At 74.9% G+C, this 54,985-nt stretch carries 56 protein-coding genes and 4 tRNA genes (1 of these 60 only partly in view); 32 read left to right on the top strand and 28 right to left on the bottom strand.

Annotation, left to right across the window (positions count from 1 at the left end; all coding sequences use genetic code 11):
- Positions 1–71: 71 nt before the first annotated feature.
- Positions 72–1,205 carry a peptide chain release factor 2 gene (gene prfB / locus AFE02nite_RS06105; RefSeq protein ID WP_034243869.1) on the bottom strand — a complete coding sequence of 378 codons (1,134 nt, stop codon included), beginning with the start codon at positions 1,203–1,205 and terminating at the stop codon, positions 72–74.
- A gap of 231 nt (positions 1,206–1,436) precedes the next feature.
- Between prfB and AFE02nite_RS06100 the strand changes: the two genes are divergently transcribed.
- The 3 genes from AFE02nite_RS06100 (at position 1,437) to AFE02nite_RS06090 (ending at position 4,869) form a co-directional block, all read left to right on the top strand.
- Positions 1,437–2,786, top strand: a complete 1,350-nt coding sequence (locus tag AFE02nite_RS06100) for an ABC transporter substrate-binding protein (protein ID WP_034243867.1) — start codon at positions 1,437–1,439, stop codon at positions 2,784–2,786.
- A gap of 89 nt (positions 2,787–2,875) precedes the next feature.
- Positions 2,876–3,961: a carbohydrate ABC transporter permease gene (locus tag AFE02nite_RS06095; RefSeq protein WP_052113430.1), complete on the top strand. Its 1,086-nt coding sequence runs from the start codon at positions 2,876–2,878 to the stop codon at positions 3,959–3,961.
- Positions 3,958–4,869, top strand: a complete 912-nt coding sequence (locus tag AFE02nite_RS06090; RefSeq protein WP_052113429.1) for a carbohydrate ABC transporter permease — start codon at positions 3,958–3,960, stop codon at positions 4,867–4,869. Before AFE02nite_RS06095 ends, AFE02nite_RS06090 begins: the two co-directional genes overlap by 4 nt.
- 135 nt (positions 4,870–5,004) lie before the next feature.
- Here AFE02nite_RS06090 and AFE02nite_RS06085 read toward each other — a convergent pair whose 3' ends face one another.
- From AFE02nite_RS06085 to AFE02nite_RS06045, 9 genes are all read right to left on the bottom strand, one after another.
- Entirely contained in the window at positions 5,005–5,424 is a 420-nt protein-coding gene (locus AFE02nite_RS06085; protein WP_034243894.1) for a pilus assembly protein TadG-related protein, read from the bottom strand.
- A 107-nt stretch (positions 5,425–5,531) separates the two neighbouring features.
- A complete protein-coding gene (locus tag AFE02nite_RS06080) occupies positions 5,532–6,017 on the bottom strand; it encodes a TadE/TadG family type IV pilus assembly protein (RefSeq protein WP_261765487.1) in 486 nt (161 codons plus the stop codon).
- Entirely contained in the window at positions 6,014–6,481 is a 468-nt protein-coding gene (locus tag AFE02nite_RS06075; protein ID WP_307726035.1) for a TadE/TadG family type IV pilus assembly protein, read from the bottom strand. The genes AFE02nite_RS06080 and AFE02nite_RS06075 overlap by 4 nt, the downstream gene beginning before the upstream one ends.
- A complete protein-coding gene (locus AFE02nite_RS17705) occupies positions 6,459–6,671 on the bottom strand; it encodes a hypothetical protein (RefSeq protein ID WP_034250180.1) in 213 nt (70 codons plus the stop codon). Before AFE02nite_RS17705 ends, AFE02nite_RS06075 begins: the two co-directional genes overlap by 23 nt.
- Positions 6,672–6,844: 173 nt before the next feature.
- Positions 6,845–7,780 carry a type II secretion system F family protein gene (locus AFE02nite_RS06065; RefSeq protein ID WP_146819209.1) on the bottom strand — a complete coding sequence of 312 codons (936 nt, stop codon included), beginning with the start codon at positions 7,778–7,780 and terminating at the stop codon, positions 6,845–6,847.
- Positions 7,777–8,631 (bottom strand): type II secretion system F family protein, encoded by an 855-nt coding sequence (locus tag AFE02nite_RS06060; RefSeq protein WP_034249133.1) that lies wholly within the window; start codon positions 8,629–8,631, stop codon positions 7,777–7,779. Before AFE02nite_RS06060 ends, AFE02nite_RS06065 begins: the two co-directional genes overlap by 4 nt.
- A gap of 1 nt (position 8,632) precedes the next feature.
- Positions 8,633–9,862: a CpaF family protein gene (locus AFE02nite_RS06055; RefSeq protein ID WP_034249134.1), complete on the bottom strand. Its 1,230-nt coding sequence runs from the start codon at positions 9,860–9,862 to the stop codon at positions 8,633–8,635.
- Between the two features lie 148 nt (positions 9,863–10,010).
- Positions 10,011–10,472 (bottom strand): PTS sugar transporter subunit IIA, encoded by a 462-nt coding sequence (locus AFE02nite_RS06050; RefSeq protein WP_034249136.1) that lies wholly within the window; start codon positions 10,470–10,472, stop codon positions 10,011–10,013.
- A gap of 84 nt (positions 10,473–10,556) precedes the next feature.
- Positions 10,557–11,765: a DUF4349 domain-containing protein gene (locus tag AFE02nite_RS06045; protein WP_146819208.1), complete on the bottom strand. Its 1,209-nt coding sequence runs from the start codon at positions 11,763–11,765 to the stop codon at positions 10,557–10,559.
- A gap of 232 nt (positions 11,766–11,997) precedes the next feature.
- Between AFE02nite_RS06045 and AFE02nite_RS06040 the strand changes: the two genes are divergently transcribed.
- From AFE02nite_RS06040 to AFE02nite_RS17310, 4 genes are all read left to right on the top strand, one after another.
- A complete protein-coding gene (locus AFE02nite_RS06040; protein WP_034249055.1) occupies positions 11,998–12,777 on the top strand; it encodes an ABC transporter ATP-binding protein in 780 nt (259 codons plus the stop codon).
- Positions 12,753–14,339 carry a hypothetical protein gene (locus AFE02nite_RS06035; protein WP_034249054.1) on the top strand — a complete coding sequence of 529 codons (1,587 nt, stop codon included), beginning with the start codon at positions 12,753–12,755 and terminating at the stop codon, positions 14,337–14,339. The genes AFE02nite_RS06040 and AFE02nite_RS06035 overlap by 25 nt, the downstream gene beginning before the upstream one ends.
- Before the next feature lie 92 nt (positions 14,340–14,431).
- Positions 14,432–14,749, top strand: a complete 318-nt coding sequence (locus AFE02nite_RS06030) for a DUF3039 domain-containing protein (RefSeq protein ID WP_034250267.1) — start codon at positions 14,432–14,434, stop codon at positions 14,747–14,749.
- Positions 14,750–14,964: 215 nt separating this feature from the next.
- The gene (locus tag AFE02nite_RS17310; RefSeq protein ID WP_186814467.1) at positions 14,965–15,123 is read left to right on the top strand and encodes a hypothetical protein; all 159 of its coding nucleotides are present in this window, start codon (positions 14,965–14,967) and stop codon (positions 15,121–15,123) included.
- Between the two features lie 190 nt (positions 15,124–15,313).
- On the opposite strand, the gene AFE02nite_RS06025 is transcribed toward AFE02nite_RS17310, so the two are convergent.
- A complete protein-coding gene (locus AFE02nite_RS06025; RefSeq protein ID WP_146819207.1) occupies positions 15,314–16,675 on the bottom strand; it encodes a nicotinate phosphoribosyltransferase in 1,362 nt (453 codons plus the stop codon).
- 63 nt (positions 16,676–16,738) lie between these two features.
- Here AFE02nite_RS06025 and clpS point away from each other — a divergent pair, with 63 nt between their 5' ends.
- The 4 genes from clpS (at position 16,739) to AFE02nite_RS06005 (ending at position 19,480) form a co-directional block, all read left to right on the top strand.
- The gene (gene clpS / locus AFE02nite_RS06020) at positions 16,739–17,089 is read left to right on the top strand and encodes an ATP-dependent Clp protease adapter ClpS (RefSeq protein ID WP_052113712.1); all 351 of its coding nucleotides are present in this window, start codon (positions 16,739–16,741) and stop codon (positions 17,087–17,089) included.
- Positions 17,089–17,787, top strand: coding sequence for a DUF2017 family protein (locus AFE02nite_RS06015; RefSeq protein WP_052113713.1), 699 nt, complete (start codon positions 17,089–17,091; stop codon positions 17,785–17,787). Before clpS ends, AFE02nite_RS06015 begins: the two co-directional genes overlap by 1 nt.
- Positions 17,788–17,879: 92 nt before the next feature.
- On the top strand, positions 17,880–18,695 hold the full coding sequence (gene murI / locus AFE02nite_RS06010) for a glutamate racemase (RefSeq protein ID WP_034246559.1): 816 nt from the start codon (positions 17,880–17,882) through the stop codon (positions 18,693–18,695).
- Positions 18,692–19,480 (top strand): MBL fold metallo-hydrolase, encoded by a 789-nt coding sequence (locus tag AFE02nite_RS06005; RefSeq protein ID WP_034246563.1) that lies wholly within the window; start codon positions 18,692–18,694, stop codon positions 19,478–19,480. The genes murI and AFE02nite_RS06005 overlap by 4 nt, the downstream gene beginning before the upstream one ends.
- A 162-nt stretch (positions 19,481–19,642) precedes the next feature.
- On the opposite strand, the gene AFE02nite_RS06000 is transcribed toward AFE02nite_RS06005, so the two are convergent.
- Positions 19,643–21,187 carry an HNH endonuclease signature motif containing protein gene (locus tag AFE02nite_RS06000; protein WP_146819206.1) on the bottom strand — a complete coding sequence of 515 codons (1,545 nt, stop codon included), beginning with the start codon at positions 21,185–21,187 and terminating at the stop codon, positions 19,643–19,645.
- A gap of 109 nt (positions 21,188–21,296) precedes the next feature.
- Here AFE02nite_RS06000 and rph point away from each other — a divergent pair, with 109 nt between their 5' ends.
- A complete protein-coding gene (rph, locus tag AFE02nite_RS05995) occupies positions 21,297–22,049 on the top strand; it encodes a ribonuclease PH (protein WP_034246602.1) in 753 nt (250 codons plus the stop codon).
- Entirely contained in the window at positions 22,046–22,672 is a 627-nt protein-coding gene (gene rdgB, locus AFE02nite_RS05990; RefSeq protein ID WP_034246578.1) for an RdgB/HAM1 family non-canonical purine NTP pyrophosphatase, read from the top strand. The genes rph and rdgB overlap by 4 nt, the downstream gene beginning before the upstream one ends.
- A 25-nt stretch (positions 22,673–22,697) precedes the next feature.
- On the opposite strand, the gene AFE02nite_RS05985 is transcribed toward rdgB, so the two are convergent.
- Complete coding sequence (locus AFE02nite_RS05985) at positions 22,698–23,243, bottom strand: NUDIX hydrolase family protein (protein WP_034246581.1); 546 nt, start codon at positions 23,241–23,243, stop codon at positions 22,698–22,700.
- Between the two features lie 186 nt (positions 23,244–23,429).
- Between AFE02nite_RS05985 and trxA the strand changes: the two genes are divergently transcribed.
- Entirely contained in the window at positions 23,430–23,804 is a 375-nt protein-coding gene (gene trxA, locus AFE02nite_RS05980; protein WP_034246583.1) for a thioredoxin, read from the top strand.
- A 52-nt stretch (positions 23,805–23,856) separates the two neighbouring features.
- Here trxA and AFE02nite_RS05975 read toward each other — a convergent pair.
- Both AFE02nite_RS05975 and AFE02nite_RS05970 read right to left on the bottom strand, forming a co-directional pair.
- Positions 23,857–23,938, bottom strand: a tRNA-Leu gene (locus AFE02nite_RS05975).
- 48 nt (positions 23,939–23,986) lie between these two features.
- Positions 23,987–24,460 (bottom strand): peroxiredoxin, encoded by a 474-nt coding sequence (locus tag AFE02nite_RS05970; protein WP_034246586.1) that lies wholly within the window; start codon positions 24,458–24,460, stop codon positions 23,987–23,989.
- A gap of 194 nt (positions 24,461–24,654) precedes the next feature.
- Here AFE02nite_RS05970 and AFE02nite_RS05965 point away from each other — a divergent pair, with 194 nt between their 5' ends.
- From AFE02nite_RS05965 to AFE02nite_RS05955, 3 genes are all read left to right on the top strand, one after another.
- Positions 24,655–24,951: a GroES family chaperonin gene (locus AFE02nite_RS05965; RefSeq protein WP_034246589.1), complete on the top strand. Its 297-nt coding sequence runs from the start codon at positions 24,655–24,657 to the stop codon at positions 24,949–24,951.
- A gap of 140 nt (positions 24,952–25,091) precedes the next feature.
- Positions 25,092–25,421, top strand: a complete 330-nt coding sequence (locus tag AFE02nite_RS05960; protein ID WP_034246591.1) for a hypothetical protein — start codon at positions 25,092–25,094, stop codon at positions 25,419–25,421.
- Positions 25,422–25,512: 91 nt separating this feature from the next.
- A tRNA-Lys gene (locus AFE02nite_RS05955) sits at positions 25,513–25,588 on the top strand.
- 112 nt (positions 25,589–25,700) lie between these two features.
- Here the strand turns inward: AFE02nite_RS05955 and AFE02nite_RS05950 are convergent.
- Positions 25,701–26,096 carry an STAS domain-containing protein gene (locus AFE02nite_RS05950; protein ID WP_052113715.1) on the bottom strand — a complete coding sequence of 132 codons (396 nt, stop codon included), beginning with the start codon at positions 26,094–26,096 and terminating at the stop codon, positions 25,701–25,703.
- Positions 26,097–26,283: 187 nt separating this feature from the next.
- On the opposite strand from AFE02nite_RS05950, the gene AFE02nite_RS05945 reads away from it, so the two are divergent.
- Positions 26,284–27,216 (top strand): ATP-grasp domain-containing protein, encoded by a 933-nt coding sequence (locus AFE02nite_RS05945; RefSeq protein ID WP_034246593.1) that lies wholly within the window; start codon positions 26,284–26,286, stop codon positions 27,214–27,216.
- A gap of 96 nt (positions 27,217–27,312) precedes the next feature.
- Positions 27,313–27,388 (top strand) — tRNA-His (locus AFE02nite_RS05940).
- Between the two features lie 84 nt (positions 27,389–27,472).
- On the opposite strand, the gene orn is transcribed toward AFE02nite_RS05940, so the two are convergent.
- From orn to AFE02nite_RS05925, 4 genes are all read right to left on the bottom strand, one after another.
- On the bottom strand, positions 27,473–28,147 hold the full coding sequence (gene orn, locus AFE02nite_RS05935; protein ID WP_146819204.1) for an oligoribonuclease: 675 nt from the start codon (positions 28,145–28,147) through the stop codon (positions 27,473–27,475).
- Positions 28,148–28,152: 5 nt separating this feature from the next.
- On the bottom strand, positions 28,153–28,437 hold the full coding sequence (locus AFE02nite_RS05930; protein WP_146819203.1) for a hypothetical protein: 285 nt from the start codon (positions 28,435–28,437) through the stop codon (positions 28,153–28,155).
- A 75-nt stretch (positions 28,438–28,512) separates the two neighbouring features.
- A complete protein-coding gene (locus AFE02nite_RS17305) occupies positions 28,513–28,686 on the bottom strand; it encodes a hypothetical protein (protein WP_186814466.1) in 174 nt (57 codons plus the stop codon).
- A gap of 169 nt (positions 28,687–28,855) precedes the next feature.
- A tRNA-Arg gene (locus AFE02nite_RS05925) sits at positions 28,856–28,928 on the bottom strand.
- 426 nt (positions 28,929–29,354) lie between these two features.
- Here AFE02nite_RS05925 and AFE02nite_RS05920 point away from each other — a divergent pair.
- The 8 genes from AFE02nite_RS05920 to AFE02nite_RS05885 all read left to right on the top strand — a co-directional run bounded on the left by AFE02nite_RS05920 (position 29,355) and on the right by AFE02nite_RS05885 (position 40,895).
- Entirely contained in the window at positions 29,355–31,022 is a 1,668-nt protein-coding gene (locus tag AFE02nite_RS05920; protein ID WP_186814465.1) for a dynamin family protein, read from the top strand.
- Positions 31,019–32,677: a GTPase gene (locus AFE02nite_RS05915; RefSeq protein WP_146819201.1), complete on the top strand. Its 1,659-nt coding sequence runs from the start codon at positions 31,019–31,021 to the stop codon at positions 32,675–32,677. Before AFE02nite_RS05920 ends, AFE02nite_RS05915 begins: the two co-directional genes overlap by 4 nt.
- 84 nt (positions 32,678–32,761) lie before the next feature.
- Complete coding sequence (locus AFE02nite_RS05910; protein ID WP_146819200.1) at positions 32,762–33,394, top strand: single-stranded DNA-binding protein; 633 nt, start codon at positions 32,762–32,764, stop codon at positions 33,392–33,394.
- A 215-nt stretch (positions 33,395–33,609) separates the two neighbouring features.
- Positions 33,610–35,292, top strand: a complete 1,683-nt coding sequence (gene ettA / locus AFE02nite_RS05905; protein ID WP_034249002.1) for an energy-dependent translational throttle protein EttA — start codon at positions 33,610–33,612, stop codon at positions 35,290–35,292.
- A 30-nt stretch (positions 35,293–35,322) separates the two neighbouring features.
- Complete coding sequence (locus AFE02nite_RS05900; RefSeq protein WP_146819199.1) at positions 35,323–37,161, top strand: dynamin family protein; 1,839 nt, start codon at positions 35,323–35,325, stop codon at positions 37,159–37,161.
- A 49-nt stretch (positions 37,162–37,210) separates the two neighbouring features.
- Positions 37,211–38,773 (top strand): GTPase, encoded by a 1,563-nt coding sequence (locus AFE02nite_RS05895; protein ID WP_146819198.1) that lies wholly within the window; start codon positions 37,211–37,213, stop codon positions 38,771–38,773.
- Between the two features lie 128 nt (positions 38,774–38,901).
- Positions 38,902–39,381 carry an acyl-CoA thioesterase gene (locus AFE02nite_RS05890; RefSeq protein WP_034247543.1) on the top strand — a complete coding sequence of 160 codons (480 nt, stop codon included), beginning with the start codon at positions 38,902–38,904 and terminating at the stop codon, positions 39,379–39,381.
- Between the two features lie 74 nt (positions 39,382–39,455).
- The gene (locus tag AFE02nite_RS05885) at positions 39,456–40,895 is read left to right on the top strand and encodes a sugar porter family MFS transporter (RefSeq protein ID WP_146819197.1); all 1,440 of its coding nucleotides are present in this window, start codon (positions 39,456–39,458) and stop codon (positions 40,893–40,895) included.
- A gap of 19 nt (positions 40,896–40,914) precedes the next feature.
- On the opposite strand, the gene AFE02nite_RS05880 is transcribed toward AFE02nite_RS05885, so the two are convergent.
- The 3 genes from AFE02nite_RS05880 to AFE02nite_RS17700 form a co-directional block, all read right to left on the bottom strand.
- Positions 40,915–41,889, bottom strand: a complete 975-nt coding sequence (locus AFE02nite_RS05880; protein WP_034247545.1) for a DNA topoisomerase IB — start codon at positions 41,887–41,889, stop codon at positions 40,915–40,917.
- A 66-nt stretch (positions 41,890–41,955) separates the two neighbouring features.
- Positions 41,956–42,879: an acyl-CoA thioesterase gene (locus AFE02nite_RS05875; protein WP_146819196.1), complete on the bottom strand. Its 924-nt coding sequence runs from the start codon at positions 42,877–42,879 to the stop codon at positions 41,956–41,958.
- The gene (locus AFE02nite_RS17700) at positions 42,876–43,340 is read right to left on the bottom strand and encodes a globin (RefSeq protein ID WP_407643072.1); all 465 of its coding nucleotides are present in this window, start codon (positions 43,338–43,340) and stop codon (positions 42,876–42,878) included. The genes AFE02nite_RS05875 and AFE02nite_RS17700 overlap by 4 nt, the downstream gene beginning before the upstream one ends.
- Positions 43,341–43,437: 97 nt before the next feature.
- On the opposite strand from AFE02nite_RS17700, the gene AFE02nite_RS05865 reads away from it, so the two are divergent.
- Both AFE02nite_RS05865 and AFE02nite_RS05860 read left to right on the top strand, forming a co-directional pair.
- Complete coding sequence (locus tag AFE02nite_RS05865) at positions 43,438–43,674, top strand: glucose PTS transporter subunit EIIB (protein WP_034247551.1); 237 nt, start codon at positions 43,438–43,440, stop codon at positions 43,672–43,674.
- A 99-nt stretch (positions 43,675–43,773) separates the two neighbouring features.
- Entirely contained in the window at positions 43,774–44,271 is a 498-nt protein-coding gene (locus AFE02nite_RS05860) for a PTS sugar transporter subunit IIA (RefSeq protein WP_034247553.1), read from the top strand.
- 42 nt (positions 44,272–44,313) lie between these two features.
- Here AFE02nite_RS05860 and AFE02nite_RS05855 read toward each other — a convergent pair whose 3' ends face one another.
- The gene (locus tag AFE02nite_RS05855) at positions 44,314–45,288 is read right to left on the bottom strand and encodes a mechanosensitive ion channel family protein (RefSeq protein ID WP_146819194.1); all 975 of its coding nucleotides are present in this window, start codon (positions 45,286–45,288) and stop codon (positions 44,314–44,316) included.
- An 87-nt stretch (positions 45,289–45,375) separates the two neighbouring features.
- Between AFE02nite_RS05855 and malQ the strand changes: the two genes are divergently transcribed.
- A complete protein-coding gene (gene malQ / locus AFE02nite_RS05850) occupies positions 45,376–47,496 on the top strand; it encodes a 4-alpha-glucanotransferase (RefSeq protein WP_034247555.1) in 2,121 nt (706 codons plus the stop codon).
- On the opposite strand, the gene AFE02nite_RS05845 is transcribed toward malQ, so the two are convergent.
- Positions 47,432–48,367 (bottom strand): DMT family transporter, encoded by a 936-nt coding sequence (locus AFE02nite_RS05845; RefSeq protein WP_146819193.1) that lies wholly within the window; start codon positions 48,365–48,367, stop codon positions 47,432–47,434. The genes malQ and AFE02nite_RS05845 overlap by 65 nt on opposite strands.
- Positions 48,368–48,450: 83 nt before the next feature.
- Between AFE02nite_RS05845 and AFE02nite_RS05840 the strand changes: the two genes are divergently transcribed.
- Positions 48,451–49,821, top strand: coding sequence for an aminotransferase-like domain-containing protein (locus AFE02nite_RS05840; RefSeq protein WP_146819192.1), 1,371 nt, complete (start codon positions 48,451–48,453; stop codon positions 49,819–49,821).
- A gap of 36 nt (positions 49,822–49,857) precedes the next feature.
- On the opposite strand, the gene AFE02nite_RS17590 is transcribed toward AFE02nite_RS05840, so the two are convergent.
- Together AFE02nite_RS17590 and pepN are read right to left on the bottom strand one after the other, a co-directional pair.
- Complete coding sequence (locus AFE02nite_RS17590; RefSeq protein WP_222594325.1) at positions 49,858–50,862, bottom strand: PIG-L family deacetylase; 1,005 nt, start codon at positions 50,860–50,862, stop codon at positions 49,858–49,860.
- A gap of 271 nt (positions 50,863–51,133) precedes the next feature.
- Positions 51,134–53,731 (bottom strand): aminopeptidase N, encoded by a 2,598-nt coding sequence (pepN, locus tag AFE02nite_RS05830; RefSeq protein ID WP_146819191.1) that lies wholly within the window; start codon positions 53,729–53,731, stop codon positions 51,134–51,136.
- A gap of 186 nt (positions 53,732–53,917) precedes the next feature.
- Here pepN and AFE02nite_RS05825 point away from each other — a divergent pair, with 186 nt between their 5' ends.
- Positions 53,918–54,508 carry a hypothetical protein gene (locus AFE02nite_RS05825; protein WP_052113660.1) on the top strand — a complete coding sequence of 197 codons (591 nt, stop codon included), beginning with the start codon at positions 53,918–53,920 and terminating at the stop codon, positions 54,506–54,508.
- 31 nt (positions 54,509–54,539) lie between these two features.
- Here AFE02nite_RS05825 and AFE02nite_RS05820 read toward each other — a convergent pair whose 3' ends face one another.
- Positions 54,540–54,985: the final stretch of a M13 family metallopeptidase gene (locus AFE02nite_RS05820; protein WP_034246012.1), read on the bottom strand. 1,573 nt of this gene lie beyond the right edge of the window; the window shows 446 of its 2,019 coding nt (coding positions 1,574–2,019); the start codon falls outside the window, past its right edge; its stop codon occupies positions 54,540–54,542.

The following is a 54,985-nucleotide window of genomic DNA, read 5'->3' as shown; positions in this document are numbered from 1 at the left end:
CGGGGCAACGGGGCGAACGCGGGCGAACCGGGCGGGTGGCGCGTTCACGCCGGGCGGCCCGCCGGGCGCCGTCAGCCCCGCTCGGCCTCGAGCGCGGTGCGGCGGCGCCAGCGGATGCCGGCCTCGATGAAGGCGTCGATGTCGCCGTCGAAGACCGCGGCCGGGTTGCCGACCTCGAACTCGGTGCGCAGGTCCTTGACCATCTGGTACGGCTGCAGCACGTACGAGCGCATCTGGTCGCCCCAGCTCGCCTTGATGTCCCCCGCGAGCTCCTTCTGGGTGGCCTTCTCCTCGGCCTGGCGGACGAGCAGGAGGCGCGACTGGAGCACGCGGAGCGCGGCGGCCCGGTTCTGGATCTGGCTCTTCTCGTTCTGCATCGAGACGACGATGCCGGTCGGGATGTGGGTCATGCGGACCGCGGAGTCGGTCGTGTTGACGGACTGCCCACCCGGGCCGGACGAGCGGAACACGTCGACCTTCAGCTCGTTCTCCGGGATGTCGATGTGGTCGGTCTGCTCGATGAGCGGCACCACCTCGACCGCGGCGAACGACGTCTGGCGACGCCCCTGGTTGTCGAACGGCGAGATGCGCACGAGCCGGTGCGTGCCCGCCTCGACCGAGAGGTTCCCGAACGCGTAGGGGACCTTCACCTCGAAGGTCGCCGACTTGATGCCGGCCTCCTCTGCGTAGGACGTGTCGAGGACGGCCGTCGGGTAGCCGTGCCGCTCCGCCCAGCGCAGGTACATCCGCAGCAGCATCTCGGCGAAGTCCGCCGCGTCGACGCCGCCGGCGCCGGACCGGATGGTGACGACGGCCTCCCGCGAGTCGTACTCGCCGTTGAGGAGCGTGCGGACCTCGAGGACGCCGAGGTCCTTCTGGAGGGAGGCCAGCTCGGACTCGGCGTCGGCCAGGGTGGTCGCGCGCTCCGGGTCGTCCTCGGCGGCGTCGAGCGCCATCTCGACGAGGACCTCGAGGTCGTCGAGGCGCGAGCCGAGGCTCTCGACGCGCTCGAGCTCGTTCTGCGCGTGCGAGAGGGCAGAGGTGACCTTCTGGGCGGCGTCGGGGTCGTCCCACAGGTCGGGGGCGGCGGCCTGGTCGGACAGCTCGGCGATCCGCTTGCGGAGGCCCTCGGGGTCGCTCACGGCACGAATGGTGCCGAGCGTCGTGCGCAGGGCGGAGATCTCGGCAGGGAAGTCGGTGGCCACGACCGTCCAGGCTACCGGAGCGGGCGCGGACGGCTTCGGCGACCCCGCTCCGCAACGCTTTCGAGACCTGGCGACACCCCTTCTTTAGCGCTCAGGAAGGCCGCGACCAGCCGAGACCTCATTGTGACCATTCCGTGATCGACCTCGCTGTCGACTTCGGTGGGAGCGCGACTACAGTGTGGGAGCGCTCCAACGTGGGAGCGCACCCACAGCCACCAAAGGGGATATGGCATGAAGTGGTCTCGAACCCGGTCCGCGAAGTTCTTCGCGGTCGGTGCAGCAGCTGCACTCCTCCTCACCGCCTGTGGCGGCGACAGCGACGAAGGCGAGGGCACCGAGCCTGACGCCGACGCGCCGGCCACCGACGAGGAGATCACCCTCACCATCACGACGTTCAACCAGTTCGGTTACGAGGCCCTCTACGAGCAGTACATGGAGGAGAACCCGAACATCACCATCGAGGCGACGGCGATCGACACCGGCGGCAACGCCCGGACCGACACCTTCACCAAGATCGCGGCGGGCTCCGGCCTCACCGACATCGTGGCGCTCGAGGAGGGCTGGCTCGGCGCGATCATGGAGGTCTCCGACCAGTTCGCCGACCTGCGCGACTTCGGCATCGAGGACCGCAAGAGCGACTGGCTCGAGTGGAAGTACAACCAGGCGACCGACCCCGAGGGCCGCGTCATCGGCTACGGCACCGACATCGGCCCCGAGGGCATCTGCTACCGCCCCGACCTGTTCGAGGCTGCCGGCCTGCCGAGCGAGCGCGACGCCGTCGCCGACTACCTCGAGGGCGACTGGGCGCACTACTTCGACGTCGGCCGCGAGTACCAGGCTGCCACCGGCAAGGCGTGGTACGACCACTCCGGCTTCATCTGGAACGGCATCGTCAACCAGATGGACGAGGGCTACTACACCGCTGACGGCGAGCTGAACGTCGAGGACAACGCCGACATGCGCGACAGCTTCGACCTCGTCGCCGAGGCCGTCGCCGACGGTCTCTCGGCCGGCCAGGCCGTGTGGGACTGGAACGGTGGCCAGTCGTTCGTCGACGGCACCTTCGCGACGTTCGTCTGCCCGGGCTGGATGCTCGGTGTGGTCGAGGGTCAGGTCCAGACCGGTGCCGAGGCTGCGGGCGTCGACCCGGCGTCGGTGGTCTGGGACTTCGCTGACGTCTTCCCGGGTGGCGCGGCCAACTGGGGCGGTTCCTTCCTCGCCGTCTCCGAGACGTCCGAGCACAAGGAGGCCGCTGCGGCCCTCGCCAGCTGGCTGACCGAGCCCGAGCAGCAGCTCGTGGCGTTCGAGGCCGCGGGTGCGTTCCCGAGCACGGTCGAGGCCGCTGACACGCTGGCCGCCGAGGCGACCCCGCGTGCGACCTTCAACAACGCCCCCGCCGGCCAGATCCTGGCCAGCCGGGCGCAGGGTATCCAGGCACAGTTCAAGGGTCCGGACGACTCCGTCATCCAGGAGAACGTCTTCGGCCCGGCGCTCCAGCAGCTCGACGACGGGTCGCTCGACGGCCCCGGGGCCTGGGACGCGGCGATCGCGCTCCTGAACGAGCTCGTCGTCAACAACTGAGTCAGATGTCACGTTGAACGACGGGCCCCCGGGCAGTACCTGGCCCGGGGGCCCGTCGTTCGGCAGCCGGAAACGCGACGGGAACCCACATGTCCTCCACGCTCGACAAGGGGCTCAACGCGAGCCCCGGCGGGGCGGTCGCCGGATCGGGGGAGGGCGCCTTCCAGGGCGGTCGCTCCACACCGACGTGGCGCCAGCGCCTGAGCCGCTTCGACCTCAAGGCCTCGCCCTACCTGTACATCTCCCCCTTCTTCCTCCTCTTCGCGCTCGTCGGGCTCTTCCCTCTCGTCTACACGTTCTACGTGGCGATGTACGACTGGGACCTGCTGTCGGGCAAGGAGTCCTTCGTCGGACTCGAGAACTTCTCCACCGCCCTCACGGACGGGACGTTCTGGAACTCCATCGAGAACACGATCTCGATCTTCGCGCTCTCGACCTTCCCCCAGCTCCTGGGGGCGCTCGTCATCGCGGCCCTGCTGGACCAGCAGATCCGGGCCAAGACCGCCTGGCGGATGGGCGTCCTGCTGCCCTACGTCGTCACCCCGGTCGCGGTCGCGCTGATCTTCTCGAGCATCTTCCGCAACGCGGGTGACTCGAGCCTCGCGAACAACATCCTCGACGCGATCGGCCTGGACCAGGTCGAGTGGAAGCGGGACCGGCTGCCGAGCCACATCGCCATCGCCTCGATGGTCAACTGGCGGTGGACCGGCTACAACGCGCTCATCCTCCTGTCGGCGATGCAGGCCGTCCCGCGCGAGCTCTACGAGGCCGCCGCCATCGACGGCGCCGGCCCCGTGCGGCGGTTCTTCTCGGTGACGCTGCCGAACGTCCGGCCGACGCTGCTCTTCGTCATCGTCACCGCGACGGTGTACGGCCTGCAGATCTTCGCCGAGCCCCGTCTGTACGACGTCGCCAACGCCGGCGGCATCGGCGGAGCGGAGCGGCAGTTCCAGACCACCGTCCTGTACCTGTGGGAGATGGCGTTCTTCCGAAGGAACCTCGGACGTGCGTCTGCGGTGGCCCTGCTGCTCTTCGTGCTCATCGTCAGCATCGGCCTGGTCAACTTCTTCATCTCCAAGAGGCTCGTCGCAGGTGACGAGGGGCCGAAGCTCACTCGGGCGGAGCGCCGCGCGATCAAGCGGGCGGCCGAGGCACGGAAGGCGGTGGCCCGATGACCGCGCTGGGCATGAGCCAGCAGCAGGGGGCGCCGCAGGCAGTCCCGGCGCCGCAGCCGGCGCGCCGTGGTCGGCGTGGTGGCAAGGTCGGCCTGTACAAGAGGGCCGGTTGGCCGGTCTACCTCGTCCTCGGCATCTCGGTGCTCCTCTTCGCCTACCCGCTGTGGTGGTCGTTCGTGGTCGCGAGCGGCACGAACGCCACGCGTGGGCAGACGCTGCCGTTCATCCCGGGGCCGAACTTCATCAAGAACATGAACGAGGTGCTCGACGCCATCCCCTTCTGGAAGGCGCTCGGCAACTCCCTGCTGGTCTCGTCGGTCGTCACGATCTCCGTGGTGACGTTCTCGACGCTCGCCGGCTACGCGTTCGCGAAGCTGAAGTTCAAGGGCCGCGACGGCCTGATGATCTTCGTGATCGCGACCATGGCGATCCCGACGCAGCTCGGCATCATCCCGCTGTTCATGGTGATGAAGAACCTCGGCTGGACGGGCGAGATCCAGGCGGTCATCGTGCCGACGCTGGTGACCGCGTTCGGCGTGTTCCTCATGCGCCAGTACCTCGTGGGCGTCATCCCGGACGAGCTCATCGAGGCCGCGCGCGTCGACGGCTGCAACCAGATCCGCACCTTCTGGAACGTCGCGGTGCCGGCGGCCCGGCCCGCGATGGCGATCCTCGGCCTGTTCACGTTCATGATGGCGTGGACGGACTTCCTGTGGCCGATGATCATCCTCGACGCCGGGAACCCGACGCTGCAGACGGCCCTGGCCAACCTGCAGTCCGGGTACTACATCGACTACTCGATCGTGCTCGCGGGTGCGGTCATGGCGACGATCCCCGTCCTGGTCCTGTACATCGCTGCCGGTAAGCAGCTGATCTCCGGGATCATGGCGGGCGCCGTCAAGGGGTAGCCGGGCGGGCGCGAGAAGCGTCACGAGCGTCGACCGCCGCGCCCCGATCCGGCGCGGGGCGGGCGAGCGACAGGGTGGGGAGGGTCCGGTTCACGGGCCCTCCCCACTGCCGTTCCCGCGGGGCGGGCGGCTGCGTCAGTCCGCGCGGGCCCGCGCCGTGACGACCAGCTCGACGCCGTCCGACCAGGCCGCCGTGGCGACGGTGAGCAGCGGGACGTCGGCGGTGGCCCGCAGCGTGACGACCGCCGTGCGTCCGTCGTCGGTCGTGGCGGCGACGACCTCCAGGTCCTGGAACCGCTCGGCAGCGGGCGCGCTCTCCAGGTACGCCTCGACGGCGTCGCGCACGCCGTCGAGGCTGAGGGTGACGGGTGAGGCGTCCGGCGAGCCGGGCGGGCCCGCGTAGTACCCGGCGAGGTCCACGGTGTCGGCGGCCTCGAGGGCGGCCAGGTCGGCGAGGGCGAGCAGGCGCTTGCGCTCGAGGTGGACGGCCGTGGCGGAGACGACGACGCCGACGAGCAGGATCGCCAGGAGCCCGAAGGCCAGGGCGAGGATCATCACCTGCCCGTCGTCGCCGCGACGGGCGCCCGCGGGTCGACGCGGGGCTCCGGACGGCCCGCGTGCCGGTCGCGGCCCGGTCGCGGCGTCACCGGTCGGCGGGCCGCTCACGGCCGCGTCCCGCCCGTCGCGACCCAGCTGTCCCGCACCGCCGTGGCGGTCGCCGTCACCGGCACGGCGAGCGGGACGACGCCCTGGAGCCAGCCGGTGCCCGGCAGGGGCACCTCGACGCCGACCTGCACCGTGATCGTCGCGCCGGGCGCCAGGCAGTCGTCCTCGCAGGTCACCGTCGTCGCGCCTGCCGGATCGGCGTCGACGCCCTGGTCGGCCAGCGCCAGCCCGACGGCGGCCAGCATGCGCTGCTCGGCGGAGGCGGCGTCGTCGGCCGTGGCGACGGCTCGTGCGGCCTCGCGCGCGGCGCCGTCGACGGCGAAGGTCGCCGCCTGGAGGCGGCCGAGGGTCAGGGAGAGGTAGACGACGGGGACGAGCAGGAGGAGCGCCACCCCGAGGAACTCCACGATCGCGTTCCCCGCGTCGGGCGGCGTGGTGTCAGTGTGCCGACGAGCGCGCAGCCAGCGCGCCGCGCGGCTCACGGGACCTCCGCCAGCGCGTGGCCGTCCACGGTGATCACCCCGGAGGGTCCGAGGAGCCCGACGAGAGGCAGCGGGGCGGTGACCTCGACCCGCACCACGGGGAGACCGTCCACGACGGTGGCCTCGGCGCGGACGTCCTCGGCGAACCCGACGGCCAGTGCCGAGGTGATGAGCTCCCGCGTGCGCTGCGCCCCCGCCGCGGGGGTGCTGTCGGCGAGCGCGCCGTACCGTGCGCCCTCCGCCGCGCAGTCGACGAGCGTGGACCGGACGTGCAGCACGAGGACGAGCTGGACGACCGCCGCGAACAGGAGGGTCGTGAGGGCGCCGATGAGCACGAAGTCGACGACGGCCGAGCCCGCGTCCCGCGTGCGCGAGCGCGGCCGGGGAGTCGCCGACGCGGCCAGGCATCCGGTCTGCGGCCCCGCGGTGGGATCGGCGAGCTCAGCCGCCGAACGACGTGACACGGCTGATCGCGGTGGTGAACAGGTCGGTCAGCGCCGGGCCGGCGACCGCCCAGATCGCCAGGACGAGTCCGGCCGTCATGAGCGTCACGAGCACCCACCCGGGCACGTCGCCGGCGTCGTCGCGCGCGGTCCGCGCCGTGCCGGCCCGGTGCGCGACCCGGGCGACGCCGGCGGTGACCTGGGCGGCCACGACGCGGGCGGCGCGGGAGACGTGCGTCCTGCTCGCGGCGCCTGCGCGGCGGGCGACGGCGGCGAGCCGCGCCGGGCCGGGTGGCGCTGCGCCCGGCACGGTGTCCGGCACGACGCTCGGCACGGGTGTCTGCATGGTGAGGGCGGGCACGGTCACTCCTCGGGACGGGGACATCACAGGTCGATGCGCAGGGCGGCGAGGCCGGGGAACACCGCGAACGCGACGGTGACCGGCAGGACGAGGAAGACGACGGGCGCCATCATGGCGATCTCGCGGCGGCCACCCGTCTCCAGGAGGGCGCGTCGGCTCGCCTCACGGGCGTCGGCGGCCTGGGCGCGCAGGACGTCGGCCAGCGGGGTGCCGCGCTCCACGGCGACCGCGATGCCCTCCGTGAAGCGCGCGAGCGGAGCCAGCCCGGTGCGGTCCGCGAGGTGCTCCAGGGCGGCGGCGAGGGGCGCGCCGGCGCGGGTCTCGGCCAGCACCTGGCGGATCTCCGCGGCGAGCTCGCCCTGCACGGTCCGGCCGACACGCTCCAGCGCGCTGAGCGGTCCCTCGCCCGCGGCCACCGCGAGGGCGAGCAGCTCGGCGACCGTCGGCAGCTCGGCGAGGAGGCGACGCTCGCGTCGGGCGATGGCGGCGGTGAGGGCGACGTCGTGCGCGACGAGGCCCGCGGCGACCCCCGCCGCGACCAGCGCGAGCGCGGCCACGGGGTGGAGGCCGCGGCCGGTGACGAGCATCAGGGCCACCGCCAGCCCCCCGGCGGCGCCGATGGCGCACGCCACGACCTGCGTCGCCCGGAACTGGTCGAGGGTGCCCCCGCGGCCGGCTCGGGCCAGGCGTCCCTCCACGTCGGCCGACGGCGAGCCGACGCGCTCGACGAGCCGGATGGCGTCGCGCATGACCGGCGCGAGCAGCCGCTCGAGGGTCCGGAACGGCGCCGGCGCGCCGGCCGGCGTCGGCACGGACGGCCCGGTCCCGCCGACCGGTCGCAGGTAGGGGCCGAGCCGGTCGTCCAGGGAGGGGCGCCGGGCCGCGAGTCGGGCGACGACGAGCCACGCCCCGAGCCCCGCGCCCAGCCCGGCGAGCGCGCCGAGCGCCGACGGCGTCATCTCAGCACCCGCTGGTCCTCGGGCAGGCGCCCGATCCGGATCATCAGGCGGTACGCCACGACGGAGCTGGCCCCACCGGCGAGCAGGACGCCCGCGCCGGCGCCCGTGTTGTAGGCGGCCACGGCCTCGGGCCGGGTCGCCAGGAGCGCGAGCACCACCCAGGGTGCGGCGACGGCCACGCGGGCTCCGTTGATCGTCCAGCTCTGCCGGGCCTCGAGCTCGCCGCGAGCCCGCGCGTCGGCTCGGAGGAACGCCGACAGGGTGCGCAGGAGCCGGCCGAGATCGGTGCCACCGACGTCGCGGGTCAGGCGCAGGGCCTCGACGATGCGGTCCGCGACCGGGTCGGCCAGGCGCGCCTTCAGCCCGTCCAGGCAGTCCCCGAAGCGGCCCGACGCGCGGTAGTCCTCCGCGAACGCGCGGAACGCGGGACGCAGCTCCTCCGGTCCGCGCTCGCCGACCTGGCTCACGGCCTCGGCGAGCGAGAGGCCCGCGCGGATGCCGGACGCGAGGTGGTCGACGACCTCGGGCCAGAGGGCGCGGCGGGCCGCGCGTCGGCGGCGCGCACGCGACCGGACGAGGGCGAGCGGCGCGTACGCCGCCATCGTGGCGAAGCAGAGCGCGATCGCGGGGGAGCGGGACAGGCCCAGGCCGAGGAGGAGGGCCGTCAGTCCGGCGGCCAGGCACGCGCCGGCCAGCCCCGTGGGGCTGACGCCGGGCACGCCGGCCTGGACCAGGGTGTCGGCGAGGTCGGCCGCCAGGCGCCCGCGCCGACGCGGCTGGGGTGGGGACGTGCACGCCCACAGCACCAGGCACAGCCCGGCACCCAGGACGAGGCCCGTCACGACGCCCACGTCACTCGCCCGTCCTGAGCAGCGCCGCCAGGTCGATCCCCGCGCGGGCGTAGCGGTCCGCATGGGGCGGGAAGCCGTCGGCCCGGCGCAGGACGCCGTCGGGCCCGGTGCGGAAGACGTCGGCCGTCTCGACCACGCCGTTCTCGACGCGGCCCGGGACGGCGAGGATCTCGCGGGTGCGGCGGCGCCCCTGCGCATCGAGCTCGAGGTGCACGACGAGGTCGATCGCCGACGCGACGGTCGGCACGACGAAGGCGGCCGAGACGTTCTCGCCGGCGAGCAGCGGCAGGGTGCAGACCTTCGTCAGGGCCTCGCGGGCGGAGTTGGCGTGCACCGTGCACATGCCCGGCACGCCCGCGTTGAGGGCGATGAGCATGTCGAGGCTCTCCGCCTCCCGCACCTCGCCGATGACGATGCGCCGCGGGCGCATGCGCAGCGCCTCCTTGACGAGACGGCGCAGCGTGATCTCGCCCGTGCCCTCGAGGCTCGGCTGCCGGCACTGGAGCGCGACGAGGTCGCGGTGCGCGATGCGCAGCTCGAACACCTCCTCGCACGTGATCACGCGCTCCCGGGGCGGGATGGCTCCGGCGAGAGCGTTGAGCATGGTCGTCTTGCCGGCCTGGGTGGGTCCGCTCACCAGCACGTTGAGCCCGGCGACGACGGAGGCCGCCAGGAAGCGGGCGGCCGCCGGGGTCAGCGACCCGAGGGCGACGAGGTCGTCCACGCGCGCGGCGCGGACGACGTACTTGCGGATGTTGACGGCCCACTCGCGGCGTGTGACGTCGGGGATCGCGACGTGCAGCCGCTCACCGCCCGGGAGGGCGGCGTCGACGAAGGGGGAGGAGAGGTCGAGCCGGCGGCCCGAGACCTTCAGCATCTGCTCCACCAGGTCACGGACCTGTCCCTGGGTGAGGATCGTCGGGGTGAGCTCCGCCTCCCCGCGCCGGGCGACGAACACCTGGTGCGGCGCGTTGATCCAGATCTCTTCCACCTCGGGGTCGTCGAGGTAGGGCTGCAGCGGGCCCAGCCCGGCGACGGCGTCGAGCACGGCCTTCGCGGCGGCCTGCGGGTCGGCCAGCGGCGGGACGTGGCCTCTCAGGGAGCGCTCGTCGTAGTCCGCGAGGGCGTCCCGTACGAGAGCGTCGAGCCCCGCCTGGTCGCGCAGGGGATCCACGCCGCGCCGGCGGATGAGCTCGCGGACGTCGTGCTCGAGCAGCGTGATGCCGTCCACGTCCCCCCCTGCCGTCCGTCACCCCTGAAACAGGACAGAACGGACTATAGGGGACAGGTGGGCCGGCGTGGGTTCGTTGTGGACACGGCTGTCCCGCGGATCCCGCTGGTCGGCCACGACGGCCGTCCTCGCGCGGGGCGCGCCGCGCTCACCGCCAGGCGAAGAGATCCTCACCGGCGGCGACGGTGCTCCCGACGTCGGCGCGCGGGGACAGTGCGCCGGGCTGGGCCTCGAGCGCCACGACAGGGCACACGGGGGAGCGGCCGCCGGCCTCGACCTCGCCCGGGTGCCACGTCACGACGACGTCGCCCGTCCGGACCCGACCGCCGCGCTGGACGTGGACGACGAAGCCGGCGCCACGCAGCTGGACGGTGTCCAGGCCCAGGTGTACCAGCACCGCGCGCCCGTCCGGAGCGGCGACGACGAACGCGTGCGGGTGGATGGTCGCGACGGTCCCGTCGATCGGCGCGACCGCGCCCACCTCGGCCAGGCGCACGGGGTCGACGGCGAGGCCCGGCCCGACGAGCGCGTCGGCGAACACCGGGTCCGGGACGTCCGCCATCGACACGACCGACCCCGGTAGCGGGGCGCGCACGACGAGCAGCGTCATCGGCGTCTCCCTCCTGGCGCTCCGAGCAACGGTAGCCGGGGCACCAGGAGGGAGAGGCGTCGCGTCACGGGCGCTGACCGAGGCTCACGCGCTCGGCGGGCCTGCCGGGCTGGTCGGTGCCGAGGGGCTGGGCGGGGCCGGCGGGGTTGTCGGTGCCGGCGGAGTGCCTGGCGTGGCGGCGTCGGTCACGGGCGCAGCCGGCGTCGGCGTCCCGACCGGCGTTCCCGTCGGCGCCGCGACCGGCGCCGCGACCGGGGCGGGCTGGGGCCCGCCGGGTCCTCCGGGCTGGACCCAGCCCGGAGCGCCGCCCTGCCAGAGGAGGTCGCCCGCCGTCGGCTGCTGAGCCGGGCGCGACTTCGGTGGGCGGGCGGGACGCTCGGGCCGTGCCTTGACCCAGGCCCGGCGCACCCAGACGACGATCAGGGCGAGCAGCGCGGCGAACGCGAGCCACGGCAGGAGGACGCCGAGGACGAGCAGGGCGCCGGAGCCGAAGTCGAGGAACGCTTTCCACCCGTTCTCGAGCCCGCCGAGGAAGCCCTCCTTCGGCTCCTCGGGCTCGACGACCTCGGGCACCTCCTCGGGGACCATGACGTCGATGGTGAGCGTCGACATGGACACCTGGTCCTCGAGGCCGGCCTGCTGGCTGAGGAGCTGCTCGAGCTGCGACTGGCGGTCGGTGAGCATCTGCTCGGCCTGGACGAGCTCGTCGACCGAGGCTGCGCGCGCCAGGAGCGCCTGCATCCGCTCCACGGACATCTCCACGGCGCGGATGCGGGCCTCGAGGTCGTGCACCTCGAGCGTCACGTCGGTCCGGTCGAGCTGGACCGACTCGACCTCGCCGATGTCCTGGAGCCGGCCGAGGGCCGTGCCGACGTCGCTGGACGGGAGACGGGTCACGACGTGCGCGGACGGGTCCACGGTGTCCGAGCCGGCCTGCATGGTCATGCCCTCGACCCAGCCGCCCATGGACTCGACCATGCGCGTGATGTCGTCGGCCGCCGTGACCGGGTCCTCCGTGCTCAGCGTCACGGCACCGTGCGTGATGACCGACCGGTCGCCGTCCGCGAGGTTCAGGCCCTCGCCGAACGGTGCGCCGGTGTCGGAGCCGTCGGCCGCCGACTCGGGTGCCGGCGCCTCGGCGGCCTCGTCGCCGCCCACGCCGCCGCCGTCGGCGGCCCCGGCCCCCTCGTATGCCATGTCGGCACTCGAGTCGTTGCCGCTGTCGCTCGCGCTGCACGCGGCCAGGGTGAGCACCAGGCCGCCGATCGCCATCCACCTCGTCGGGGTACGCATGGCGCCCACGCTAGGGATGCGCGGTCCTCGCCGTCTGCCACTTTGCCCGATCGTGACCTCGGGTTGACGATCGTGACCGATCCGGAACGGGCACGTGACCAGGGGCGATGCAAGCCGCGTGCCCGTCGCGACAGCGCCCGGTCGCCGCACGCCGTCGATCTCACCCGGTCGCGGCCCGTCCCGTGGCCGCGCGGGGCCGGGAGCAGCCTGCCGGGGAACGTAGTGTGGAGCGGTGAGCGGCCCGACCAGCGACGTCCCGGCCCTCGCCCTGCGTGGCCTGGTCAAGCGGTTCGGGCAGACGCTCGCCGTCGCGGGCCTCGACCTGGACATCCCGGCGGGGTCGTTCTACGGCGTCGTCGGGCCCAACGGGGCCGGGAAGACCACCACCCTGTCGATGGCGACCGGTCTGCTCGTGCCGGACGCCGGCGAGGCCCGCGTGCACGGCGTCGACGTCTGGCGGCAGCCGGCACAGGCGGCGCCGCTGCTGGGCATCCTCCCGGACGGCATGCGCCTGTTCGACCGGCTCACGGGACCCGAGCTCATCTCCTACGCCGGCCTGCTGCGGGGCATGTCCGCCGAGGTCGTCGCCGCGCGCCGGGACGACCTCCTCGCGGCCCTCGACCTGCGGGCCGGCGGCGCGACGCTCGTGGCCGACTACTCCGCCGGCATGACGAAGAAGATCGCGCTCGCGTGCGCCCTCGTGCACGCACCACGCGTCCTCGTGCTCGACGAGCCGTTCGAGGCGGTCGACCCGGTCTCCGCCACCGCGATCCGCGCGATCCTCGAGCGGTTCGTGGCCGCGGGCGGGACCGTCGTGATGTCCAGCCACGTCATGGCCCTCGTGGAGCGACTGTGCACCCACGTCGCGGTCGTCGGCGGCGGCCGCGTGCTCGCCGCCGGGTCGCTCGACGACGTCCGTGCCGGTCAGGGCCTCGAGGAGCGCTTCGTCGGCCTCCTCGGCGGGGCGACCGAGACGCCGGAGCTGTCGTGGTTGCGACCCTCGTCCGACTGAAGCTGCGCATCCTGCGCCACACGCTGCGTCGGGAGACGTGGCGGCTCGTGCTGCTCGTGCTCGGCGTGCTGTGGGGGCTGAGCATGCTCCCGTCGGTCGCCAGCGGCATGGTCTGGTTGTCCCGCCAGACCGCGGACACCGCCGTCGAGATCCTCGTGGTGAGCGGCGCGGTCGTCGTCGTGGGCTGGACCGTGGTGCCGATCCTCATCCCCGGCATGGACGACTCGCTCGAGGTGGGTCGGTTCTCGACCTTCGGCCGTTCCGCGCGGGCTCTGGCGCCCGGACTGCTCGTCGCGGGGGCGATCAGCCTGCCGTCCCTCTTCACGCTGCTGGTGGCGCTCGCGCCCGTGATCGTGTGGGCGGACGACGGCCGTCTCGCGCTCGTGGTCGCTCTCCTCGGCGGCCCGCTGGTGCTGGTGACCTGCCTGCTCTCGGCGCGGATCGCCACGAGCGTGTCCGCGCGTCTGCTGTCGTCGCGGCGTTCCCGCGAGGTGGGCGCCGTCCTCGGTGTCCTGAGCGCGGCGCTGCTCGTGCCTGCTGTGCTCGCGCTCGGCTCGCTCGGCCTCGAGGGCGCGCTCGAGAAGGTGCCGGCGCTGGCGGCGGTCCTCGGCTGGACACCGCTCGGCGCACCGTTCGCGGCGCCGTACGCGGCGGCCGGTGGCGACGTGGCCGGCGCCGTCGGACGCCTCGCCGTCACCGTCGCGACGGTGCTGGTGGCGGGGGAGGGCTGGGTCCGGATCCTGCAGGCCGCGCTCACGCGGCCGCCGTCCCGGTCGGGCCATGTCCGCCGACGCGCGGACCAGATCCTGCCCGGGCGCGTGGTCGCCCGGCATCCCGGCCTGGTGGCGGCGGGCGCGGTGGCGCGCCGCGGCCTGCGGTACTGGACCGCGGACCCGCGGTACCTGAGCGCGCTCCTCGGTGCCGTCCTCGCGCCCGTCCTGATCGTGGTGCTCGCGGCCTCGGTGGCGGAGGCGCCGGCCGCGATGGCGCTCAGCCTCGGGATGCTCGTCGGCGGCACGCTCGGCTGGGGGCGGCACAACGACGTGGCCTACGACGGCAGCGCGTTCTGGCTGCACGTCGCCGCGCACGTGCCGGGCTGGGCGGACCGGCTGGGCCGCACCGTGGCGACGGCGATCTGGGCGCTGCCCGTGACGGTCCTGCTCGGCGTCGTCGGCGTGTGGGTGAGCGGACGGTGGGAGCTGGCGCCCGCGGCGCTCGGGGCCGGCGTCGGCGTGCTGCTCGGCGGTCTCGCCGTGTCCGCGGTCGTCAGCGCGCTCCTGCCGTACCCCGTGCCCGCGGCCGGGGCGAACCCGTACGCGGCCCAGATGGGCGCGGTGGGGGCGACGCTGCTCGCCCAGGCGGCGTCATCGGCCGGCACGTTCCTCGTGTGTGCGCCGGTGCTCGGGCTGTACGCCGCGTCGCTGTGGTGGCGACCGGAGCTGGCCGGGGTGACGGCCGTCGTCGGGGTGACGGTGGGGGTGGTGGCGCTCGCCGGCGCCGTCTGGCTCGGCGGGCGCGTGTACGACGCGCGGGCGCCGCGGCTGCTGGCCCGCCTGGCGTAGCGCCGGCCCGACGCGCGGCCGCCGGTTCGTCTCCCCGCTCGCGCCCAGGGGCGGCCGCCGGGGGCGCTGCGCGGGCCGCCTAGACTCGCGGGATGAGCGAGACCACGCCCCACGGAGCACCCGCCGAGCCGGTCGGGCCGAGCGGGCCGGGCGCCGGCACGAGCGTCCTCGAGCAGACCGAGACGCGCGAGGAGGTCGAACCCGGCGATCACGAGCGGTTCGCCCACTACGTGCGCAAGGAGAAGATCCTCGAGTCGGCGCTGTCGGGCGCACCCGTCGTGGCGCTCTGCGGCAAGGTCTGGGTGCCGGGCCGCGACCCCAACAAGTTCCCCGTCTGCCCCATCTGCAAGGAGATCTACGAGGGGCTCCGCGCGCCGGAGGACGGCGGCGACGGGGGCGGCAAGGCGTAGCGGCCCGGTGTAGAGCTGCAAGGCGTGGCGGCAAGGGGTAGCGGCAGCACCGGCGGCTCGAGCGTCAGCAGCGGCCGGCCCCTGATCCCTCGCGTTTCGGACAACCGGCGCGCACCGGTTCAAGATGCGTGTCGTGATGATCGATGTCACGCTCGACGGGACGAGACCGCCCTGACAACCCCTCCCAGGGCGGCCGATCGAAGGGAAGGTTCGACATGCCGAGCTGGCTTCTCATCCTCATCGTCGGTGTGCTTCTGCTGGTGTTCGGGATCGCCGTCGAGGCGGCGAAGTTCCTCATCTGGCTGGGCATCATCGTGCTGGTCGTGAGCCTGATCATGGGCCTCGTCGGTCGTGGACGGCGGACGGTGGTCTAGCCACCGGCAGGCTCCGTCGAGGCCGCTTGCGGCGCCGACCATGCGAAACGCCCGGGGACCGTGCGGTCCCCGGGCGTTCGCGTGTCCGCGTGTCGGCGGTGCGTTCGCGTGTCCGGCGGCGCGTCCGCGTGCCCGGCGGCGGGTCCGCGCGTCCGGCGGTGCTGGGCCGGACAGGCGTCCGATCCGCTGGTCAGGCCGTGATCGTCACGGTCGGGATCGCGGCGTCCCCCGCGGACAGGCGCCGCGCCCAGCGCGGCAGCTCGGCCCGCGACGCGCGGTGCCGCTCGGCCGCCAGGGCAACGCCCGCCGCGCCCGTCCACCGCGTGTCGACCGCGCCCTGCTCGACGAGCGGCACGTGCAGGGGCCGCAGGTCGCCGTCCGGGGGTGCCCACGCGGCGACGGCGTCGTCCCGGCCGCTGACCACGACCTCCTCGACGGCCGTGCCGGTGGTGTCGACCCGCCGTGCAGCGACCTTGCGGCCGCCCGTGCTCCCCTTGCGGGCGGCGGCCTTCGACACCGGCTGCAGCGTCCCGTCCGCCCCCTCGCGGGCGACGAGCTTGTAGACCATGCCGCACGTCGGCGCCCCGGAACCGGTCACGACCGACGTGCCGACACCGTAGGAGTCGACGGGAGACGCAGCGAGGGCGGCGATCGCGTACTCGTCGAGGTCGGAGCTCACGACGATCTTCGTGCCGAGCGCGCCGAGCGCGTCGAGCTGCTCGCGCACCTCCTGGGCCTGTGCGATGAGGTCGCCGGAGTCGATCCGCACGGCCCCCAGTCCGGTCCCGGCCACCTCGACGGCCGTCGCGACTCCCCGGGCGACGTCGTAGGTGTCCACCAGGAGGGTGGTGCCGGGGCCGTGCGCGGCGACCTGGGCGGCGAAGGCGGCGCGCTCGTCGTCGTGCAGCAGGGTGTAGGAGTGCGCGGCGGTGCCGATCGTGCGCAGCCCGTACCGACGGCCCGCCTCGAGGTTCGAGGTGCCGGTGAACCCCGCGACGACGGCGGCGCGCGCGGCGGCGACGGCCGCCTCCTCGTGCGCACGGCGACTGCCCATCTCCAGGCAGGGGCGCCCCGCCGCGGCGCACGTCATCCGCGAGGCCGCTGAGGCGACGGCGGAGTCGTAGTTGAGGATCGAGAGGACGACCGTCTCGAGGATGACCGCGTCGGCGAAGGTGCCCTCGACGAGCATCAGGGGCGAGCCGGGGAAGAAGCACTCGCCCTCCGCGTACCCGGTGATGGTCCCCGTGAACCGGTAGCGGCCCAGGTGGTCCAGGGTCGGCTTGTCGACGACGCCCGTGCGCGCCAACCACGACAGCTCGGCGTCGCCGAACCGGAAGTCCGCGACCGCGTCGAGCACGCGCCCGACGCCGGCGAGGACGCCGTAGCGCCGGCCGGGCGGCAGGCGCCGGGTGAAGACCTCGAACACGCAGTGCCGCCCGGCGGTGCCGTCCGCGAGCGACGCCTGGAGCATCGTCAGCTCGTACATGTCGGTGAGCAGGGCGGTCGTCGCCCCGGGCGCAGACGTCGGGCGGGAGGGCGGCACTGCGCTCATGTGCTCACCGTAAGGTCTCTCGTTCCGACCGCGCTCGAGGCGCACGCTGCCTAGAGTTGTCGGGTGCCCGCCCTCGCCTCGCCGATCGAGGACACGCGCACCGACGAGGAGGTGCGCACCATACCCGCGCGCCCGTGGACGACCGTGGTCTGGAACGACCCGGTCAACCTCATGAGCTACGTGACCTGGGTGTTCCGCAGCTACTTCGGGATGGCGCGCGACAAGGCCGAGCGGTTGATGATGCAGGTCCACACGCAGGGGCGCGCCACCGTGTCGCACGGGAGCCTCGAGCAGATGGAGGCCGACACCCAGGCGATGCACGGGTTCGGGCTGTGGGCCACGGTCGAGCCGGCGGGCGACGCCGGGGGCGGTGGCGGCGGCGCCGGTGGCACGCGGCGCGGGGAGCCGCGCTGATGGGCTCGTGGGAGTTCGTGCCCACGTCGTCCGGGTGGGTCGCCTACCTCGACGCGGCGGAACGCGCCGCCGTCCTTGACGTGGTCGAGGACGTCACGGAGCTCCTCGCGGCCGAGGAGCCAGGCGGGCCGTGGCCTCAGGTGCAGCTCAGCGAGGACCCGGTCACGGCACCGGCCGACCCCGCGCTGCGGCGTCTGCTGCCCGACGCCTCGCGCGGCGCGCCTGAGGTCGCGGCCGAGTTCCGTCGCCTCACCGAGGGCGAGCTCCGGACCACCAAGACCGGCCAGCTGGCGGTGCTGCGGTCCGCGCTGGTGGCGGGCACCCCGGAGGTCCGGGTCGCGCGCACCGACGCCCCGGCCGTGGCGGCCGCCCTGACCGACCTCCGTCTCGTGCTCGCCGAGCGGCTCGGCATCCGCACGGAGGCGGACGCGGACGCGGCCTACCGCCTGGTGGTCGAGGGCGGCCCGCTCGACGTCACTGATCCCGACGGCGTGGCGCGCCGCTTCCTGGCGACGGTCTCCACGCTGCTCGGGGTGCTGCAGGAGTCGCTCGTCGGGCTCATGCTCGACGGGCTGGCCGATGCGGCTGGCGATGATCCGGCTGGTGATGATGCGGCCGGTGGTGATGCGGCTGGCGGGGATGCAGCCGGTGGTGACGCGGCTGATGGCCGGTCGGCGGGCCGCGCGTCGTCGGCGTGACGCGAGGCACCCGCCGGGGGAGCCTGCCGGGTGATGACCGTCACGACACGGGACGGGATCCGGCCGGGGGCCGCCCCGTTAGGCTCGAGGCCGTGAACGACGCACCGATCGGCATCTTCGACTCCGGTGTCGGCGGGTTGACTGTCGCGCGCGCGGTGATCGACCAGCTGCCGCACGAGTCGATCCTGTACATCGGTGACACCGCGAACGGCCCGTACGGGCCGAAGCCGCTCGCCGCGGTCCGGGCGCACGCCCTCGAGGTGATGGACGACCTCGTCGACGCGGGCGTGAAGATGCTCGTCATCGCCTGCAACAGTGCCTCCGCGGCTGTCCTGCGCGACGCGCGCGAGCGCTACACCCAGCGCCGGGGCCTGCCGGTCGTCGAGGTGATCCTGCCGGCGGCGCGCCGGGCGGTCCGGGCCACCCGGACGGGTCGGGTGGGCGTCATCGGGACGCGCGCCACGATCGAGTCCCGCGCGTACGACGACGCCTTCGCGGCCGCGCCCGACCTCGAGCTCACGTCGCAGGCGTGCCCGGAGTTCGTGTCGATGGTCGAGTCGGGGGTGGTGTCGGGGCCTGAGGCGATCGAGGTCGCCACCCGGCTCCTGGCACCGGTCCGCGACGCGGGGGTGGACACGCTCGTCCTCGGTTGCACGCACTACCCGCTGCTCACCGGGGTCATCTCGTACGTCATGGGCGAGGACGTCACCCTCGTCTCGAGCGCCGAGGAGACGGCGAAGGACGTCTACCGGACGTTGGTCGCCCACGGTCTCGAGCGCGACCCGCGGCTCGGCCCGCCGGAGCACCGCTTCCTCGCGACGGGAGACCCCGTCAGCTTCACCGCCCTCGCCCGCCGGTTCCTCGGACCCGAGGTGACCGCCGTCGAGCCCGCCGGGAGCCTGCGATGAGACTGACGGTCGTGGGCTGTGCGGGGTCGTTCCCGGGTCCCGAGTCGGCCGCGTCGTGCTACCTCGTCCAGGCCGACGACGGCACTGGCCGGACCTGGAACCTCGTCCTCGACCTCGGGAGCGGCGCCTTCGGGGCCCTCCAGCGGTACGTCGAGCCGGACGCCATCGACGCGGTCGGGCTCTCTCACCTGCATCCGGACCACATGGCCGACGTCTCGGGCCTGTACGTCTACCTCAAGTACTCGCCGGAGCCGCTGGCGCGGCGCCAGGTGACGGTGCACGGTCCGTTCGGGACGGCGTCGCGGCTCGGCGAGGCCTACGGCCTCGAGCCGGGGGAGTCGCTCGGCGACCATCTCGCCGTGCACGCCTGGCAGCCCGGACGGCCCGTCCGCGTCGGCCCGATGACGGTGGTCCCGGTCGCCGTCGAGCACCCGCTGCCCGCCTACGGGGTGCGTGTCTCGGGGCCGGCCGAGGACGACGCGGGTCGCACGGTCACCCTCGCGTACACGGGCGACACCGACGCGTGCGCGGGGCTCGACGACCTCGCCCAGGGGGTCGACGTGCTGCTCGCCGAGGCGGCCTTCCTCGAGGGCCGCGACACCGTGCGGGGCATCCACCTCACGGGCCGGCGGGCCGGGGAGGCCGCCGAGCGCGGCGGCGTCGGGCGGCTCGTGGTGACGCACGTCCCCGCCTGGTACGACCCCGAGGACGCGGTGTCCGAGGCCCGGGCGCTCTTCTCCGGTCCGGTGCTCGGTGCCTACCCGGGGATGGTCGTCGCGCTCTAGGTGATCCCGCCGGGCCACGCGCGAACGGCGACGCTCGGAACTGCGACCGCTCAGAGCTGCGGCCGCTCGGAACTGCGACCGCTCGGAACTGCGACCGCTCGGAACTGCGACCGCTCGGAACGGCGACTGCTCAGAGCTGCGACCGCTCGGAACTGCGACCGCTCAGAACCCCGGTCCCGGCACTCGGGGAAGCACCTCGTACGGCCGGTCCAGCCCTGGGCTGACGCGGTAGCGATGCCCGGTGGGCGTCGTCCACTCGACGACTCCGGGTGCGATCTGCACGAGGCGGAAGCCGCCGTCCGTCTTGACCACGTGGTCGCGCCGACAGAGCGGCGCGAGGTTGCCGTCCGACGTCGTGCCGTGGGCGCGGTGGTACTCCTCGGTGTGGTCGAGGTCGCAGGAGTCGGCCGCGGCGGCGCAGCCCGGGCGTGCGCAGGTCCGGTCGCGCACACGGACGTGCTCGTCGAGATCGACGGGTGGTCGGTAGCGGGTGCGCCCGACGTCGAGCACCGCCCCGCTGAGCGGGTCGGTCACGATCCTGCGCCACGTCCCGCCGCGGGCCAGTGCCCTGGCCGCCTCGGCGGTGACCGGCCCGTAGCCGGCGAGGTCAGCAGGTGCGTCATCGAGCCCGAGGAGCGTGCTCAGGGCCACCGTGACGCGCACCTCGGTCCGGGGCGCGGGTCGACGCGGATTCGGCTCGTCGCGGTCGGCACTGGTCGTCGACTCTCGGGCCTCGAGCGGCTCGTGCGTCTCCACAGCTTCGAGCGGCTCGTCGCCCTCCGTCGACGGGACGGGCTTGCGGGCACCCTGGCGGTGGGTCTCGGTCTCCGCGGATCCGAGTGCGGCGAGCGCGACGGCGGCGACGCTCCCCTCCACGGCGCCGACCGTGAGGTCCACGAGGAGGTCCGCCCGGAGCTGGTCGAGGGTGCGGGGGTCGCCCGCGGTTCGTGCGCTCCGGGCCAGCGAGCCCAGCGCCGAGTCGAGCCGCACGGCGCTCGTCGCGGGCAGCACGGCCCAGATCCCGGCCATGCCGTTCGGAAGAACGCGAGGGGCGTCGACCCGGCGCCCGCGCCGCGCGGCGGCGTAGCGCTCGGCCGCGGCGTCGGGGTCGATCTCGACGAGCGCGCGCGCCACGTCCCGGGCGAGCTGCGTCGGGGTGCGGCGGGCGGCGCCGTCGAGCACGAGGTCCTGCACGGCGAGCGCCACCGGCACCGGGACGTCCTCGAGGGCGTCGGCCACGAGGTGGGCCTTCGTCGCGTCGATCTCCCCGCGGGCGAGCGCGTCGCCCGTCCAGGCCAGCGCGCCCTCGAACGCCCGGCCGTGCCGGACCAGGGCTCGCGCCTGCCGCCGGGAGCAGCCCAGCCGCATCGCGAGCTCCTCGCCGGCGACGTTCGGCTCGGTGACCCTTCCTGCGGCGTCGGGCCACCGCGGGTTCATGCTCGGTCGCGCGGCGAGCGCCGCGGCAGCGCGCGCCGCTCCCGCCGCTGCCCAGGACGCCACGCGCTGCCACGCGGCGACGACCTCCACGAGGCCGTGGTCGTCGATCGCGCCCAGGTCCGCGATCTCGAGCAGCCAGGCGAGGTCCGCGCCGGGCAGACGCTCGGCCAGCTCCGCGACGCTCACCGCAGGCTCATCCGGGTCCGCGGCAGAGAGCGCGCCCGTCGGCCAGTGGGCCTCAGAGGTCTCGTCGACGGACAAATGGAACATGTGTGCCATTCTAGGCGGGGCCTCCGACACGACGGAATCCGCTGTGGACGGGCGGAGCCCCTCGCCCCCCGCGTCCGACCGCGTCACCGCGCCCGACTACCCTCGACCCGTGACCAACCCCTCCACCGCCCCCGCCCCGACCCTGCGCGCCGACGGCCGTCGCCCCGACGAGCTGCGCCCCGTGACGATCACGCGCAACTGGCTCGCCTCGGCCGAGGGCAGCGTCCTCGTCGAGTTCGGCGGCACCCGCGTGCTGTGCGCCGCAAGCTTCACCGAGGGCGTCCCGCGCTGGAAGAAGGGCTCCGGCCAGGGCTGGGTCACCGCCGAGTACGCGATGCTCCCGCGCGCGACCACCACCCGGAGCGAGCGAGAGTCGGTCAAGGGCCGCATCGGCGGTCGCACGCACGAGATCTCGCGCCTCATCGGCCGCTCGCTGCGCGCGGTGACCGACGTCGCCGCCCTCGGCGAGAACACGATCGTCTTCGACTGCGACGTCCTCCAGGCCGACGGCGGCACCCGCACCGCTGCGATCACCGGCGCCTGGGTCGCGCTCGCCGACGCCGTCGCCTGGGCGACCGCCAAGGGCATCCTCGCGTCCGGCCGTCGCGTGCTCACCGACTCCGTCGCGGCCGTCAGCGTCGGCATCATCGACGGCACCCCGATGCTCGACCTCCCGTACGTCGAGGACGTCCGCGCGCAGACGGACATGAACGTCGTCGTCACGGGCTCGGGCACGTTCGTCGAGGTCCAGGGCACGGCCGAGCAGGCGCCCTTCGACCGCACCGAGCTCGACACCCTCCTCGACCTCGCCCTCGGCGGCACCGCGCGTCTCGCCGAGCTCCAGCGTGAGGCGCTCGCGTGAGGCTCGTCCTCGCCACGCACAACCGGCACAAGGTCGTCGAGCTCCGCGCGATCCTCCTCCCGGTGGTCCCCGGCCTCCGGCCTGACGACGTCGTCGCGTCCGGCGACGTCGGCGCCCCCGACGTGCCCGAGACGGGCGTGACCTTCGCCGAGAACGCCCTGCTCAAGGCCCGGGCGCTCGCGCAGTTCACCGGCCTCCCGGCCGTCGCGGACGACTCAGGCCTGTGCGTCGACGTCCTCGGCGGCGCCCCCGGCGTGTTCTCCGCGCGCTGGTCCGGCCGGCACGGCGACGACGCCGCGAACCTCCGCCTGCTCCTCGACCAGCTCGGGGACGTCCCCGCCGAGCACCGCGGGGCCGGGTTCGTCTGCGCGGCCGCCCTGGTCACCCCGGGCGGCCGCGAGACCGTCGTCGAGGGCACGATGCGCGGTCGGCTCACGACGGCGCCGCGCGGCGCGGGCGGTTTCGGCTACGACCCCATCCTCGAGCCCGACGCCCAGCCGGAACGGGCTGCCGGCGTCGTCCTCACGAGCGCGGAGCTGACGCCGGACGAGAAGAACGCCATCTCCCACCGGGGCCACGCGTTCCGGGCGCTCGCCCCGGCGATCGCCGCTGTCCTCGCCTGATCGCCGCGGTCGGCCACAGGCGAGGTCAGGCCATCCGGCCCACGTGCGCCATCGCCTGCCGGAGCAGGTACGCGTGACCGTCCGTCATCTCCCGCTGGACATGCTCGGCGCACGCCTCCTCCGGGGTGAGCCAGGTGAGCTCCAGGGCGTCCTGCTGGGGCTCGCAGTCCCCGGCGACGGGCACGACGTAGGCGAGAGCCACCGCGTGCTGCCGGGGGTCGTGGTAGGGCGTGATGCCCGGTGTCGGGAGGTACTCCGCGACCGTGAACGGCTGGGGCGCCGCCGGGATCTGAGGCAGGGCCACCGGGCCGAGGTCCTTCTCGAGGTGACGCAGGAGCGCGTCGCGGACGCGTTCGTGGTACATGACGCGCCCTGAGACGAGCGCCCTGGTCATCTCGCCCACGCCGTTGACCCGCAGGAGCAGCCCGACGGCGATGACGTCACCGGACTCGTCGACCCGGACGGGAACCGCGTCGACGTACAGGATCGGCAGGCGGGTGCGGACGGCGGAGAGCTCGGCCTCGGTCAGCCAGCCCTCCGGCGTCGGCTCGAAGTCGGCCGTGTCGGTCATGGATGGAGCCTAAGGTCACCGCCGCCCGCGGTGGCGCCCAGGCGCCTCCGCCGCGCGGACGGCGATACGGAGAGGCGTGCCGCACCCTGGGTACTCCCGGTCCAGGGACTCCAGTGACCGGGAATATCGAACCCATCGTGACGTTGTGCCCAGTGGCGCAGTCAACGCACGAGGATGGGGAGTCAGATGGCGACGGTCGATCTCACGGAGGCCACGTTCGAGGAGACGGTGACGGCGGGCGGCATCGTCCTCGTCGACTGGTGGGCGTCGTGGTGCGGCCCGTGCCGCATGTTCGCCCCGGTCTTCGAGGCGTCCTCCGAGACTCACCCCGACGTGGTCCACGCGAAGGTCGACACGGACGCCGAGACGAACCTGTCCGCGGCCGCCAGCATCCGTTCGATCCCGACGCTGATGGCCTTCCGGGACGGGATCCTCGTCTTCAACCAGGCCGGCGCGCTGCCGCCCGCCTCGCTCGAGCAGGTCGTCCAGGCCGTCAAGGGGCTCGACATGGACAAGATCCGCGAGCAGCTGGCCGAGAAGCTGGCCTCGCGCACGGCCTGACACAGCCTCACGCGGGGCTGACACCTGACGGCGGGCGCGCGGCGGTCCGGGGTGCGCGAGGCGGGACTCGAACCCGCACGCCCGAAGGCACCAGGACCTAAACCTGGCGCGGCTGCCAGTTACGCCACTCGCGCTCGTCGCGGGCCGGGCCCGCAGGGTGAGCCTAGGGCCGCGGACCGGCTCTAGGCCTCCGCCAGGCCGAGCTGGCGGCGCAGGCGCGCGACGTGCCCGGTGGCCTTGACGTTGTACTGGGCCAGCGTCACGGTGCCGTCCGGGCCGACGACGACCGTCGAGCGGATGACCCCCTCGACGACCTTGCCGTAGAGCTTCTTCTCGCCGTACGCGCCGTACGCGAGGAGCACCGACCGGTCGACGTCCGACCCGAGCGGGTACGTCAGGCCGGAGGCGGCGGCGAAGGCCGCCAGCTTCTCCGGGGTGTCGGGGGAGATGCCCACGACCTCGTAGCCGGCCGCCTCGAGCTCCGGGTGCAGCACCTCGAAGTCCTGCGCCTCGAGGGTGCAGCCAGGCGTCATCGCGGCGGGGAAGAAGAAGATCACGACGCTCCGGCCGCGCAGGTCGGCCAGGTGGATCTTCGTGCCGTCCGCACTGGGCAGGGTGAAGTCGGGCGCGACGTCGCCGACAGCGAGCTGAGGCATGGTCCTCCTTGGGGTGCCGCCAGCCTAGCGGCGGCGCCCCTCGCGTGCGGCCTGCGCGCCCCACTGGGGTAGCGTCGGCGAGCGTGAGCAACGATCCCGTCCGGCCCGGCGCCGCGGCCCCTGCCGCTGCCGCTGCCGGTGGTCCGGCCCCGGGGTCGGCCGGGCGCCCCGCCGACGCGCGGCCTCCCGTCCGGATGCTGCACGACCGCGCCCTCGTCCGCGTCGACGCCGAGTCCGCCGAGCGGCTGTCGTCGTCGGGCATCCTCATCCCCGCCACCGCGAGCGTCGGCAAGCGCCTGGCCTGGGGGGTGGTCGTCGCGGCGGGCGAGCACGTGCGTCAGGTGACCGTCGGCGACCGCGTCCTGTTCGACCCGGAGGACCGCGCCGAGGTCGAGCTGCAGGGTGTCGACTACACGCTGCTCCGCGAGCGTGACCTGCACGGCGTGGCCGAGCCGGAGGGATCCGCGCGGAGCACCGGCCTGTACCTCTGACGTCGCCCGGCCGTCCCGACTGACGGGATGTGGGGGTCCCGTGGACGATCCGGGGTTCCCCGTTGCGGTCCGTGCGCGAGGATGGTGCAGTTGCCTCGGGCGGTGCACCGCCGCCCGACGACTGTCCGAGGAGGCGAGCCGTGAGCTCATCGCGTCGTGACGACGCGCGGCCCGTCGCGCACGAGTCCGAGCCCACGTCGGCGGCGGACGCAGCGACCCGGGCGGCGGCAGCCGACGCGTCGACCGCTGACGCGTCCGCGGCGCAGGACTCGGCCGACGAGCCGGCCGAGGCGCCCGGTGAGCAGGCCAGCGTCGACGTGATGCGTCTGCTGAGCGAGCACGTGCCCTTGACGCTCCTCGCCGACCTGGCGCAGCCCACGGGCCCCGACTCGCCCGACATCCTCGAGCACGAGGGCCTGCCGGACGTCGCGTGGTGGACCCCGACCGCCGAGGAACCGCAGCAGCACTGAGCGCCGAGGTGCGGTCCGAGCGGCCCGCGGGGGGCGTGTAGAACCGCTCGTTTTCGTGCCCGACGCTGCTGGTGCTAACCTCGTGCACCGCGCGCCATTAGCTCAATTGGCAGAGCAGCTGACTCTTAATCAGCGGGTTCGGGGTTCGAGTCCCTGATGGCGCACCAGACGGCCCCTGATCGGCGACGATGCCGGTCGGGGGCCTTCGTCGTCCGGCGCCTCGGCCGGATCGGTCGCCGACCGGATCGGTCGCCGGCGGGGATCCGTCGCCGGCCCGGATCAGTCGCCGGCGGCGTCGGCCGGCGGGCTGGTCGGGTGCTGGGGCGTCGACTCGCCCTCGGCGAAGGGCAGCAGCTGGTCGACGCCGGTGATGGTGAGCAGCTCCTTGAGCATCCACGGCGCGTGCTGGAGAACGACGGAGTAGCCGCCCGCCTCGGCGTCGCGGGCGATGCGGACCAGCACCGACATCCCGGCCGAGTCGACGAACTCCACGTCCGTCGCGTCGATCACCACCGGGAGCGCGCGCTGCGCGAGCGCCTGGCACAGGGGCCCGGCCTCCTGGCGCACCGCCAGGTCGATCTCGCCGTAGACGACGACGCGCGACCGCTCCGGTTCCTCGTGCAGGGTCATCCCCGACGCACGCCCGTCGTGCTCCTGGCCCAGCGCTTCGATCATCGGTCCGGCCTTTCTCCCGACGACTGCCCGACGACGTTGACAGGCACCTGCGCCCCTGTCGTGCCCCCGACAGTGATCCAACAGCACAACTGCGGTTCTGGCACAGGGGCGGCTGCCGGCGTCGGTCCCCGGTGCGGCGGATTCACCCCCCGCGCCGGGTGCGCCGCGGGACCTCTAGGGTTGGTACGTGAGCCGCATCGCCCTCGCCACCTGCGCAGCCCTGCCCGACCTGCACGCCGACGACGCCCTCGTCCGGGACGCCCTGGCGGCCCGCGGGGCCGAGGCGGAGGCCGTCGTCTGGGACGACCCCACCGTCGACTGGGCCTCGTACGACCTCGTGGTGATCCGCTCCACCTGGGACTACGCGCAGCGCCGCGCCGAGTTCGTGGAGTGGGCCCGCCTCGTCGACCGCGTGTCCCGCCTCGCGAACCCGCTCCCCGTCGTGGAGTGGAGCACGGACAAGCACTACCTGCGCGACCTCGAGTCGGCCGGCGTGCGGATCGTGCCGACCCAGTGGCTCGAGCCGAGCCGCGTCTTCACGTCCCGGGCGCTGCACACGCGCTTCCCGGCGAGCGGTGACTTCGTCATCAAGCCCGCAGTCTCCGCCGGTTCGATCGACACCGGCCGGTACACGGCGATCGACGCGGGCTCGCGCGGGCTGGCGATCTCGCACGCGAAGCGGCTCCTCGGCGCCGGGCGCACCGTGATGGTGCAGCGCTACGTCGGCAGCGTCGACACCGCGGGTGAGCGCGCCCACGTGTTCATCGCCGGGGAGTACTCGCACAGCGTGCTCAAGGGCGCGATGCTCGACGGTCCCGACGTCGGCGTGGAGGGCGTCTACCGCGAGGAGCGGATGAGCCCGCTCGTGCCGTCCGACGGCGAGGTCGAGTTCGCCGCTCAGGCCGTGCGCGCGGCTCGGCGCTACTTCGGCACCTCGGCCGACGGCGTGGACCTGGTCCCCGAACCGCTCCTGTACGCCCGCGTCGACGTCGTCACGGACGACGACGGCGAGCCGGTCCTGATGGAGCTGGAGCTGGTCGAGCCGTCGCTCTTCACCGACCTCGCCCCTGGCGCCCTCGAGAGGTTCGCGGACGCCGTGGTGGCGCGCGCCGAGGCCTGAGACCGCCGTTGCCGGCGCCGGAGACGAACGACGTCGAACGCACCCCTCCGTACCGGCTAGACTCCTCGTCGGCCCGCGCGCGAGCGCCGGGTCATGGTGGCTGTAGCTCAGTTGGCAGAGCACCTGGTTGTGGTCCAGGGGGTCGCGGGTTCAAGTCCCGTCAGCCACCCCACCTCGATGCCGGCCCTCGGGCCGGCATCGTCGTCTCGGCAGTGCTCGTCCCGGCGGTGCTCCTCGCGGGTCGCGGCGCCGGGGCTCACTCGCCCGTGGCGGCGCCCGCGTCGTCGGGCAGCTGGGCGGTCCGGCCGCCTCGGACGGACGTCGCCAGGACCTGCGCGGCGATCTGGCGCGCGGTCGCCGAGTCGGGTCCCGGCGGCGGGACGAGCATCGCCGCGCGGTAGTAGCGCAGCTCGTCGATGCTCTCGAGGATGTCCGCGAGCGCCCGGTGGCCGCCGTTCTTCTCCGGCGAGGCGAAGTAGATGCGCGGGTACCAGCGCCGCGCGACCTCCTTGAACGACGACACGTCGATGAGCCGGTAGTGCAGGTGGCCGACCAGCTCCGGCATGTCGCGGTCGAGGAAGGTCTTGTCGGTCGCCACCGAGTTGCCGGCGAGCGGTGCCTTGCCCGGCTCGGTCACCCAGGTGCGGACGTAGTCGAGGACGATCGCCTGCGCCTCCTCGAGCGTCGTGCCGCCGGGGAGCTCCTCGAGCAAGCCCGACGTCGTGTGCATCTGCCGCACGAAGGGGACCATCTGCTCGAGCGCCTCGGCCGGCGGGGTGATGATCACGTCGACGCCCTCGCCGAGCACGTTGAGCTCGGAGTCGGTCACCACCGCGGCCACCTCGATGAGGGCGTCTGCCACGGGGTCGAGCCCCGTCATCTCGCAGTCGACCCAGACGATCCTGTCGTTCGGCGGTGCGGTGGAGCTCACGGGCGTCACTGTACGGCGTCGTGACCCGTGTCAGGGGCCGACTCGGACGGCGGGCTCGGCACCGTGCCCGCGAGCCACGCGGCGCCGAGGACGACGACGGCGACGGCGCCGCCGGCGACGGTGGCCGAGGACCAGGCGTTGCCGGCCCAGGCGACGGCGAGCGTCGTCGTGATCGCGGCGCACACTGCCAGGACCAGCCGGGGCAGGTAGCGGGAGGCGAGGCGCGCGGCCCGGCCGGCCGGGGCGTCGGGCGGGTCGGGGAGCGCGGGCGGGGTGGCGTGGCGGCCCATCAGGGCCACCGGACCGGCGTCGCGCGCATGGGGGTCATCGTGGCAGATCGGCGGGGCCGCCCGGCCGCCGTCGCGTCAGGCGACGGCGGCGCGGACGGACCGCTGGTGGCGCGGGGCGGCGGACCGCACCCGCGCCGAGGGGAGCGAGCGCTCCCGACGGCGGAGCGTGAGCTGGTGCTCACGCACGCGCTGCGCGGTGGCGCGCTCGTGCTCGCGCACGAGGGCGTCGAACAGCGACTGCGGATGCATGGGTGGACTCCTGCTGGTGTGGAAGGGACTCGTGGCTGACGGACTGGCCAGGTCCTCGTTCACCGCGGTGATCCCATGCAAGCAGGGTGACCGTGTGGTGCGCACCACATTTTTCACGGCGGTCGGACGCCGGGCGCGCGGGCGACGCCGGACGGGGCTGGAGGGCGGGCGCCCCCGGCAGGATTCGAACCTGCGACCAACGGATTAGAAGTCCGACGCTCTATCCACTGAGCTACGGGGGCCTGGGCAGCGATCTTAGCCGACGGCGGCCCGCTGACCTGCGGGAACGCATGGGGGCGCCGTCGTGCTGGGACCGCCGGGCGGCCGGCCGGCGGACGCCGGGCGACCGGCCTCCGCCGCCGGCCCGGCCGCACTGTGGGCGTCTGCGCGACAACGTCGCAGGTCAGGGAGCAGGATCGGGAGCACCGCGGGACGCGGTCACGCACCGCCCGCCGCTCACGACTGGGAGGCTCCATGGCACCGGCGCCCCCACCGCTGTGGGAGACCTCCGGCTCCGCGCCCCACCTCGTCGAGGAGCTCGGCTGCTGCGCCAGGTGCCCGGTGACGCCCAGGCCCACCGCGCGGGCGGGGCGTGCGTCCCCGGGGTGCGCGTCCCCGGCACGGCGCGCGCGTTTTGCCTGGGCAAACGGGCACGGAAGGATTGGCCCATGATCTCCGTGCCGGGTGTCGAGGCTGCACCCGAGCGCGGCCCGGCGGACGCCACCCTCCTCGACGCCGTGGCGGACCTGCGTCGCGACGTCGAGGCCACCCGGCTGCCGCTGCCCCTGCCTGGCCTCGCCACGGCGCAGGACCTGCGCCGGAGGCTCCTCGAGCAGCTCGACGACCACCTCCTGCCGCGGCTGCGCGAGCTCTCGGCGCCCGCCGTCGTCGTCGTCGCCGGGTCGACCGGCGCGGGCAAGTCCACGCTCGTGAACTCGCTGCTGCGCGTGGAGGTCAGCCCGGCGGGAGTCCTGCGGCCGACGACGCGCGAGCCCGTCCTGGTGCACCACCCCGCGGACACGGAGGTCCTCGCCGCCCATCCGCTCGTCGAGATCCTGCGGGTGGTCGCCAGCGAGGCGGTGCCGCGCGGACTCGTGCTCGTCGACGCCCCGGACCTGGACTCGCTCCTCGAGGCCAACCGGGCCACGGCGCACCGGCTGCTCGAGGCCGCCGACCTGTGGCTGTTCCTGACCACCGCGGCTCGCTACGGCGACGCGCTGCCCTGGGACGTGCTGGCGCGCGCCGCCGAGCGCGGCACCTCCATCGCGATGGTGCTCAACCGCGTCCCCGAGGACGCCCTCGGGCCCGTGCGTACGGACCTGCTCGGCCGCCTGCGCGGCCGGGGCCTGGCCGCCGTGCCGCTGTTCCTCATCACGGACCGTGGGCCGCACGAAGGACTGCTCGACGAGGCCGCCGTGGCGCCGGTGCGCCGCTGGCTCACGATGGTGGCGGGCGCCGACCGGGCGCGGTCGGTCATCCAGCGCACCCAGCGCGGAACGCTCAAGGCGCTGCAGCCGTGGGTGAGCGAGCTCGCCGACGCCGTGCAGGCGCAGGTCGACGCGCGGGCCGGGCTCGTCACGGCCGTCGAGAAGGCGCTCACCGCGCCCGCCGACCACTCGGCCGAGACCCTCGAGGGGGGCGGCGTCGCCGCCGGGCCGGTGCGGGCCCGCTGGGTCGGCCTCGCCGGCGCCGGGGGGCCGCTGGCCGGCCGCCTCACCGCGCGCCGCGGACGGGCGCGACGCGCCGACGCGCTCACCGCGCTCGCGGACGAGCTCCGGACGTCGGTCACGGTGGCCCTCGCGAACGCGCGTCGGCACGGGGACCAGGCGCTGGTCGAGGCGCTGCGGGCCGGTCGACTCCCCGGTTCGGCGGCCGTGATCGCCGCGCTCAGCCCCGCGCCGTCGGCGGATCCCGCGGCCTCTGCCCCGGCCGCGGCCCCGGCCCCCGCGCCGGCGCCGGCGCCCGCAGAGTCGGCAGCCGCCTGGCTCGCGGGGGCAGCAGGCGTCGTGGCGGCCGCACGCGCGGCGGGAGACAAGGCGACGGAGCGGGCGGTCGGGCGGCTGGTCCGGGGGCTCGGCGACGACGGCGCCGGGACGCTCGCGGCGCTCGCGGCCGCAGGCCTGGGCGCCGCCGACGCGGCGTTCACGCGCGCGGTGGGTGCGAAGGTGAGCCGCGACGTCGTCGGCGGGCTGCGGGAGGACCTCGCCGCCCGCGCGGCGCAGCAGACGCGCGCCGCCGCAGAGCCCGCCCTCGCCCTGCTGGCCTCGCCCGACCTCGCCGACGACGCGGCCGCGACCCTACGGCTGCGGCTGGCCGTGCTGAGGGGGCTCCGATGAGCGCCGGGCAGGGGCCGGCCCCGTCGCGTGAGGCCCCGCGCACGCGGGCCCTCCTCGCCCGCGTCACGGCGCTCGAGGAGGCGCTGGCCCGCGGCAAGAAGCAGATCCCGGCGCGCACGGCGCGGCGGGTCCGCGCGCTCCTGGTGGGCGTGCGGCAGCGGCTCGAGCTCGGCGTGGACCACACGGTCGTCGCGCTCGCCGGCGGCACGGGGTCGGGCAAGTCCAGCGTCTTCAACGCGCTCTCGGGTCTGAGCTTCGCCGAGGTGGGCGTGCGCCGGCCGACGACCGCGGAGCTCACCGCGTGCGTGTGGGCCCACCGGGCCGACCTGCTCCTGGCCTGGCTGGGCGTGGCCCACGACCGGCGGATCGAGCGGGAGAGCGCGCTCGACGGCGACTCGCAGGCGGACCTGCGCGGGCTGGTCCTGCTGGACCTGCCCGACCACGACTCGATCGAGCCCGCCCACCGCGCGGTCGTGGACCGGGTGCTGCCGCAGGTCGACCTGCTCGTGTGGGTGGTCGACCCCCAGAAGTACGCGGACGACGCGCTGCACAACACCTACCTGCGGTCCCTCGCCGGCCACGAGGGATCGATGATCGTCCTGCTCAACCAGCTGGACACCGTGCCGGCCGACGCGCGGGAGGCCCTCCTGGCCGACGTCGAACGGCTGCTCGCCGAGGACGGCCTCGTGGGCGTCGGTGTCTACGGCGCGTCCGCGCGCACCGGCGAGGGGATGACGCAGGTCCGGGCCGCCCTGGCGCGGGCCGTCGCGGCCCGCGGCCTTGCCGAGGTGCGCGCCGAGGCCGAGCTCGACGACGCGGCCCGGCTCCTCGGGCAGGTCGTGGCGCCGGCGGAGCCCGACGTCGCCGGGCCGGCCGAGGCCGCGGCCGACGCGCTCCTGGCCGCGTCCGGCGTCGACCAGACGGCAGCGACCGTGGAGCGCGCCGTCCGCGCGGGGGACCGTCCGCCGACCCGGGTGGGGCCCGTGCAACCGGACCGCGTCGAGGACCTGCGGCAGCGGTGGCTCGACGCCGTGGCCGGCAGCCTGCCGCGCCTGTGGGCGCGCACGGTCGGCGAGCGCGTCGGCCAGGCGCCCGCGCTCGTGGCGGCCGCCGACGAGGCCCTCGCGGCGGTGGCGGTCAGTGCGCGTCGGCCGCGCGCGGCCGTCGTCCTGCGGGTGCTGGCAGCCCTCGCCGGCCTGCTCGCCCTGGCGTCCGCGGGCTTCACCGCGGCGGCGCTCGGCGGGGGCCTGGTCCCGCTGCCGGAGAGCGTCGTGTGGGACGACGGCACGCGCGGCCTCGCCGTCGTCACAGGTGCCGTCGCCCTGGCCGCACTCGGGTTGCTCGCTGCGTCGCGCTGGGCGCGTCGGCGGGCGGCACGCCGGCGCGCGGCAGAGCTCGTGGCCGACGCGCGTCGCGCCCTCGCCGCGGTGGTCGACGAGCTCCTCGTCCGGCCGACCGTCGCCGTGCTCGAGGAGCACCGGGCGATCCGTGAGGCGGCTGCGCTCGCGACGGAGCCCGTGGTGCGGCCCGCGGTCCGGCCCGTCGGCTCTGTCGGAGGGCCGGACGGCGACGGTGGACGCGGCGCAGCGGCCGTGGTGTCGTCCACCGAGGCGTCGTCCACCGAGGACGCCGACGACGAGGCGTCCCCAGACTGAGCGGACCGCTGCGCCATCGGGCGGGCGCCGTGCCCATGCTCCCGGTGAGGGGCCGGAGGGGCCGGCCCCGACCGAGGAGGGCCGATGAGCAGCAACGCAATCGTCACGACAGTCGTGGGCTGGGCGGCGACCGAGCCGCGGGAGATCCACGCCGGGCGCGTGCCGTACACGAGCTTCCGGCTCGCGAGCACCCCGCGGCACTTCGACTGTGCGCGAGGGGTCTGGGTCGAGGGCCGGACCGAGTGGCTCACGGTCAAGGTGTTCCGCGACACGGCGCTGAACGTCGCGGGCTCGGTGCACAAGGGGCAGCCGCTCGTGGTGACCGGACGGCTGAGGACCGAGGAGTGGCAGGGGGAGAACGGCGCGCGGTCCGGTCTGGTGCTCGAGGCCAGCGCGCTCGGTCACGACCTCACGCGCGGCCGCGCGACCTTCGTCAAGACCAAGCACGTCGCGGCGGGCTCGGGTGACGCGGACGACGCCGGCGCCGCGCCCGGTGCGGGTGAGGTCCGGGGCGGGCCGGCGGACGGGGCCGACGTCGATCCGTGGCTCGTCGACGCGTCGGCCTTCGACGACGCGCCCGTGCTGTCCGACGCCGTCGCCGCCGAGCTGGCGGCGCTCGCGGAGGATGACGTCGAGGACGAGATCGACGCGGCCATGGACGAGGCGATCGACGAGGTGGCGGAGCAGCTCGCCGCCGGGGTCGCCGTGGAGGTGTAGGTGTCGGGCACGGCGTGTTCGGGACGGGGTGTCTGGCCACGGCGCGTTCGCCGGTGTCCGCGCGCGGGTCGCCCGCGTGCTGCGCCGTCGGGCGCCGGTGGCCGACGCCGTCTGCGGTCGGCGGGCAGGAGGACGCCGCCGTGACCCCGTAGGCTGGCCGGTGCCCGCAGCGCCCACCCCGCGCTGCCCGAGAACCCCAGGAGCAGACGAGCGACGTGGCCGAGTTCATCTACACCATGTACAAGGCGCGCAAGGCGCACGGGGACAAGCTGATCCTCGACGACGTCTCGATGAGCTTCTACCCGGGCGCGAAGATCGGCATGGTCGGCCCGAACGGCGCGGGGAAGTCCACGATCCTGAAGATCATGGCCGGCCTCGACCAGCCCTCCAACGGCGACGCGCGGCTCTCGCCCGGCTACACCGTCGGCATCCTCCTGCAGGAGCCGCCGCTGAACGACGAGAAGACGGTCCTCGGCAACGTCGAGGAGGGCGTCGCCGAGATCAAGGGCAAGCTCGACCGCTTCAACGAGATCTCGGCCCTGATGGCGGAGCCGGACGCGGACTTCGACGCGCTGCTCGCGGAGATGGGTGAGCTGCAGGAGGCACTCGACCACGCGAGCGCGTGGGACCTGGACGCCCAGCTCGAGCAGGCGATGGACGCGCTGCGCTGCCCGCCGCCGGACGCCGACGTGTCGGTGCTCTCCGGTGGCGAGCGCCGCCGGGTCGCGCTGTGCAAGCTCCTCCTGGAGAAGCCCGACCTGCTGCTCCTGGACGAGCCCACGAACCACCTCGACGCGGAGAGCGTCCAGTGGCTCGAGCAGCACCTGGCCAAGTACGAGGGCGCCGTCATCGCCGTCACGCACGACCGGTACTTCCTCGACAACGTCGCGCAGTGGATCGCCGAGATCGACCGCGGCCGCCTCTACCCGTACGAGGGCAACTACTCCACCTACCTGGAGAAGAAGCAGGCGCGCCTGGAGGTCCAGGGCAAGAAGGACGCCAAGCTCGCCAAGCGCCTCAAGGACGAGCTCGAGTGGGTGCGGTCGTCCGCCAAGGGCCGGCAGACCAAGTCCCGTGCCCGCCTCGAGCGCTACGAGGAGATGGCGGCCGAGGCCGAGCGCACGCGCAAGCTCGACTTCGAGGAGATCCAGATCCCGCCGGGCCCGCGCCTGGGCAACGTGGTCATCGAGGCGAAGAACCTGCGCAAGGGCTTCGACGACCGCGTGCTCATCGACGGCCTGTCGTTCACGCTGCCGCGCAACGGCATCGTCGGCGTCATCGGCCCGAACGGCGTCGGCAAGACGACCCTGTTCAAGACGATCGTCGGGCTGGAGGCGCTCGACGGTGGCGAGCTGAAGGTCGGCGAGACCGTGTCGCTGTCGTACGTCGACCAGTCGCGCGGCGGCATCGCGCCCGACAAGACCCTCTGGGAGGTCGTCTCCGACGGGCTCGACTTCATCAAGGTCGGCAACGTCGAGATGCCCTCGCGGGCCTACGTCGCCTCGTTCGGTTTCAAGGGCCCGGACCAGCAGAAGCCCGCGGGCGTGCTCTCCGGTGGCGAGCGCAACCGCCTCAACCTCGCGCTGACGCTGAAGCAGGGCGGCAACGTGCTGCTGCTCGACGAGCCGACCAACGACCTCGACGTCGAGACCCTCGGTTCGCTCGAGAACGCGCTCCTGGAGTTCCCGGGCTGCGCGGTGGTCGTCTCGCACGACCGGTGGTTCCTCGACCGCGTCGCGACGCACATCCTCGCCTACGAGGGCACCGAGGAGGACCCGGCGGCCTGGTACTGGTTCGAGGGGAACTTCGCCTCCTACGAGGAGAACAAGGTCTCCCGCCTCGGCCTCGAGGCGGCCCGGCCGCACCGGGTGACCTACCGCAAGCTGACCAGGGACTGACGGGCGGGCCCGAGGCGACGAGGGGGCGGCGTGACGCTGTCGGCGCAGAGCGGTCGACGGCTCGTCGCCGCCCTGACCGAGGTGCGCACGGGGGTCGCGGACCTGCGGCTCCCGCTCGAGACCACGGGCGCCGCAGACGACCGCGCGCTCGCGCGGCGGCTGCGTGACCAGCTCGACGACCACCTGCTGCCGCGGGTGCGTCAGCTGGGCGCGCCGTTGCTGGCCGTGGTCGGCGGGTCGACCGGGGCGGGCAAGTCCACCCTGGTCAACAGCCTCCTGCGCGAGGAGGTCAGCCCCAGCGGGGTGATCCGGCCGACGACGCGTGAGCCCGTCCTCGTGCACCACCCGGACGAGGGCGCGTGGTTCACCTCGGACCGGATCCTCCCTCGCCTGGCCCGGGTCACCGGCCCGGGTCGGCCTGCCCGCGACGTGCCCGACGTCGCGGGTGCCCTCCGCCTGGTGCCGCACCACGGAGTGCCGCACGGCCTGGCCCTGCTCGACGCGCCGGACATCGACTCGGTCGTGGAGGCGAACCGGCGCCTGGGGGAGGAGCTCCTCGGGGCCGCCGACCTGTGGGTGTTCGTCACCACGGCCGCCCGCTATGCCGACGCCGTCCCGTGGGACCTCCTCGCCGAGGCGGCCCGGCGCCGTGCCGTCGTGCTCCTGGTGCTCAACCGGGTGGAGCCCGGCGCGCGCGAGGCCGTGACCGCGCACCTGCGCCGGATGCTCGTCGAGCGCGGCCACGACGCACACGTGGTCGTCGTGCCGGAGACGCAGGTCGCGGACGGTCTCCTCCCGCCCGCGGCGACGTCGGAGCTCGGCGGCTGGTTGCGCGCGGTCGTCGGCGACGGGGCGGCGCGCGACGGCGTCGTCGAGCGGACCGTGCGGGGAGCGGCGGAGGACCTCCTGGCCGCCCTCGCGCACCTGGCCGCCGCGGCCGACGAGCAGCGCCGGCACGCCGAGCGCCTGCGCGAGGCGGTGGCCGTCGCCTACGCGGCGGCGGGCCGCGACGTCGCCACCGCCACGGCCGACGGGACCATGCTGCGCGGCGAGGTGCTCGCCCGGTGGCAGGAGTTCGTCGGGACCGGCGAGCTGCTCCGGGCGCTCGAGGAGCGGGTCGGGTCGTGGCGGGACCGCCTCACCGCGGCAGTCCGTGGGCGGCCCGCACCCGAGCGGGTCGCGCGCGCCGTCGGCGACGGCCTGGTGCACCTCGTCGTCGACGCCGCGGACCGCGCCGCCGAGCGCGCCCACGGCGCCTGGCACGCGGACGCGGCGGGCGCCGCGCTCCTCGGCGGGCTGCGCCTGTCCCGCGCGTCGGCGGACCTGCCCGACCGCGCGGCCGCCGAGATCCGCGCGTGGCAGGGCGGCGTGCTCGACCTCGTCTCGACCGAGGGCGCGGGACGGCGGGCCACGGCGCGGGCGCTGTCGTTCGGCGTCAACGGCCTCGGCGCGGCCCTCATGGTCGCGATCTTCGCGTCGACGGGCGGCCTGACCACCGCCGAGGTCGGGGTCGCCGGCGGCGCCGCGCTGCTCGCGCAGAGGCTGCTCGAGGCGGTCTTCGGGGACGACGCCGTCCGCCGGCTCACGCAGGTCGCCCACGACGACCTGCGGGCGCGGGTGGACGCCTTGCTCGACGCCGAGGCGGGGCGCTTCACGGCGCTGCTCGACGCCGCCGACGTCCGGCCCGACGGCGCCGAGCGGCTGCGGCACGCGGTCGCGGGGCTGACCGTCACACTCGTCGAGCTCGGCGACGCGCCGCCCGCGCCGGTCCTGCCGCCACCGACCTCGGCCGAGCCCGACGCGCGCGCGGCCGGTGAGGCCGCCGAGGGTGCCCTCCGGCGATGGTGGCGGCGGCTGTGGCGCGGCTGAGCGCGCCGGTGGCGACGGTGCCGGACCCCGCGGGCCGGGGCGAGGTGTCGTGAACCGGCCGCTGACCGAGCGGGTCGACGCGCTCGCGGAGGCGGTGCGCATCGCCGGCGACGTGCTGCCGGAGGACCTGACAGCCGCCGCGGCGGAGGTCGTCGCGCGCGCCGGCGACCGTCTGCGCCTGCCGGACCACACCGTCGTCGCCCTCGCGGGCCCGACCGGCTCCGGCAAGTCCTCGCTGCTCAACGCGCTCGCCGGGCAGGACGTGGCCGAGGTCGCGGCCACGCGGCCGACGACGAGCGAGGCGCTGGCGCTCGTGCGTGCCGACGGCGCCGGGCCGCTCCTGGACTGGCTGGGCGTGCGGCGCCGGCACGACCTCGGCGCGGGGACCGGCCTGGTCGTGCTCGACCTGCCCGACCACGACTCGGTGGTCACCGACCACCGTCTCGAGGCCGAGCGGCTCGTGGGCCTCGTCGACCTGCTCGTGTGGGTGCTGGACCCGCAGAAGTACGCCGACGCGGCGGTCCACGAGCGCTACCTGCGCGGGCTGGGCGGCCATCGGGACGTGCTGCTCGTCGTCCTGAACCAGGTCGACCGGCTCACCGCCGACGAGCGCCGCGCGTGCCACCGTGACCTGGAGCGGCTCCTCGCCGAGGACGGCCTAGCGGGGGTCCGGTTGCTGGACGTCTCGGCGCGGACCGGCGAGGGCGTGGCCGGCCTGGAGGCCGCCCTCGCCGACGCGGCGCGCCGCCGGGAGGCGTCGCGCGACCGGCTCGCCGCGGACCTCGCCGTGCTCGGCGGCCGGGTCGTCGAGGCGTGCGGCTCCGCGGCACGCGGCGGTCCGGGTCCCGTCGACCCGTTGGTCGACGCGCTCGCGGAGGCCGCCGGCGTCCCCGTCGTCGTCGAGGCGGTCCGCGCGGCCGGCGTCCGCCGCGCCGCCCAGGTCACCGGCTGGCCACCGCTGCGCTGGCTGTCCCGCCTGCGTCCGGACCCGCTGCGCCGACTCCACCTCGGGCCACAGGACGCCGGGCACACCTCGCTGCCGGCGCCCGCACCCGGGCAGCTCGCGCGCGCCCGCGGAGCCGTGCGCGCGTACGTCGACGCCGCGACGGCCGGCGCCCCGGAGGCCTGGGTCCTCGAGGCCCGCCGACGCGCGGACCCGGCGCCGGACGAGCTCGCGGCGGCGCTCGATGCGGCGGTCGCGGCGACCCCGCTGCCGCGACGCCAGCCGGCGTGGTGGCGGGTGGTCGGCGCGCTGCAGTGGGTGCTGCTGGCGTCCGCGGTCGTGGGCCTCGCGTGGCTGGCCGCGCTCGCCGGCGCGGCCGCGCTGCGGCTGACCCTGCCCGAGCCGCCCACCTGGGGACCGGTGCCCGTCCCGACCGCGGCGCTCCTCGGCGGGCTCCTGCTCGGCGCGTCCGCGGCGGTGCTCGCACGGGTCCTCGCCGCCGTCGGGGCGCGTCGCCAGGCGCGCGTGGCAGAGGCCCGGCTGCGCCGAGCGGTCGCCGAGGTGGCGGACCGGCTCGTGACCGCACCGGTCGCGCACGTCCTGGACCGGCTGGTACGCGCCCGCTCGGCCGCGCAGGTCGCCATGGCAGGGCGGTCCCGGCGGCGGTGAGCCGGCGCCACGCCCCGGCGACGCCCGCGCCCCCGCGCGACCGCCAGACTGACACCCGGACCGACACCCTTGACCGACGCCCGACCGACACCCGACCGACACCCGAACGACGACGAGGAGACCACGACGTGCGAGCACGGCTGCAGATCCCGGTGGCGCTGCGCTGGGCGGACCTGGACGCCTACGGGCACGTGAACAACGTGGCCGTCCTGACGCTCCTGGAGGAGGCGCGCATCGCGGCGTTCTGGCGGCACCCGCAGGCGGCGGAGCAGGCGCACCCGACGGCCGTGCTCGACGCCGGACCGGGCGCCGACACCGTGACGGTGGTCGCCCGCCAGGAGCTCGAGTACCTCGCAGCCGTGCCGCACCTGCGCGAGCCCGTCGTCATCGAGATGTGGCTGGGGCGGCTCGGCGGGGCCAGCATCGAGGTCTGCTACGAGATCACCTCGACGGTCGGCGGTCGGCGCACGGTGCATGTCCAGGCCATGACGACCATCGTGATGCTGGAGGCCGCTTCCGGCCGCCCGCGCCGGCTGACGCCCGACGAGCGCGCGACCTGGGAGCCGTACGTCGGGCCGCCCGTGGCCTGGCGGCGCCGGGAGGGCTGAGGCCCGCGGCTCCTCCGGTGGCCGGTCCGCCGCACCAGACCTACGGTCGCAGGACACCGGCGTGAGGGGGCGCGATGCGAGCACGCAGCGAGGGTGGGCCGGACGACGTCGACCGCGGCGGCGCCACGACCACGAGCGAGGAGTACGACACCGGGCGGGCGGTGCTGCTCGCCGCGGTCGCCGCCATCGGGGGCTTCCTCTTCGGCTTCGACACCGCGGTCATCAACGGTGCCGTCGAGGCGATCCGGGCGGACTTCGCCATCGGGGCCGGCCTGACCGGGTTCACCGTCTCCTCGGCGCTCATCGGCTGCGCCGCGGGCGCGTGGGTGGCCGGGCAGCTCGCGGGGCGGTTCGGCCGCGTGCGCGTGATGCTCCTCGCGTCCGCGTTCTTCACCATCAGCGCGGTCGGGTCCGGGCTCGCCCAGGGGCCGTGGGACCTCGTGGTGTGGCGGGTCGTCGGCGGTCTGGCGGTGGGGGCGGCGTCGGTCATCGCGCCCGCGTACATCGCGGAGATCTCGCCGGCGAGCATCCGCGGTCGGCTCGGCTCGCTCCAGCAGCTCGCCATCGTCACCGGGATATTCCTCGCCCTGCTCAGCGACTACTTCATCGCGACGGCGGCCGGCGGGGCGGGCGAGGAGCTGTGGCTCGGGCTCGAGGCCTGGCGGTGGATGTTCCTCACCGAGGTGGTCCCGGCGGTCGCGTACGGGGTCCTGGCGCTGCAGATCCCCGAGTCGCCGCGCTTCCTCGTGGCGCGCGGCGAGCACCAGCAGGCCCGATCGGTCCTGGCGCAGGTGCTGCGGTCCGGCGTCGACGAGCGGCTGCGGGAGATCCGGCGCACCGTGGCGGCCGACGCGCGGTCCACCGTCGCGGACCTGCGGGGCCCGTTCCTCGGGCTGCTCCCGATCGTGTGGGTCGGCATCGGGCTGTCGCTGTTCCAGCAGTTCGTCGGGATCAACGTGATCTTCTACTACTCCTCCTCGCTGTGGCAGCAGGTGGGCTTCAGCGAGGCGGACGCCCTGGTCCAGACGGTGATCACGTCGGTCACCAACATCGCGGTCACCGTCGTCGCGATCGCCATGATCGACCGGGTGGGGCGTCGCCGGCTCCTCCTCGTGGGGTCGGCGGGCATGGCGGTGAGCCTGGCCGCGCTCGCTGTCGCGTTCGCGACGGCGCCGCTGGTCGACGGGGAGCCCGCCCTCGAGGGCGCCGCGGGCCCCGTCGCCCTGGTCGCCGCGAACCTGTTCGTCGTGTTCTTCGGGGTCTCCTGGGGACCGGCGGTCTGGGTGCTGCTCGGCGAGATGTTCAACAACCGGATCCGGGCTGCGGCCCTCGGGCTCGCGGCCGCCGCCCAGTGGGCGGGCAACTTCCTCATCTCGACGACGTTCCCGGCGCTCGCCGAGGTCGGGCTGGGGCTCGCGTACGGCCTCTACACCGCGTTCGCGGCCCTGTCGTTCGTGTTCGTGCTCCGCTGGGTGCCCGAGACCCGCGGGCGCCAGCTGGAGGACATGGAGTAGGCGAGCCGGGCCGGGACCCTCAGGCGAGGAGCTCGATGAGCGCGCGCTCCGCGCCGCCCCGGGTGCGCCGCCGGCCGATGGTCCGGCCCCGCTCCCACAGGTCGATGACGCGCGGGTCGATGTAGGACGCGCGGCACACCGCGGGCGTGTTGCCGAGCTCCTCGGCCACCTCGCGGACGACCTGGGCGACGACGCGGCGGCGCGCCCGCTCGCTGCGCGGCACGGGGTGCTGGGCCAGGCCGGCGGCCGCCAGGGTGGTCGCGTGCCAGGTGCGGAAGTCCTTGGGCCGGGCCTCCGGCCCGAGCCGCGCCTTGACGTCGTCGAGGATGTCGGCGGTGGTCACGTCGTGCCAGCCGCCGTCGCCGTTGCGCCAGGCCAGCAGGTCCGGCTGGTCGTCGTCCCGCTCGAGCAGCTGCCGGACGGCGTCGCGCACGTCGGGGTCGGACACGTGCGCCTCGCGCCACTGGCCGGACTTCGCGGGATAGGCGAACCAGACCCCGTCGTCGGCCAGCCGCACGTGCTCGCGCCGCAGGGTCGCCAGGCCGAACGAGCCGTTCTCCTTCGCGTACGCCTCCCCGCCGGCGCGGAAGTACGCCTCGTCCAGCAGCCGGAAGGCCAGCGCCAGAACCTTCGTGCGGTCGGGCTCGGGCCGGGCCAGGTCCTGCGCGACCCGGCGGCGTGCCGCGGGCAGGCGCCGCGCCAGGCGCACCACGTGGTCGTGCTTGAGGCGGTCGCGGCGCGCGCGCCACTGGGGGTGGTACAGGTACTGGCGCCGTCCGGCGTCGTCGGTCCCCATGGCCTGGATGTGGCCGTTGTCGGCCGGGCAGATCCAGACGTCGCGCCAGGCGGGTGGGATCGCGAGCTCGCGGCAGCGGGCGACCGCCGCCGGGTCGGTGATCCGCGTCCCGTGCTCGTCGAGGTAGACGACGCCGCGGCCCGCCGCCCGCCGCGTCCAGCCCGGGTCCGTGGAGCGGACACGGCGCAGGCGGGGCATGCGCCAAGTCTGCGGCGGTCGCGGTCGGGCCGCGCGTCGGGCGCCGGCGGCGGGTGGGGCGGTCGGTCAGTCGGCGTCGGGAACGCGGAGCATGCCCTCCTGGGCGATGCTCGCGACGAGCGTGCCGTCCTGGCGGTAGACCCGCGCCGAGCCCAGTCCGCGCCCGCCCGAGGCGCTCGGGGCGTACTGGACGTAGAGCAGCCACTCGTCGACGCGGGCAGGCCGGTGGAACCACATGGCGTGGTCGAGGCTCGCGATGGACAGCCCCGGCGTCGCCCAGCTCCGGCCGTGCCGGCGCAGGAGCGGCTCGAGCATCACCTGGTCGCACGCGTAGGCCATGAGTGCGCGGTGCCACACCTCCGACGCCGCGCCCGCGTCCGGCACGACGCCGCGCGCCCGCATCCACACCATCTGCCGCGACGTCGAGGTCGCCGCAGCGTCCAGGTAGATCGACTCCTCGACGTGCCGGATGTCGAACGCCGCCGTCTGGGTCCAGAACGTCGCGACCGGGTGGCTGACGCTGCCGAGCACGTCCAGCGCGCTCGGCACGGACTCCGGCGGCGGGGTGGCCTGGGGCGGGCTGTCCGTGTGCTCGAGCCCGGGCTGCGACTCCTGGAACGAGGCGGTGAGCGTGAGGATCGGCTGGCCGCCCTGCATCGCGTGCACCCGCCGGGCGCTGAACGACCGGCCGTCGCGCAGCCGCTCGACCATGAACGTGATGCCCTTGCCGGCGTCGCCGGCGCGCAGGAAGTACCCGTGGAGCGAGTGGGGGAGCCGGGCGTCGGCGACGGTGCGTGCCGCCGCGAGGAGGGACTGGGCGAGCACCTGGCCGCCGAAGACCCGTCCACCGGGCTGCGGCAGGCTGCGACCGCGGAACAGGTCGGTGTCCAGCTCCTCGACGTCGAGGACGTCCAGCACCGTGCCGAGCGGGTCACCGGCCGGCGTCGGCGGCGTGCTCGTCCCAGCCGTGGTCCGGTCCTGCTCGCTCATGCTCCTCCTCGCCAGCCCGCGGTGGGCGCGTCCCGGTTGACCATGGCATGCGCGGCGCGCTCGAGGTAGTCCCACAGCACCGCGTGGTGCCGCGGGGGGAGATCCAGGGAGTCGACGGCGTCGCGCATGTGCCGCAGCCACCGGTCGCGCGCGTCGCCGTCGATCGCGAACGGTGCGTGCCGCAGGCGCAGCCGCGGGTGGCCGCGCTGCTCGCTGTAGGTGCTCGGCCCGCCCCAGTACTGCTCGAGGAACAGGCGCAGCCGCTCGGCCGCCGGGCCGAGGTCTGCCTCCGGGTACATGGGCCGCAGCACCTCGTCCTGCGCCACGCCCGCGTAGAACCGGGTCACCAGCCGCTGGAACGTCTCAGTGCCGCCGAGGACCTCGTAGGGAGTCGGGGCGGGGGCCGACGGCTCGCCGGACGCGGGTGCCGCAGGCTCGCCGGACGGTGCGGGCTCGGGCACGTGGATCCTTCCGTGGGGGCGACGCCCGCCATTGTCGCTCACGTTAGGCTTCGTCGCAGGCGCCGCCGCCCCCCACGGCGGGCCAGAGGAGGTCGTCGTGGCGACGAAGGCGCAGGACATCCTGGCGGCCCTGGGCGGGCCCGGGAACGTCGTGGAGCTCGAGCCGTGCATCACGCGGCTGCGCGTCGTCGTCACGGACCCGGGCGTCCTCGACGAGGCGGCGCTGCGCGCGAGCGGCGCGTTCGGCGTGGTGCGTTCCGGGCGCGTGATCCAGGTGGTCGTCGGGCCGGAGGCGGACTCCCTGGCCGCCGACATCGACAACCTCCGCGGCTGAGCGACGCGTCCCCGCCGGGGGACGTTCCGGGTGGAGCCGCACACTCTGGACACGGGCGGCTAGGGTTGACGGGACGCGCGGCCGACGTCTGGGGGGACCATGAAGAGTCGTGAGGCACGCCTGACCACCGACATCGTGGCGCCGCTGGCCGGCACCGTCGTGGCGCTGGCCGACGTCCCCGACCCGGTCTTCGCGGACGCCGTCGTGGGGCCGGGCCTGGCGATCGAGCCCGACCCGCCGGACGAGACCCTCGGTGCGGTGCGCGTCGTCGTCGTCGCACCGTGCCCGGGCCGGATGATCTCCGTCTACCCGCACGCCGTCGTGATCTCGATGGACGCGGACCGGGCCGTCCTGGTGCACCTCGGCGTGGACACGGAGGACCTCGCGACCGCGTGCTTCGACGTCGCCGTGGTCGAGGGGCAGGAGGTCGTGGCGGGCCAGCCGCTCCTCGCGTGGTCCCCCGAGTGCGTGCGGCAGGCGGGCCGCTCGGCCATCTGCCCCGTCGTCGCGCTCCAGGCCGAGGACGACGACCTGGTGCCCGTGGTCGAGCCGGGGGACCGCGTCACCGAGGGCCAGCGGCTGCTCGCCTGGCGCTGACGGCGGCGAGGCCCGCCGCGCCCGCGCCGGCGGGCCTCGCGCTCAGCCCTCGCCGCGCTCCACGAAGAGCTGCCGCGGCAGCGCCATCGAGATCCCGGCCTCGGCGAAGCGCTCGCGGATGCGGGCGCGCAGGGCGCGCTGGACCACCCACTGCTTCGCCGGCGCCACCTTGATGATGGTCCGCAGCATGACTGCCTCCGCCCGCAGGTCCTCGAAGCCGGTGACCTCCGGCTCCGCGAGCACGTGCGGGCTGAGCTCGGGGTCCGCCACGATCTCGGTCGCCGCGGCCCGCAGGACCTCCACGGCGCGGTCCACGTCGGCGTCGGGCGGGACCTGCACCTCGACGAGCGCACGCGACCAGCCCTGCGTCATGTTGCCGACGCGCAGCACCTCGCCGTTGCGGACGTACCACAGGGTGCCGGAGAGGTCGCGCACCTGGGTGACCCGCAGCCCGATCGCCTCGACGACGCCGGACGCCTCGCCCAGGTTCACCACGTCACCGACGCCGTACTGGTCCTCGATGAGCATGAACAGACCCGAGAGCCAGTCCTTGACCAGGGTCTGCGCGCCGAAGCCGAGCGCGACGCCGAGGACCCCCGCGGAGGCGAGCACGGGCCCGAGGTCCCAGTCGTTGATGTTGGCGATCGCCGTGACCACGACGATGGCGATGACCAGCGCCGACGTCGACCGCAGGACCGAGCCCATGGTCTCGGCGCGCTGGACCCGACGGGCCACGGCGAGCGGGTCCGAGTCGGAGTCGAGCGCCCCGCGGACCGGGGTCTTGAGCAGGAGCCGCTTCGCCTGGCGGCGCACCTTGGCGCCTCCCGAGACCACCGAGCGGACGGTCCGGGTGATCAGCCACCGCGTGATCGCCAGGAGGACGACCCCGGCGACGACCGCGACCAGGGTCTGCAGCGGTGCGCCGAGCAGCCAGTCGAACCAGTGCTCAGCGGTGCCCTTCAGCTCGTCGACCGTCGGGCCGTCAGGGGTGGGGGAGGGCGTCGCGAACCACGTCACCACGGCAGGCTAGCCGCGACGCACGGGCCTGCGCGTCGTGCGTGCGCCGGGCGTGGCGGATGCACGGCCCTCTGGCAGGATCGGAGGGTGGCCGAGACCCCGCTCCCTGAAGCGTTGCTCGCCCTCGCGGGCCGGTACGGCGTCGTGCCGGACTACTGGGGCTTCGACGGTTCGCACCGGCAGGTGGCCGAGGGCACGCTGGTCGCCGTGCTGGCCGCCCTCGGCGTCGACGCGAGCTCTCCCGAGCGCGTCGAGGTCGCCCTCACGAACGCCGAGGACGAGGTGTGGCGGCGCATGCTCCCGCCGGTCCTGGTGGTGCGCGCGGGCGCGGGCGGCTCGGTCGCGGTGCACGTCGACGACGGCGCCCCGGTGGACGCGTGGGTCGAGCTCGAGGCCGAGTCCGGCGGCGGCCGCCGCGACCTCGCGCACCTCGACGTGTACGTGCCCCCGCGCACCGTGGACGGGCGCCAGGTGGGCCGCGCGACCCTCGAGATCCCGGCCGACCTGCCGCTGGGCTGGCACACGATCGTCGCGGAGAGCGGCGCGACGACGGCGCGGTGCACGCTCGTCGTGACCCCCGCCCGCCTGACGTTGCCCGTCGGGCTCGACGAGCGGCGCGCGATCGGCCTGATGGCCCAGCTGTACTCCGTGCGCTCGGCCCAGTCCTGGGGGCTGGGTGACCTCGCCGACCTGCGGGACCTGGCCTGGTCGGCAGCGCGGCGGGCGTCGGCGGACTTCGTCCTCATCAACCCGCTGCACGCCGCCGAGCCGGCGCCGCCGATGACGCCGTCGCCGTACCTGCCGAGCAGCCGGCGCTTCGTCAACCCGGTGTACCTCCGCGTCGAGGACATCCCCGAGACGGCGTACCTGCCGACGGCCGAGCGGACCCTGGTCGAGTGGCAGGCCGAGGCGGCCCGCCCGCTCAGCGCGGACGCCGGCCCGATCGACCGCGACGCCGTCTGGACCGCGAAGAAGGTCGCGCTCGAGGTCGTCTACGCGGCGCCGCGCTCGGCTGCGCGGCAGGCGCGCTTCGACGCCTTCCGGGCCGAGCAGGGTCAGGGGCTGGAGGACTTCGCCACCTGGTGCGCGCTCACCGAGCACTTCGACGGGGAGCGGTGGCCGCCCGAGTGCCACGACCGCGCGTCGGACGCCGTGCGCGCCCTGCGCACCGAGCTCGCGGACCGGGTCACCTTCCACTGCTGGCTGCAGTGGGTCGCCGACGAGCAGCTCGCCGCCGCCCAGCGCGCTGCCCTCGAGGGCGGGATGCGGCTCGGGATCATGCACGACCTGGCGGTCGGCGTGCACCCCGAGGGCGCCGACGCGTGGGCGATGTCGGACGTCTTCGCGCACGGCGTCGCCGTGGGCGCGCCGCCGGACATGTACAACCAGCAGGGGCAGGACTGGTCGCAGCCACCGTGGCGTCCGGACGCCCTCGCGCGGGTCGCCTACGCGCCGTACCGCGACATGCTCCGCACGGTCCTGCGGCACGCGGGCGCCATCCGCATCGACCACATCATCGGGCTGTTCCGGCTGTGGTGGATCCCGGAGGGCCGTGGCGCGCAGGCCGGCGCGTACGTGCGCTACGACCACGAGGCGCTGATCGGCATCCTGTGCCTGGAGGCGGAGCGGGCCGGCGCGGTCGTCATCGGGGAGGACCTCGGCACGTTCGAGCCCTGGGTGCGCGACTACCTCGTCGACCGGGGGATCCTCGGCACGTCCGTGCTGTGGTTCGAGCGCGAGGGCGACGACTTCCGTCCGCCCGAGCACTACCGGCGCCTGGCCCTGGCCACCGTGACCACCCACGACCTGCCGCCGACGGCCGGCTACCTGGCCGGCGAGCACGTCGAGCTGCGCGAGCGGCTCGGGCTGCTGACCGAGCCCGTCGAGAAGGTGCGCGCGGACGCCTGGGCGGAGCGGCGCCAGCTGCTCGACCTGCTCGGGCGGCGCGGGCTGGTCGGCGCAGACCCGTCGGAGCGCCAGGTCGTGGAGGCCATGCACCGGCTGCTGCTCGCCTCGCCCGCGGTGCTCGTCGGCGTCTCGTTGCCGGACGCCGTCGGCGAGCGGCGCGCGCAGAACCAGCCCGGGACCGACACCGAGTACCCGAACTGGAAGGTGCCGCTCGCGGACTCCGCGCAGCGCCTGGTCACGCTGGACGAGCTGTTCGACCATCCGCGGTTGCGCTCGCTGGTGGCGGCGCTGCGTCGCTGACCCGCGCGTCGGCCCGGACGGCGACGAGCACCCCGACGGCGGCCAGGGCGGCCCCGAGCGCGGTGGCGGGCCGCAGGGACCCCGTCCCGACGACGGCGGCCGTGAGCGTGGCCGCGACGGGTGCCGCGGCCATGGTGGTGCCCGCGCGGTCGGCGCCGAGCCGGGCGACGCCCCGGTACCAGAGCACGAACGCGAGCGCCGTCATGACCAGGCCCTGGTAGGCGAGCGTCGTGGCCTCGCTGCCGGTGGGCGGGCGCAGGTGCTCGCCCACCGCGGCCGAGGCGCCCGCGAGCATGAGTGCCGCGAGGGCGCAGTTCCACGCCGAGACGCGCGCGGGGCCGACGTCGCGCAGCACGGGTGCGACCGCGAGCGTGAAGGCCACCTCGCACGCCAGCACGCCGACGGCGAGGAGGAGGCCGGTGGCGGTGCTGGCCCCGCCGCCGTGCACGACCACCACCCCGGCGCTCGCCGCGGTCGCCCCGAGGACCACGCGCGGGCGGGGCCGCGGCCACCGGCCGGCGCCGCGCGGGGCGCCGAGCACCGCGAGCACGACCGGGGACGCACCGACGACGGCGCCGATCACCGCGGGCTCGGCCTGCCGGCTGGCTGCGACGAGCAGCACGTTGAAGCCCGCGCTGCCGGTCGCGGCCGCGAGTGCGATCCGCCCGAGCTCGGAGCGCGCCAGGGGGCGGTGCGGGCCGCCCGGTTCGAGCCGGGGGAGCGCCAGGCCGAGGACGACGGCCGCCACGAGGTAGCGACCGGCCTGGCCGGCCAGCACGGGGAACTCCGCGATGAACGGCGTGACGGCGATGCTCGCCCCGACGCAGACGGCGGCGAGCAGGCAGGACAGGACGGCGGGACGGTGGGGCACGGCCCGACGCTAGGGACACCACTGGACCAGCGTTCAGGGTCAGTTCGTGTGCCCTCTGGTGGACCAGTGCGGTTGACTGGCTCATGCGCATCGACGTGGACGCCGTCCTGCTGCACCTGGGCTCCGGCGCGACGGGCGTCCCGGCGCGTGGGCGCACCGCGTGGCTCCGGGCGCGGCTGCGGGCCGCCGTCGTCACGGGCGCCCTGCCCGTCGGCACGGTGCTCCCGGGCACCCGCGCGCTGGCGGCGGGCCTCGGGCTCGCGCGCGGCACCGTCGGGGAGGCCGTGCAGCAGCTCGTGGACGAGGGGTACCTCACCGCGCGGCCGCGGTCCGGCGTCGTGGTCTCGTGGCAGCCCCCCGGGACCGCGCCGACGCCCCGTCGCGCCGGTCCTCGGGTACCGAGCCCCGGGCAGCCCGACACCGCGCTGTACCCCCGGGCGCAGTGGTCACGGCTCGTCCGCGACGTGCTGGTCCACCTTCCCGCCCGCGACCTCGGCTACCCCGCCCCGGCCGGTCACCCGGCCCTGCGTGAGGCGCTGGCCGACCACCTCCGCCGGACCCGCGGCGCGGACGTGGGTGCCGACGACGTCGTCGTCGTGGCCGGCGTCGCGCAGGTCGGCGCGCTCCTCGTCGCGGCCGGGCTGCGCCGGTGGGCGGTCGAACGGCCCGGCTCGCCGGGCCAGGGTGCCCAGCTGCGCTCGCTCGGCGCACAGGTCGTCGAGGTACCGGTGGACGAGCGCGGGCTCGTCGCCGGGGCGCTCGACGGGCACACCGGCCTGGACGCCGTCGTCGTGACGGCCGCGCACCAGTACCCGACCGGCTGCGTCCTCGCGCCCGAGCGCCGTCAGGACCTCGTGCGCCGCGCCCGCGCCGCCGGCTTCGTGCTCCTCGAGGACGACTACGACGCCGAGCTCCGGTACGACCGCGAGCCCGTCGGGGTGATGCACGCCCTGGGGCCCGACGTCGTCGTGCTCGCGGGCTCGGTCTCCAAGCCGCTGGCACCCGCGCTGCGGCTCGGCTGGATGGTGCCGCCCGCCGACCTGCGCGAGGCGGTCGTCGCGGCGAAGCACACGGCCGACCTGGGGTCGCCGGTGGTGGACCAGCTGGCGCTGGCCGGCATGCTGACGTCAGGCGCCTACCTGCGCCACGTGCGCCGGGTCCGGGGCGTGTACCGGGCGCGGCGGGACATGCTCCTCGCCGCCCTCGCACGCCACGCCCCGGACGTCGTGGTGACCGGCGTCTCCGCCGGCCTGCACGTGTACCTGGCGCAGCTCGGACCGGACGTCGCCGCGCGCGGACGGTCCGCGCTCGCGGCGCTCGGCGTCCCCGCCGAGGTCGTCCCCGGCGGGCCGGTGCACCTGCCCGGGGACGGGCTCGTGGTCGGGTTCGCGAGCCTGCGCGACGCGGCCCGTGCGGACGCGGTGGCCCAGGCGCTCGCGGCCGCGCGCGACTAGCGACCGCGCGCGGCTAGCGACGGCGCGCCGGACCGGTCACTCGCCGTCGCGCCGGCCGACCGCCTTGTCGACGACGAGGTCGAGCGCCTCGGCCACGACGACGTACTGGCGACCGTTGCGGATCGCCGTCACCAGGGACTCCACGCACTGCAGGTGCGCACAGAGCTTCGGGTCGTGCTCCGCGTACGCCATGATCGCGTCCGCCTTGAGGCCGAGCTCACGCCCGTTGACGTTGGCGGGCTGCGTCCAGCTGGGGTAGCCGGCGTAGGCGAGCAGGCGGTGGGCGCTCGTGGCCTGCGCGGCGGCCGCACGGACGTACCGGGCCGCCGCGGTGTGGTCGGCGTTGTCCCCGGTGCGGAAGTCGAGCGTCCAGTCCTGCGCGCGCAGCGTGTCCGTGTGGAAGTCGTCGATGAGCGCGGTCAGCGTGCGGCGCAGGTCCCCCGAGGTGTAGCTCGCGGAGCCGTCGACGGCGTCGATCGTCTCGATCTCGCCCGTCCACAGGCGCAGGAGGCTCTGGCGGCCGTGGATCGCGTTGCCCGTGCCGCGGCGGTTGCCGTCGGGCAGGTGCATGAAGACCAGCGAGATCCCCGGTGCGTCGTCGAGCGTGGCGAGCTGCAGGTCCCGGCCCTCGATCTCCAGGGTGCCGAGGGTCCACTCGTCCTCGGCGCCGGCCATCGTCGCGTAGGCGGCGCGGATGCCGTCCTCGCGCAGGCGCCAGTACGAGGCGTCCCGGTTGGCGTCGCCCGTCGTGAGGAAGACGGTGCGCACGCAGGCGCCCCGCTCGACCTCGTTGATGATGTCGGGGTTCATGAACAGCAGGTCGTCGTCGGGGTGCGCGACCATCTGCAGGGCGTGCGTGGTGCACGTCGCCGGGGAGGTGGTCACGGGCACGGCGTCGGCGCGCATCGCCGGCAGGACCAGCGTGAACGCCGTGACCCCCACGCAGACGCCGACGACGACGAGCAGCGTCACCGCCAGGGGGATCACCACCAGGCGTACGCCTCGGCGTCCGCGCGGCACGCGTCCGGTTGTTGCTGTCATCGAGTCCCTCCACCGCCCCTCGGGCGACGGACGCCGGGGGAGACGTCCGTTCGCTTCGACGCGACCCGGGCATGCTGACGCCCAGGTCTGGGGAGGGACCGGTACGAACACTAGCGGGAACGGGAGCGCTCCCGTGGGACCCCGGGCCCACCCGCGCCGGGTTCACCCGAATGGCCGAGTGCGCGAGCGCGACCGCGGCTCGGCTGGGCCGGGCCCCGGTCGTCCGGGGCGGTCGCTGCGCGGGTCCTCGTCCGGGCCCGCGGGCCGGGCGTCAGGCCCGGTCGCGCTCCTGCGCCGCGAGGGCTCGCCGGACGCCGTCGCGCTCCTCCACCACGAGGCGGCGCAGCGCCGGCGTGCGGTCGCCGAGGGCCTCGAGCCACGCGTCGGTGCGCGCCAGCAGGTCGGGACCGGTGCCCGCGAGCAGCGTCGGGTACAGACCGACGACGATGTTCTGCGCCATCTCGTTCGTGCGCGCGCCCCAGACCGTCTCGAGGGCGGCGAAGTACGGCTCGACGAAGGGCTCGAGCAGGGCCGCGTCGTGGACGCGCCCGAAGCCGGCGATCGTGGAGGTCTGGAGGGCGTTGGTGAGCGCGTCGTCGTCGACGACCGCGCCCCAGGCGGCAGCCTTGGCCTCCGGCGTCGGGACGGCGGCGCGTGCGGCGGCGGCGTGCCGCTCACCCGACGCCGTCGCGTCCCGCGCGAGCTCGGCGTCGATCTCGGCCCGCCCGGCCCGCCCGCCCGCGACGAGCGCGACCAGCAGGTCCCACCGCAGGTCGGTGTCGACGGCGAGGCCGGGTAGCGGTGCCGAGCCGTCGAGCAGCCCGGCGACCGCGTCGAGCTCGGCCTGGGCCGTCGAGCGGGCGGCGGCCACCCGTGCGAGCTGGAGCTGGGCGTCACTGCCGGGCTCGGCGGCGCGCGCGAGCTCCCACAGCCGGCCGGCCGCCCACGCCGAGGTCTCGGCGCGGTGCTCGGGCGCGACGTACAGGTCGAGCGTCGTGACCAGCTGGCGCAGCAGCGTCTGCACGACCGAGGAGTCGGTCTCGTGCGCGATGTTGCCGAGCACGAGGCGCGCGAAGTCCCGGGCGCCCCACTCGCCGTCGCGCGTCATGTCCCAGGCCGCGCCCCACACCAGCGACCGGGGGAGGGAGTCGGTGAACGCGTGCAGGTGCTCCGTCGCCGCCGCGAGCGAGGCCTCGTCGAGGCGGATCTTCGCGTAGGCCAGGTCGTCGTCGTTGACCAGGATCAGCGCGGGGCGCGGACGCCCGACGAGCGCCGGCACCGGCGTCACCTCGCCGTCGACGTCGAGCTCGACGTGGGCCACGCGCTCCAGCCGGGTGCGATTGTCCTCGCCGCGGACGACGTCGTACCCGCCGACCGCCAGGCGGTGCGGACGCTGCACCGGGTGCTCGGCGGGGACCTCCTGGCGGATCTCGAACGCCGTGACGACGCCCGCCGCGTCCGTCTCGACGTGCGGGCGCAGCAGCGTGACGCCGGCCTTCTCGAGCCAGAGGGCCGACCAGGCCCGCAGGTCCCGCCCGCTCGTGGTCTCGAGCTCCATCAGCAGGTCGACCAGCTGGGTGTTGCCCCAGGCGTGCCGCGCGAAGTACGCCCGCACCCCTGCGAAGAACGCGTCCTTGCCCACCCACGACACGAGCTGCTTGAGCACCGAGGCGCCCTTGGCGTACGTGATGCCGTCGAAGTTGACCTCGACGTCCTCCAGGTCGCGGATGTCGGCGACGATCGGGTGCGTCGAGGGCAGCTGGTCCTGGCGGTAGGCCCACGACTTCTCCATCGCGGAGAACGTCGTCCAGGCGGCGCGCCAGCGCGTGGCCTCGGCGGTGGCCAGGGTGGAGACGTACTCCGCGAACGACTCGTTGAGCCACAGGTCGTCCCACCAGCGCATCGTCACGAGGTCGCCGAACCACATGTGGGCGAGCTCGTGCAGGATCGTCACCGCCCGGCGCTCGACCATCGCGTCGGCGACCTTGGACCGGAAGACGTAGTTCTCCAGGAACGTGACTGCCCCGGCGTTCTCCATGGCGCCGGCGTTGAACTCCGGCACGAAGATCTGGTCGTACTTGGTGAACGGGTACGGCAGGCCGAAGAGCTCCTCGTAGAACGCGAATCCGGCGCGCGTGATCTCGACGATGTTGTGCGCGTCCAGGTGCTCCGCGAGCGAGGCGCGGCACAGCACGGCGAGCGGGACCGTGCGGCCGTCGCTGCTCGTGAGCGTGTCGCTCTCGCGGTGGTAGGGCCCGGCGACGATCGCCGTGACGTAGCTGGACAGGCGCGGCGTGGCGTCAAAGGTCCACGTCGCCGCGCCGGCGTCGGTGCCGCCGTTGCGGTTGGTGCCACCCGGGATCGGGACGGGCTCGGGCGTCGGGGAGTTGGAGATCACCGTCCAGTGCGCCGGTGCCGTGACCGTGAAGCGGAACTCGGCCTTCAGGTCCGGCTGCTCGAACACCGCGTACACGCGCCGGCTGTCGGCCACCTCGAACTGGCTGTACAGGTACACCTCGCCGTCGACCGGGTCGACGAACCGGTGGAGCCCCTCGCCCGTCGTCATGTACGCGCAGTCCGCGACGACCCGCAGCTCGTTCTCGGCGGCGAGGTCGACCAGCGCGATCCGCGAGTCCGCGACCACGTCCGCCACGTCGAGCGCACGCCCGTTGAGCTCGACCGCGTGCACCGTGGGCGCGATGAGGTCGATGAACGTCTTGGCGCCCGGGGTCGCGGTGAACCGCACGAGCGTCGTCGAGGCGAACGTCTCCGGACCCGTCGTCAGGTCGAGCGTGACGTCGTAGGACTTGACCTGGACGGCGGCGGCGCGGTCGGCGGCCTCGGCGCGCGTGAGGTTCTCTGCAGGCACGATGGTGCTCCTCGGGCGATGGATGTTCCGGGCGATCCTGCCACGCGTGCCTACTGCCCGGTAGCAATGCCCGCACGGCGGTCTGCGGGCGGCGGTCCCGTTCACCCGTCCGGGTGGCGTGACACGGCCTCGCATCACCCGTTCGGCCGTGTCATGCTGCCCTTGGTCATCATTCGGGAGGGGTGGATGTCGGGCACTGGGGCGCCTGAGCGCCGTGGCGGGCCGAGCCTGTCCCCGACCGGGCAGCGGACCTTCCTGGTCGTCGACGCGATCCTCGTCGTGACCTTCGCCGTCCTGCTCGTCCTGCACCTGGTCAACAGCGCGGCCGCCCCGTCGACGCCGGCGGCCGCCGCGACGCCGACGCCGACGTCGAGCGCGGCCCCCGAGACGACCCCCGAGGCGACGGCGCCGAGCGCGCCGGCCGACAACGCGGCCCTGGCGGAGTTCGTGCTCCCCAGCGGCAACATCTGGTGCTCGATGACGCAGACGTCGGCGACGTGCGTCATCGGCCAGTTCTCCTTCGCGCCGCCGACGCCCCCGCCCGGGTGCACGGGGACGGTCGGCCCCGTCTTCACCGTGACGGCAGCCGACGGCGCCGCGCAGCCCTGCGTCCCGGAGGTGCCCCCGCGCCCGGACGACGCGCCCGTCCTCGAGTACGGGCAGGCCTCGACCATCGGGGAGATGACCTGCTACAGCTCGCGCAACGGCGCGACGTGCCGGCACAACCCGACGGGCGAGGGCTTCTCCGTGGCGCGCGCCGGCTACACGACCCTCTGAGCGGGCCGCGCGACCCCCTGGGCCCGGCGCGTCACCAGATCCGCACGCGCTCCGCCGGGTCGAGGTAGAGCGCGTCGCCCGGTCGCACGTCGAACGCCTCGTGGAACTCGGGCAGGTTGCGCACCACGCCGTTGCAGCGGAACTCGTACGGCGAGTGCGGGTCCGTCGCCATGCGCCGGATCAGCTCCTCGTCGCGCACCTTGCCGCGCCACGCCTGCGCCCAGCCGATCAGGACGCGCTGGACGCCGGTCAGGCCGTCGAGCACCGGGGCGTCCGCCAGCGGCCGGCCGAGCGCGATGCGGTACGCCTGGAGGGCGATGGACAGCCCACCGAGGTCGCCGATGTTCTCGCCGATCGTCAGGGCGCCGTTGACGCGGTGGCTGCCGCCGAGCTGCTCGGGGGAGTAGGCGGCGTACTGGTCGACCAGCGCCCTGGTGCGGACGTCGAACTCCGCCCGGTCCGTCGCGGTCCACCAGT

This window comes from Actinotalea fermentans (genome assembly GCF_007991475.1).
GTDB lineage: Bacteria > Actinomycetota > Actinomycetes > Actinomycetales > Cellulomonadaceae > Actinotalea > Actinotalea fermentans.
Note: the sequence above shows the minus strand (reverse complement) of the source record. Positions and strands in the feature narration are given on the sequence as shown.

Bases quoted from the DNA above. Each gene is read 5' to 3' on its own strand.
- AFE02nite_RS17310 (WP_186814467.1), top strand. From the start codon at position 14,965: ATGCCGAGCTGGCTTCTCATCCTCATCGTCGGTGTGCTTCTGCTGGTG.
- AFE02nite_RS06050 (WP_034249136.1), bottom strand. From the start codon at position 10,472: ATGACGCTGCTCGTCGTGCGCGCCCCGCTACCGGGGTCGGTCGTGTCG.
- AFE02nite_RS06045 (WP_146819208.1), bottom strand. From the start codon at position 11,765: ATGCGTACCCCGACGAGGTGGATGGCGATCGGCGGCCTGGTGCTCACC.
- AFE02nite_RS05930 (WP_146819203.1), bottom strand. From the start codon at position 28,437: ATGGGCCGCCACGCCACCCCGCCCGCGCTCCCCGACCCGCCCGACGCC.
- AFE02nite_RS17305 (WP_186814466.1), bottom strand. From the start codon at position 28,686: ATGCATCCGCAGTCGCTGTTCGACGCCCTCGTGCGCGAGCACGAGCGC.
- AFE02nite_RS06005 (WP_034246563.1), top strand. From the start codon at position 18,692: ATGAGACTGACGGTCGTGGGCTGTGCGGGGTCGTTCCCGGGTCCCGAG.
- AFE02nite_RS06095 (WP_052113430.1), top strand. From the start codon at position 2,876: ATGTCCTCCACGCTCGACAAGGGGCTCAACGCGAGCCCCGGCGGGGCG.
- AFE02nite_RS06100 (WP_034243867.1), top strand. From the start codon at position 1,437: ATGAAGTGGTCTCGAACCCGGTCCGCGAAGTTCTTCGCGGTCGGTGCA.
- AFE02nite_RS05875 (WP_146819196.1), bottom strand. From the start codon at position 42,879: ATGAGCGAGCAGGACCGGACCACGGCTGGGACGAGCACGCCGCCGACG.
- AFE02nite_RS05950 (WP_052113715.1), bottom strand. From the start codon at position 26,096: ATGATCGAAGCGCTGGGCCAGGAGCACGACGGGCGTGCGTCGGGGATG.
- AFE02nite_RS05880 (WP_034247545.1), bottom strand. From the start codon at position 41,889: ATGCCCCGCCTGCGCCGTGTCCGCTCCACGGACCCGGGCTGGACGCGG.
- AFE02nite_RS06015 (WP_052113713.1), top strand. From the start codon at position 17,089: ATGGGCTCGTGGGAGTTCGTGCCCACGTCGTCCGGGTGGGTCGCCTAC.
- AFE02nite_RS06090 (WP_052113429.1), top strand. From the start codon at position 3,958: ATGACCGCGCTGGGCATGAGCCAGCAGCAGGGGGCGCCGCAGGCAGTC.
- AFE02nite_RS05985 (WP_034246581.1), bottom strand. From the start codon at position 23,243: ATGACCGACACGGCCGACTTCGAGCCGACGCCGGAGGGCTGGCTGACC.
- AFE02nite_RS05920 (WP_186814465.1), top strand. From the start codon at position 29,355: ATGATCTCCGTGCCGGGTGTCGAGGCTGCACCCGAGCGCGGCCCGGCG.
- AFE02nite_RS06030 (WP_034250267.1), top strand. From the start codon at position 14,432: ATGAGCGAGACCACGCCCCACGGAGCACCCGCCGAGCCGGTCGGGCCG.
- AFE02nite_RS05825 (WP_052113660.1), top strand. From the start codon at position 53,918: ATGTCGGGCACTGGGGCGCCTGAGCGCCGTGGCGGGCCGAGCCTGTCC.
- AFE02nite_RS05910 (WP_146819200.1), top strand. From the start codon at position 32,762: ATGAGCAGCAACGCAATCGTCACGACAGTCGTGGGCTGGGCGGCGACC.
- AFE02nite_RS05915 (WP_146819201.1), top strand. From the start codon at position 31,019: ATGAGCGCCGGGCAGGGGCCGGCCCCGTCGCGTGAGGCCCCGCGCACG.
- trxA (WP_034246583.1), top strand. From the start codon at position 23,430: ATGGCGACGGTCGATCTCACGGAGGCCACGTTCGAGGAGACGGTGACG.
- AFE02nite_RS05840 (WP_146819192.1), top strand. From the start codon at position 48,451: ATGCGCATCGACGTGGACGCCGTCCTGCTGCACCTGGGCTCCGGCGCG.
- AFE02nite_RS05885 (WP_146819197.1), top strand. From the start codon at position 39,456: ATGCGAGCACGCAGCGAGGGTGGGCCGGACGACGTCGACCGCGGCGGC.
- AFE02nite_RS06025 (WP_146819207.1), bottom strand. From the start codon at position 16,675: ATGAGCGCAGTGCCGCCCTCCCGCCCGACGTCTGCGCCCGGGGCGACG.
- AFE02nite_RS06085 (WP_034243894.1), bottom strand. From the start codon at position 5,424: ATGATCCTCGCCCTGGCCTTCGGGCTCCTGGCGATCCTGCTCGTCGGC.
- AFE02nite_RS05860 (WP_034247553.1), top strand. From the start codon at position 43,774: ATGAAGAGTCGTGAGGCACGCCTGACCACCGACATCGTGGCGCCGCTG.
- AFE02nite_RS17590 (WP_222594325.1), bottom strand. From the start codon at position 50,862: ATGACAGCAACAACCGGACGCGTGCCGCGCGGACGCCGAGGCGTACGC.
- AFE02nite_RS05970 (WP_034246586.1), bottom strand. From the start codon at position 24,460: ATGCCTCAGCTCGCTGTCGGCGACGTCGCGCCCGACTTCACCCTGCCC.
- AFE02nite_RS06000 (WP_146819206.1), bottom strand. From the start codon at position 21,187: ATGTTCCATTTGTCCGTCGACGAGACCTCTGAGGCCCACTGGCCGACG.
- AFE02nite_RS05965 (WP_034246589.1), top strand. From the start codon at position 24,655: ATGCTGCACGACCGCGCCCTCGTCCGCGTCGACGCCGAGTCCGCCGAG.
- AFE02nite_RS06065 (WP_146819209.1), bottom strand. From the start codon at position 7,780: ATGACGCCGTCGGCGCTCGGCGCGCTCGCCGGGCTGGGCGCGGGGCTC.